The 56309-nt window shown below is 61.6% G+C and carries 52 protein-coding genes, 1 tRNA gene and 1 other RNA gene (2 of these 54 only partly in view); 29 read left to right on the forward strand and 25 right to left on the reverse strand.

Annotation, left to right across the window (positions count from 1 at the left end):
- From BO74_RS04270 to BO74_RS04280, 3 genes are all read left to right on the forward strand, one after another.
- Positions 1–28, forward strand: partial view of an Ldh family oxidoreductase gene (locus tag BO74_RS04270; protein WP_496440288.1) — the final stretch only. The gene continues 1052 nt to the left of window position 1, outside the view; only the last 28 of its 1080 coding nucleotides appear in the window; the start codon falls outside the window, past its left edge; the stop codon is at positions 26–28.
- A gap of 66 nt (positions 29–94) precedes the next feature.
- A complete protein-coding gene (gene tyrS / locus BO74_RS04275; protein WP_496440289.1) occupies positions 95–1369 on the forward strand; it encodes a tyrosine--tRNA ligase in 1275 nt (424 codons plus the stop codon).
- 237 nt (positions 1370–1606) lie between these two features.
- Positions 1607–2785, forward strand: coding sequence for an acetylornithine transaminase (locus tag BO74_RS04280; protein WP_496440290.1), 1179 nt, complete (start codon positions 1607–1609; stop codon positions 2783–2785).
- Here the strand turns inward: BO74_RS04280 and BO74_RS04285 are convergent.
- The 5 genes from BO74_RS04285 to BO74_RS04305 are packed head-to-tail and all read right to left on the reverse strand — an operon-like array spanning position 2782 to position 10365.
- Entirely contained in the window at positions 2782–3396 is a 615-nt protein-coding gene (locus tag BO74_RS04285) for a LysE family translocator (RefSeq protein ID WP_496440291.1), read from the reverse strand. The two genes, BO74_RS04280 and BO74_RS04285, sit on opposite strands and share 4 nt — an antisense overlap.
- Positions 3393–4163 carry an SDR family NAD(P)-dependent oxidoreductase gene (locus BO74_RS04290; protein ID WP_496440292.1) on the reverse strand — a complete coding sequence of 257 codons (771 nt, stop codon included), beginning with the start codon at positions 4161–4163 and terminating at the stop codon, positions 3393–3395. The genes BO74_RS04285 and BO74_RS04290 overlap by 4 nt, the downstream gene beginning before the upstream one ends.
- A gap of 51 nt (positions 4164–4214) precedes the next feature.
- A complete protein-coding gene (locus BO74_RS04295) occupies positions 4215–5147 on the reverse strand; it encodes a response regulator (RefSeq protein ID WP_496440293.1) in 933 nt (310 codons plus the stop codon).
- On the reverse strand, positions 5137–8514 hold the full coding sequence (locus tag BO74_RS04300) for a hybrid sensor histidine kinase/response regulator (RefSeq protein ID WP_496440295.1): 3378 nt from the start codon (positions 8512–8514) through the stop codon (positions 5137–5139). The genes BO74_RS04295 and BO74_RS04300 overlap by 11 nt, the downstream gene beginning before the upstream one ends.
- Before the next feature lie 3 nt (positions 8515–8517).
- The gene (locus BO74_RS04305) at positions 8518–10365 is read right to left on the reverse strand and encodes an ABCB family ABC transporter ATP-binding protein/permease (protein ID WP_496440297.1); all 1848 of its coding nucleotides are present in this window, start codon (positions 10363–10365) and stop codon (positions 8518–8520) included.
- 156 nt (positions 10366–10521) lie between these two features.
- Here BO74_RS04305 and BO74_RS04310 point away from each other — a divergent pair, with 156 nt between their 5' ends.
- Positions 10522–11130, forward strand: coding sequence for a DUF2802 domain-containing protein (locus tag BO74_RS04310; protein ID WP_496440298.1), 609 nt, complete (start codon positions 10522–10524; stop codon positions 11128–11130).
- Positions 11131–11156: 26 nt separating this feature from the next.
- The gene (locus BO74_RS04315) at positions 11157–11924 is read left to right on the forward strand and encodes an SPOR domain-containing protein (protein ID WP_496440299.1); all 768 of its coding nucleotides are present in this window, start codon (positions 11157–11159) and stop codon (positions 11922–11924) included.
- On the opposite strand, the gene BO74_RS04320 is transcribed toward BO74_RS04315, so the two are convergent.
- The gene (locus BO74_RS04320) at positions 11925–12278 is read right to left on the reverse strand and encodes a tetratricopeptide repeat protein (protein ID WP_496440300.1); all 354 of its coding nucleotides are present in this window, start codon (positions 12276–12278) and stop codon (positions 11925–11927) included.
- 53 nt (positions 12279–12331) lie between these two features.
- Here BO74_RS04320 and BO74_RS04325 point away from each other — a divergent pair, with 53 nt between their 5' ends.
- The 5 genes from BO74_RS04325 to ubiA all read left to right on the forward strand — a co-directional run bounded on the left by BO74_RS04325 (position 12332) and on the right by ubiA (position 18756).
- Positions 12332–12742: a Rid family detoxifying hydrolase gene (locus BO74_RS04325; RefSeq protein WP_496440302.1), complete on the forward strand. Its 411-nt coding sequence runs from the start codon at positions 12332–12334 to the stop codon at positions 12740–12742.
- Positions 12726–14783 carry an ATP-dependent DNA helicase RecG gene (recG, locus tag BO74_RS04330; RefSeq protein ID WP_496440304.1) on the forward strand — a complete coding sequence of 686 codons (2058 nt, stop codon included), beginning with the start codon at positions 12726–12728 and terminating at the stop codon, positions 14781–14783. The genes BO74_RS04325 and recG overlap by 17 nt, the downstream gene beginning before the upstream one ends.
- Positions 14780–16654 (forward strand): MFS transporter, encoded by a 1875-nt coding sequence (locus BO74_RS04335; protein WP_496440305.1) that lies wholly within the window; start codon positions 14780–14782, stop codon positions 16652–16654. Before recG ends, BO74_RS04335 begins: the two co-directional genes overlap by 4 nt.
- A gap of 298 nt (positions 16655–16952) precedes the next feature.
- Positions 16953–17702, forward strand: coding sequence for a hypothetical protein (locus BO74_RS04340; protein ID WP_496440306.1), 750 nt, complete (start codon positions 16953–16955; stop codon positions 17700–17702).
- Between the two features lie 172 nt (positions 17703–17874).
- A complete protein-coding gene (ubiA, locus tag BO74_RS04345) occupies positions 17875–18756 on the forward strand; it encodes a 4-hydroxybenzoate octaprenyltransferase (RefSeq protein ID WP_496440307.1) in 882 nt (293 codons plus the stop codon).
- A 71-nt stretch (positions 18757–18827) separates the two neighbouring features.
- Here the strand turns inward: ubiA and BO74_RS04350 are convergent, their stop codons facing one another.
- Positions 18828–19322, reverse strand: a complete 495-nt coding sequence (locus BO74_RS04350; protein ID WP_496440309.1) for a Dps family protein — start codon at positions 19320–19322, stop codon at positions 18828–18830.
- Between the two features lie 207 nt (positions 19323–19529).
- Here BO74_RS04350 and ubiD point away from each other — a divergent pair, with 207 nt between their 5' ends.
- Both ubiD and BO74_RS04360 read left to right on the forward strand, forming a co-directional pair.
- Positions 19530–20993: a 4-hydroxy-3-polyprenylbenzoate decarboxylase gene (gene ubiD, locus BO74_RS04355; RefSeq protein WP_496440311.1), complete on the forward strand. Its 1464-nt coding sequence runs from the start codon at positions 19530–19532 to the stop codon at positions 20991–20993.
- 79 nt (positions 20994–21072) lie between these two features.
- On the forward strand, positions 21073–25140 hold the full coding sequence (locus tag BO74_RS04360) for a bifunctional diguanylate cyclase/phosphodiesterase (RefSeq protein WP_496440313.1): 4068 nt from the start codon (positions 21073–21075) through the stop codon (positions 25138–25140).
- Between the two features lie 4 nt (positions 25141–25144).
- On the opposite strand, the gene BO74_RS04365 is transcribed toward BO74_RS04360, so the two are convergent.
- Genes BO74_RS04365 through BO74_RS04375 form a run of 3 tightly spaced genes read right to left on the reverse strand, consistent with a single transcriptional unit; the run spans position 25145 to position 27746 of the window.
- On the reverse strand, positions 25145–26032 hold the full coding sequence (locus BO74_RS04365) for a DMT family transporter (protein WP_496440315.1): 888 nt from the start codon (positions 26030–26032) through the stop codon (positions 25145–25147).
- Entirely contained in the window at positions 26029–27417 is a 1389-nt protein-coding gene (gene dacB / locus BO74_RS04370) for a D-alanyl-D-alanine carboxypeptidase/D-alanyl-D-alanine endopeptidase (RefSeq protein WP_496440318.1), read from the reverse strand. Before dacB ends, BO74_RS04365 begins: the two co-directional genes overlap by 4 nt.
- Positions 27418–27470: 53 nt before the next feature.
- Complete coding sequence (locus tag BO74_RS04375; RefSeq protein ID WP_496440321.1) at positions 27471–27746, reverse strand: hypothetical protein; 276 nt, start codon at positions 27744–27746, stop codon at positions 27471–27473.
- 112 nt (positions 27747–27858) lie between these two features.
- Here BO74_RS04375 and BO74_RS04380 point away from each other — a divergent pair, with 112 nt between their 5' ends.
- The 3 genes from BO74_RS04380 to BO74_RS04390 are packed head-to-tail and all read left to right on the forward strand — an operon-like array spanning position 27859 to position 29948.
- On the forward strand, positions 27859–28194 hold the full coding sequence (locus tag BO74_RS04380) for a DUF134 domain-containing protein (protein ID WP_496440323.1): 336 nt from the start codon (positions 27859–27861) through the stop codon (positions 28192–28194).
- A 42-nt stretch (positions 28195–28236) separates the two neighbouring features.
- Positions 28237–29124, forward strand: a complete 888-nt coding sequence (locus BO74_RS04385; protein ID WP_496440324.1) for a NifB/NifX family molybdenum-iron cluster-binding protein — start codon at positions 28237–28239, stop codon at positions 29122–29124.
- Positions 29125–29171: 47 nt separating this feature from the next.
- Positions 29172–29948 carry an SDR family NAD(P)-dependent oxidoreductase gene (locus BO74_RS04390; RefSeq protein ID WP_496440325.1) on the forward strand — a complete coding sequence of 259 codons (777 nt, stop codon included), beginning with the start codon at positions 29172–29174 and terminating at the stop codon, positions 29946–29948.
- 20 nt (positions 29949–29968) lie between these two features.
- Here the strand turns inward: BO74_RS04390 and ssrA are convergent.
- Positions 29969–30307: a transfer-messenger RNA gene (gene ssrA, locus BO74_RS04395) on the reverse strand.
- Between the two features lie 163 nt (positions 30308–30470).
- Between ssrA and groES the strand changes: the two genes are divergently transcribed.
- From groES to BO74_RS04410, 3 genes are all read left to right on the forward strand, one after another.
- Positions 30471–30761: a co-chaperone GroES gene (gene groES, locus BO74_RS04400; protein WP_496440327.1), complete on the forward strand. Its 291-nt coding sequence runs from the start codon at positions 30471–30473 to the stop codon at positions 30759–30761.
- Between the two features lie 63 nt (positions 30762–30824).
- Entirely contained in the window at positions 30825–32477 is a 1653-nt protein-coding gene (gene groL, locus BO74_RS04405; protein ID WP_496440328.1) for a chaperonin GroEL, read from the forward strand.
- Between the two features lie 136 nt (positions 32478–32613).
- Positions 32614–32689 (forward strand) — tRNA-Phe (locus tag BO74_RS04410).
- Positions 32690–33094: 405 nt separating this feature from the next.
- On the opposite strand, the gene BO74_RS04415 is transcribed toward BO74_RS04410, so the two are convergent.
- On the reverse strand, positions 33095–33343 hold the full coding sequence (locus tag BO74_RS04415) for a helix-turn-helix domain-containing protein (protein WP_496440330.1): 249 nt from the start codon (positions 33341–33343) through the stop codon (positions 33095–33097).
- A gap of 138 nt (positions 33344–33481) precedes the next feature.
- On the opposite strand from BO74_RS04415, the gene BO74_RS04420 reads away from it, so the two are divergent.
- Positions 33482–33904: a hypothetical protein gene (locus BO74_RS04420; protein WP_496440331.1), complete on the forward strand. Its 423-nt coding sequence runs from the start codon at positions 33482–33484 to the stop codon at positions 33902–33904.
- Between the two features lie 3 nt (positions 33905–33907).
- Here the strand turns inward: BO74_RS04420 and BO74_RS04425 are convergent, their stop codons facing one another.
- The 4 genes from BO74_RS04425 to BO74_RS04440 form a co-directional block, all read right to left on the reverse strand.
- Positions 33908–34396, reverse strand: a complete 489-nt coding sequence (locus BO74_RS04425) for a hypothetical protein (protein ID WP_496440332.1) — start codon at positions 34394–34396, stop codon at positions 33908–33910.
- A 15-nt stretch (positions 34397–34411) separates the two neighbouring features.
- Complete coding sequence (locus tag BO74_RS04430; protein ID WP_496440333.1) at positions 34412–35179, reverse strand: hypothetical protein; 768 nt, start codon at positions 35177–35179, stop codon at positions 34412–34414.
- Positions 35180–35256: 77 nt separating this feature from the next.
- A complete protein-coding gene (locus tag BO74_RS04435; RefSeq protein ID WP_496440334.1) occupies positions 35257–35808 on the reverse strand; it encodes a hypothetical protein in 552 nt (183 codons plus the stop codon).
- A gap of 27 nt (positions 35809–35835) precedes the next feature.
- Positions 35836–36258 carry a hypothetical protein gene (locus BO74_RS04440; RefSeq protein WP_496440335.1) on the reverse strand — a complete coding sequence of 141 codons (423 nt, stop codon included), beginning with the start codon at positions 36256–36258 and terminating at the stop codon, positions 35836–35838.
- Between the two features lie 231 nt (positions 36259–36489).
- On the opposite strand from BO74_RS04440, the gene BO74_RS04445 reads away from it, so the two are divergent.
- The gene (locus BO74_RS04445; RefSeq protein WP_496440336.1) at positions 36490–36963 is read left to right on the forward strand and encodes a hypothetical protein; all 474 of its coding nucleotides are present in this window, start codon (positions 36490–36492) and stop codon (positions 36961–36963) included.
- Positions 36964–37181: 218 nt separating this feature from the next.
- Here BO74_RS04445 and BO74_RS04450 read toward each other — a convergent pair whose 3' ends face one another.
- The 4 genes from BO74_RS04450 to BO74_RS04465 all read right to left on the reverse strand — a co-directional run bounded on the left by BO74_RS04450 (position 37182) and on the right by BO74_RS04465 (position 41041).
- Entirely contained in the window at positions 37182–37379 is a 198-nt protein-coding gene (locus BO74_RS04450) for a hypothetical protein (RefSeq protein ID WP_496440338.1), read from the reverse strand.
- A gap of 304 nt (positions 37380–37683) precedes the next feature.
- Positions 37684–39219 carry a YfjI family protein gene (locus BO74_RS04455; RefSeq protein ID WP_496440340.1) on the reverse strand — a complete coding sequence of 512 codons (1536 nt, stop codon included), beginning with the start codon at positions 39217–39219 and terminating at the stop codon, positions 37684–37686.
- 1 nt (position 39220) lies between these two features.
- A complete protein-coding gene (locus BO74_RS04460; protein ID WP_496440341.1) occupies positions 39221–39445 on the reverse strand; it encodes a helix-turn-helix transcriptional regulator in 225 nt (74 codons plus the stop codon).
- Positions 39446–39679: 234 nt separating this feature from the next.
- Positions 39680–41041, reverse strand: a complete 1362-nt coding sequence (locus tag BO74_RS04465; RefSeq protein WP_496440342.1) for a tyrosine-type recombinase/integrase — start codon at positions 41039–41041, stop codon at positions 39680–39682.
- 297 nt (positions 41042–41338) lie between these two features.
- On the opposite strand from BO74_RS04465, the gene BO74_RS04470 reads away from it, so the two are divergent.
- Positions 41339–41812, forward strand: a complete 474-nt coding sequence (locus tag BO74_RS04470; RefSeq protein WP_496440343.1) for a tellurite resistance TerB family protein — start codon at positions 41339–41341, stop codon at positions 41810–41812.
- A 489-nt stretch (positions 41813–42301) separates the two neighbouring features.
- Here the strand turns inward: BO74_RS04470 and BO74_RS04475 are convergent, their stop codons facing one another.
- Complete coding sequence (locus BO74_RS04475) at positions 42302–42430, reverse strand: hypothetical protein (protein ID WP_496440344.1); 129 nt, start codon at positions 42428–42430, stop codon at positions 42302–42304.
- Positions 42431–43539: 1109 nt separating this feature from the next.
- Complete coding sequence (locus BO74_RS04480; protein ID WP_496440345.1) at positions 43540–44196, reverse strand: prepilin-type N-terminal cleavage/methylation domain-containing protein; 657 nt, start codon at positions 44194–44196, stop codon at positions 43540–43542.
- 179 nt (positions 44197–44375) lie between these two features.
- Here BO74_RS04480 and BO74_RS04485 point away from each other — a divergent pair, with 179 nt between their 5' ends.
- The gene (locus tag BO74_RS04485; protein ID WP_496440347.1) at positions 44376–46130 is read left to right on the forward strand and encodes an ATP-binding protein; all 1755 of its coding nucleotides are present in this window, start codon (positions 44376–44378) and stop codon (positions 46128–46130) included.
- A gap of 59 nt (positions 46131–46189) precedes the next feature.
- Here the strand turns inward: BO74_RS04485 and BO74_RS04490 are convergent, their stop codons facing one another.
- Positions 46190–48025, reverse strand: coding sequence for a phosphoenolpyruvate carboxykinase (GTP) (locus tag BO74_RS04490; RefSeq protein ID WP_496440348.1), 1836 nt, complete (start codon positions 48023–48025; stop codon positions 46190–46192).
- A 402-nt stretch (positions 48026–48427) separates the two neighbouring features.
- On the opposite strand from BO74_RS04490, the gene pbpG reads away from it, so the two are divergent.
- Complete coding sequence (gene pbpG / locus BO74_RS04495) at positions 48428–49465, forward strand: D-alanyl-D-alanine endopeptidase (RefSeq protein WP_496440350.1); 1038 nt, start codon at positions 48428–48430, stop codon at positions 49463–49465.
- Between the two features lie 31 nt (positions 49466–49496).
- Here the strand turns inward: pbpG and BO74_RS04500 are convergent, their stop codons facing one another.
- Positions 49497–50231: an IclR family transcriptional regulator gene (locus tag BO74_RS04500; RefSeq protein WP_496440403.1), complete on the reverse strand. Its 735-nt coding sequence runs from the start codon at positions 50229–50231 to the stop codon at positions 49497–49499.
- Between the two features lie 205 nt (positions 50232–50436).
- Between BO74_RS04500 and BO74_RS04505 the strand changes: the two genes are divergently transcribed.
- Positions 50437–51060, forward strand: coding sequence for an aldehyde dehydrogenase family protein (locus tag BO74_RS04505; RefSeq protein ID WP_496440351.1), 624 nt, complete (start codon positions 50437–50439; stop codon positions 51058–51060).
- A 3-nt stretch (positions 51061–51063) separates the two neighbouring features.
- On the opposite strand, the gene BO74_RS04510 is transcribed toward BO74_RS04505, so the two are convergent.
- On the reverse strand, positions 51064–51975 hold the full coding sequence (locus BO74_RS04510) for a LysR family transcriptional regulator (RefSeq protein WP_496440353.1): 912 nt from the start codon (positions 51973–51975) through the stop codon (positions 51064–51066).
- A 143-nt stretch (positions 51976–52118) separates the two neighbouring features.
- On the opposite strand from BO74_RS04510, the gene BO74_RS04515 reads away from it, so the two are divergent.
- From BO74_RS04515 to BO74_RS04535, 5 genes are all read left to right on the forward strand, one after another.
- Positions 52119–52937 (forward strand): putative hydro-lyase, encoded by an 819-nt coding sequence (locus BO74_RS04515; RefSeq protein WP_496440356.1) that lies wholly within the window; start codon positions 52119–52121, stop codon positions 52935–52937.
- 194 nt (positions 52938–53131) lie between these two features.
- Complete coding sequence (locus BO74_RS04520; RefSeq protein ID WP_496440358.1) at positions 53132–54178, forward strand: TRAP transporter substrate-binding protein; 1047 nt, start codon at positions 53132–53134, stop codon at positions 54176–54178.
- 70 nt (positions 54179–54248) lie between these two features.
- On the forward strand, positions 54249–54869 hold the full coding sequence (locus tag BO74_RS04525) for a TRAP transporter small permease subunit (RefSeq protein WP_496440360.1): 621 nt from the start codon (positions 54249–54251) through the stop codon (positions 54867–54869).
- Positions 54866–56149, forward strand: a complete 1284-nt coding sequence (locus tag BO74_RS04530) for a TRAP transporter large permease (protein ID WP_496440361.1) — start codon at positions 54866–54868, stop codon at positions 56147–56149. The genes BO74_RS04525 and BO74_RS04530 overlap by 4 nt, the downstream gene beginning before the upstream one ends.
- Before the next feature lie 30 nt (positions 56150–56179).
- Positions 56180–56309, forward strand: the 5' portion of a protein-coding gene (locus tag BO74_RS04535) for a DUF2848 domain-containing protein (protein WP_496440362.1). It continues 560 nt past the right edge of the window; 130 of the gene's 690 nt are visible here — the first part of the coding sequence; the start codon lies at positions 56180–56182; its stop codon lies off the right edge, out of view.

Genomic DNA, 56309 nt, shown 5'->3' on the forward strand with positions numbered 1-56309 from the left:
GCCGGAGGCGCTGCGGGCCGCGTGCTAAAATCGCGCGCTTTATCGAACAGCAAACGGCAAGGGATTTGCCGCCCCAAGTGTGGAGATTTTCTCGATGTACCAGTCCGCCCTGCTCCAGGATTTGCAAGCCCGTGGCCTGATCGCCCAGATCACCGATGCCGCCGCGCTCGATGAACTGCTGGCCAGGGAGTCGGTGACGCTGTATTGCGGCTTCGACCCGACCGCCGACAGTCTGCATCTCGGGCATCTGGTGCCGGTACTGCTCCTTCGGCGCTTCCAGCAGGCCGGGCACAAGCCGATCGCGCTGGTCGGCGGGGCGACCGGGATGATCGGCGATCCGAGCTTCAAGGCGACGGAACGGAAACTGAACACGCCGGACGTCATCGCCGGCTGGGTCGGGAAAATCCGCGGTCAGGTCGAACCCTTCCTCGCCTTCGACGGCGACAACGCCGCGGTCATGGCCAACAACTACGACTGGTTCGGCTCGATGAACTGCCTGGAGTTCATGCGCGATATCGGCAAGCACTTCTCGGTCAACGCGATGATCAAGAAGGAATCGGTGCAGCAGCGCCTGCAGCGTGAAGACCAGGGGATCTCCTACACCGAATTCTCCTACAGCCTGCTGCAAGGCTACGACTTCGCCGAACTCAACCGCCGCCACGGCTGCATCCTGCAGATCGGCGGCTCCGACCAGTGGGGCAACATCGTCGCCGGGACGGACCTGACGCGTCGCCTCAACCAGAAACACGCCTTCGGCCTGACCCTGCCGCTGGTCACCAAGGCCGACGGCACCAAGTTCGGCAAGACCGAGTCGGGCGCCATCTGGCTCGACGCGAAGAAGACCTCGCCGTACGCCTTCTACCAGTTCTGGCTGAATACCGCCGACGCCGACGTCTACAAGTTCCTGCGCTACTTCACCTTCCTGACAGTCGCCGAACTCGACGCGATCGAGGCGGCCGACAAGGCCAGCGGCCAGAAGCCCGAGGCGCAGCGCATCCTCGCCGAACAGGCCACCGAACTGGTGCATGGCAAGGCCGCGCTGGAAGCCGCGCAGCGCATCAGCCACAGCCTGTTCTCCGGCAACCTGGAAACGCTGACCGAATCCGACTTCGAGCAACTGGCGCAGGACGGCGTGCCCGGCGTGGCGCTGGAAAAATCGACTGCCGGCCTGATCGACGTGCTGGTTGCCGCCGGCCTCGCAAAGTCGAAGAGCGAAGCGCGCGGTTTCCTGCAGAGCGGCAGCGTGGCGGTCAACGGACAGAAGGTCGACGCGCTCGATTACCAGATTGTGGACGCCGAGCGCCGTTTCGGGCGTTTCACTCTGTTGCGGCGCGGGAAGAAAAACTACGCGATGGTCCGCTGGTCCTGAGTCAATCTGTGTTGACTCGTTTGCCTTCGACCAGGATCATCTGCCCATGAACCGCGCTTCCTTCGCTTCCCGACGCCTGCTGGCCGCTCGACGCCGCAGCGGTGCGTCGTGGCACGTCCGGAGGAAGATGTCATAGCGTCAGGCTGACTTTTCAGCATTCCTTTCCCGAACAGGCCACGGCTTACCACGTGGCCTTTTTTGTTTCCGTCCGTCGTCAATCAATCCAAGGAGAAAAATGTGAACACCTTTGCCCCGAACCCGGTCATCGGCAGCCTGATGCCCATCGTCCAACGCCCGGATGTCGTCTTCGAGCGTGGCGAGGGCGCCTATCTGTTCGACAGCGACGGGCGACGCTACCTGGACTGGGTGCAGGGCTGGGCAGTGAACTGCCTTGGGCATGCGCCAAAAGTCGTGGCCGAAGCGCTGGCGCGGCAGGCTGCGACGCTGATCAACCCGAGTCCGGCCTTCTACAACCGTCCGGCGATGGCGCTGGCCGCGCTCTTGACCACGCGCAGTTGTTTCGACCACGTCTTCTTCGCCAGTTCCGGAGCGGAAGCCAACGAAGGCGCGATCAAGCTGGCGCGCAAGTGGGGGCAACTGCACAAGGGCGGCGCGTACGAGATCGTCACCTTCGCCAACAGTTTTCACGGCCGTACGCTGGCCACGATGTCCGCCAGCGGCAAGGCCGGCTGGGATACGCTGTTCGCGCCGCAGGTGCCGGGGTTCCCGAAAGCTGTTCTGAACGACCTCGAATCGGTCGAGCGGCTGATCGGGGCACAGACGGTCGCGGTGATGCTCGAACCGGTGCAGGGCGAGGCCGGGGTGATTCCCGCCTCGCCGGAGTTCATGCGCGGCCTGCGCGCGTTGTGCGACCGGGAAAACCTGCTGCTTATCGCCGACGAGGTGCAAACCGGCTGTGGCCGCACCGGTACGCTGTTCGCCTACGAGCAGTACGGTATCGAGCCGGACATCATGACCCTGGGCAAGGGCATCGGCGGTGGCGTGCCGCTCGCCGCGCTGCTGGCGAAGAAATCTTGTTCCTGCTTTGCGCCGGGCGACCAGGGCGGCACCTATTGCGGCAATCCGCTGGTCTGCGCGGCGGGCCTGGCCGTGCTTGAAACCCTGACCGCGGGCGGTTTCCTGTCCGGCGTGAAGGCGATCGGCCAGCAGTTCGTCGACGGGCTGCGCCGCCTGTCCGCCGAGCTTGGACTGGGTGAAGTGCGCGGGCGCGGCCTGTTGCTGGCGCTGGAGCTGGGTGACGTCCTTGCTCCGGAGGTCGTCGTCCGCGCCCGTGAGCTCGGGTTGTTGATCAACGCCCCGCGCCCGCATTGCCTGCGTTTCATGCCGGCACTGACGACGACCGGGGATGAGCTGGCGGAAGGCTTGGCGCTGCTGCGCCGGGCGATTACGTCCTAGCGGTCCGACAGTGCCAGGTTGATTCCCAGACTGGCAAAGACGGCGGCGAAGCCCTTCTGCATCCAGGCGAGCACGCGCGGCGAGCTGAGGATGGCGCGCTGCGCGGCGTGTGCGAGCAGGCCGTAGACGACGAAGACGGCCAACGTCATTCCCATGAACACCGCGCTGAGTCCCAGCATCTGCATGAGCGGAGTGCCTGCGTCGGCCGTGACGAACTGCGGCAGGTACGCCAGGAAGAAGATCGTCAGCTTGGGGTTGAGGACGTTCATCAGCACGGCGCGCAACACGATGCGCCCGGCGCTTCCGGCATCCTTCGGCCGATCGAGCGACAGGCTGCCGCGCTCGCGCCAGGTCGCCCAGGCCAGATAGAGCATGTACGCGGCACCGGCCAGCTTGAGCAGGTGGAAGGCGAGCGCGCTGACGTGCAGCAGGGCGGCGAGCCCCAGGATACTGGCGAGCAGGTGCGGCAGGATGCCCAGCGTGCAGCCGAGCGCCGCGTAGAGACTGGCGCGCCGGCCAAGGAACAGTCCGGCGGACACGGTGAACAGCACCCCGGTTCCGGGGATCAGCACGACGATCAGCGAAGTGATCAGGAATTCGGCCGTCATCATCTCGTCTGCTCCGGCGTAGCCGTATTGCGCTTGATGTTCCAGCCGGCGTAGCCCTGGCAGGTGGGGACGACTTCCAGCTGAATGACGTTTACGTGCGGCGGCAGCGTGGCGAGCCAGTAGGCCGTCTCGGCGATGTTTTCGGCCGTGAGCGCTTGGGTTCCTTCGTAGACTTTCGCCGCCGCGGCGTCGTTGCCACGGTAGCGTACGTTCGAGAACTCCGTCCCGCCGACGAGGCCCGGCGCCAGGTTGGTCGCCCGCACGCCGGTGCCGACGAGGTCGGCGCGCAGGTTGCGGGTGAACTGTTCGACGAAGGCCTTGGTCGCGCCATAGACGTTGCCGCCGGAATACGCCGTGTTGCCGGCCACCGAGCCGACGTTGATGATCAGCCCGGTGTTGCGGGCGAGCATGTCGGGCAGAATGGCGTGCGTGACGGTGACGAGGCCCTTGGCGTTGGTGTCGATCATCGTCGTCCACTCGTCGAGCGAGCATTGCTGCGCCGGTTCGGTGCCGAGGGCGAGACCGGCGTTGTTGACCAGCACGTCGATCGGCGTCCATTCGATCGGCAGCCGGGTCAGCGCCTGGGTGACCGAGGTACGGTCGGTAACGTCCATCGTTACGGGCAACAGATTGGCGCCGAGTTCCGTGTGCAGTGCTTCGAGACGGTCGGCGCGGCGGGCCGCGGCGATGACGCGGTGGCCGCCGGCGACGAACTTGCGCGCCATGGCTTCGCCAAAGCCGGAACTGGCGCCGGTGATCAGAACGTTCATGAACTTCTCCTTTTCGTGAAACGATCAGTAAAGCAGGTGCGGGTCAGCAGCTCAGACCCCGCGCATCTTGCTCATCGCCAGATTGGCGGCGGCGGTGCGGGTCTCCACGCCGAGTTTCTCAAAAACGTGTTCAAGGTGCTTGTTCACCGTGCGCGGGCTGCTGCCGAGGATGTCGCCGATGTCCTTGTTGGTCTTGCCGAGGGTGACCCAGTAGAGCACCTCGGCTTCGCGCTGCGTCAGGCGGAAGGCGGCGATCAGCGACTCGATCGCCGAAGCGTCGTTTTCCTCGCGCAGGACGACCAGCCATTCCTCGTCGCCGGTTTGGTCGTGGAACGAGGCGAGCAGGCGGCGGTTGCCGTCGGCCACCAGCAGGGCGTTGGGCTCGCGCCCGTCGTGCCGGGCGGTGATGGCCTGGGCGATCCATTCGAGCAGGCGCGGCGGGGTCTCCTTCTCGCCGCATGCGAAATAGTCGCCGAGCAGCTTGCGCGAGAGCACGGTCTGCCACACCAGCTTGCCGTCGGACGCGCGCACGGCGACGGTGGCCTGGCCGAAGGCATCCAGCGCCGTGCGCGCCTGGCGCATCTGGCGGGCGTTCTGCACGTGCGCGGCGATGCGCGCCAGCACCTCGGCGGGGCGGATCGGCTTGGTCACGTAGTCGGCGCCGCCGGCGGCGAAGGCGGCGACTACGTGCTCGGTTTCGGTCAGGCCGGTCATGAAGACGATCGGGATGTGGTGCGTGGCGAAGTCGGCCTTCAGCCGGCGGGCGACCTCGAAACCGTCCATGCCCGGCATTACCGCGTCGAGCAGGATAACGTCGGGCAGGCTTTGGCGGGCGCGCTGCAGCGCCGATTCGCCGTTGGTGGCGACGAGCACCGTGTAGCCGGCTTCGTCGAGCGCGTCGTGCAGCAGCGAAAGGTTCTCGGGGATGTCGTCGACGATCAGGACGATGTCGGAGATATCGCGTTCGGGCAGGTCAGGCGGCATCGCGGGCCTTTCTCAGGATCTCCTTCATGGCGTCGAACTGGAACTGCCGCGCCAGGTTGCGCAGGATGATAACGAACTCGCCGCTGGCCGGCGAGGTGCGCTCGATTTCGCCGAGCTTGTTGAGGATGCCGCGCACGTAGCCGAGGTCGACCAGTTCGTCGAGCGCATGGAGTTCCTCCTTGCCCGGCGGGATCACCGCGGCGGGCGTGGCCGGCGCGGGCTGTTCGGGCGGCCGGTCGGCATGCACCCAGGTCAGGTTCAGCGTGCGGCCGATCCAGTCGAGCAGTTCGTCGACGTGCAAGGGCTTGACGATGAAATCCTCGTCGGCGATGCCCACCTCATTCTCCTGTCCTTTCTCGAAGGCGTTGGCCGAGAGGATGGCGATCCGGGCGTCGGTCAGTTCCTGCTCGCGCAGTTGCCGGATCGTCTCCCAGCCGTCCATGCCGGGCATCGCCAGATCCATGAAGATCAGGTGCGGGGCGAAGCTCGGGACGAGCTGCAGGCATTCCTCGCCGCTGGCCGCCTGCTCGACCTGGAAGCCGAGCGGGTCGAGGACGCTCTGCAGCATGTCGCGGTCGTCCTTCTCGTTGTCGACGACCAGGACGCGGCGGCGGATGCCAACGTAGCCGATGCGCGCGGCGCGCGGCAGTTCGCGCTCCGCCTGTACGGCGTGCACCTGCGGCAGGAACAGGCGCATGCGGAAGGTGCTGCCCGCGCCGGGCGCGCTGGCAACCGTCATCTCGCCGCCCATCAGCGTTGTCAGCATCCGTGCGATGGTCAGCCCGACGCCGCTGCCGCTGGCCTGCGCGGTGCGCCCGCGCACGAACGGCTCGAAGATGCGCTCGCGCTCGTCCTCGGGGATGCCCGGCCCGGTGTCACGGATCTCGAAGCTGGCGACGTCGTGGCGGAACTCGACGCGGAAGGTGACGCTGCCGGAAACGGTGAACTTCACCGCGTTGCCGAGCACGTTGATCAGGATCTGGCGCAGGCGGCGCGGATCGGCGCGCACCACGGCCGGCAACTCGCCGACCGGCTCGTAATGGAAGCCGAGTCCCTTGTTGCGCGCCTGCAGTTCGAACATGCCGACGATCTGCTGCAAGAACTCGGGAAAGTCGAACGGCTTGGTTTCGAGCGTCATCTTGCCGCTCTCGATGCGCGCGATGTCCAGCGTGCCTTCGATGACCGAGAGCAGGTGGTCGCCGCTCTTGCGGATCACGCTGACGGCCTGCCGCCGGTTGGGCGGAACGGCCTCGTCGTGGTCGAGAATCTGCGCGTAGCCGAGGATGCTGTTGAGCGGCGTGCGCAGCTCGTGGCTGATCGCCGAGATGTAGCGGCTTTTCGCCAGGTTGGCCTGGTCGGCGGCGAGCTTGGCCTTCTGCAGCTGCTCGTCGGTGCGCTGGTGCGAGGCGATTTCCTGCATCAGCAGGTGTGTCTGCCGGTTCGATTCCTCCTGCGCGACCTGCCGGCTCTTGTGCGCCAGCACCATCCACCAGGCGCCGATGCCGGCAAACAGCAGCAGCGCCGAGAAGGTCTTGATGAACACCTGCTGCAACTGCGGGAGCAGCGCGGCCTGCGCCGGGGCCAGTGCCAGCACCTCGTGTGTGTACAGCAGGCCGAGCAGTCCGGCGAGCAATGGCACGATGCCGGCCATCAGCAGCAGGTAGTGCACCAGGCCGGTATCGAGGTAGGGGATCACCGACGCCGGCAGCCGGCGTTCGAGCAGGCCGCGCCACTGGCCGGCGAGGTTGGCGCCGGGCTTGCACAGGTCGTCGCAGCGCGCGTCGAGCGAGCAGCACAGCGAGCAGATCGGGCCGGAATAGGCCGGGCAATGCGCGGTATCCTCGGCCTCGTAGTCGCGTTCGCAGATGCAGCAGCGCTGCTTGCCGGCAGCGACCCGGTCCTGCCGCACCAGGTAATAGCGGCCGCCGGTCCACCAGGCGAGCAGTGGGGCCGTGACGAACGCGCAGAGCAGGGCGATGAAGCTGGCGTAGGGCTGCAGCGTGTCGCCGAGCAGGCCGGTGAACGCGGCGATCGACAGCAGCGAGGCGATGCCCATCGCGCCGACGCCGACCGGGTTGATGTCGTAGAGGTGGCTGCGCTTGAACTCGATGCCGGGCGGCGACAGGCCGAGCGGCTTGTTGATGACCAGGTCGGCGACGACCGCGGCCATCCAGGAAATGGCGATGTTCGAATACAGGCCGAGCACCTGCCCGAGCGCCTGGAAGACGTCGAGTTCCATCAGCAGCAGGGCGATCAGCGTGTTGAAGACGACCCAGACCACGCGGCCGGGGTGGCTGTGCGTCAACCGGGCGAAGAAGTTTGACCAGGCCAGCGAGCCGGCGTAGGCGTTGGTGACGTTGATCTTCAGCTGCGAGATGACGACGAAGAGGACGGTCGCGCCAATGGCCAGCGTCGAATTGGAAAATACGTGCGAGAAGCCGATCAGGTACATCTGGTTCGGGTCGACCGCCTTTTCGACCGGCACCGCGTTGCGCAGGGCGAGGTAGGCGAGCAGCGCGCCGCCGAGCATCTTGGCCACGCCGGGCAGGATCCAGCCGGGGCCGCCGAGGAGCGTCGCCAGCCACCAGCGCCGGGCGGTGGCCGGCGTGCGCTCGGGCATGAAGCGCAGGTAGTCGGCCTGCTCACCCATCTGCGTGACCAGCGCGATGCCGACCGTCAGCGCGGCGCCGAACAGCGGCATCGAGAAGCGGTCGCCGGTGCCGTCGACGCCGGCGTAGCGCATCAGACCCTGCAGCACCTGCGGTTCCTCGGCCAGCAGGAAGGCGAACGGCAGGATCAGCAAGGCCAGCCACACCGGCTGCGTCCACGCCTGCAGGCGGCTGATGACCGTGACGCCGTGGGTGACCAGCGGGATGACCGCCAGTGCGCAGATCAGGTAGCCCCAGGCCGGCGGGATGCCGAACGCCAGTTCCAGCGCGTAGGCCATGATCGCCGCTTCGAGGGCGAAGAAGATGAAGGTGAAAGATGCGTAGATCAGCGAGGTGATCGTCGAACCGATATAGCCGAAGCCGGCGCCGCGCGTCAGCAGGTCCATGTCCAGGCCGTGCCGTGCCGCCGCGTGGCTGATCGGCAGGCCGATCAGGAAGATGATCAGGCCGGTGGCGAGGATGGCCCAGAAGGCGTTGATGAAACCGCTGCTGACCAGCATCGTCGCGCCCACGGCCTCCAGCACCAGGAAGGAGGAAGCACCGAACGCCGTGTTGGCCACGCGCAGCGCCGACCACTTGCGGAAGCTGTGCGGCGTGAAGCGCAGCGCGTAGTCTTCCAGCGTCTCGTTGGCGACCCAGGTGTTGTAGTCGCGGCGGATCTTGACGACGCGTTGCAGCGGTTCGGCGGGCGTGGACATGGCTTACGTCGTCGCTTCCAGGGGAGCTTCCAGCGTGTTCTCTGCGCTCTCGTCCTCCCGCTGCTGCAGCGCCCACATCTGCGCGTAGCGGCCGTTGGCGGCGATCAGCTCGGCGTGCGTCCCGCGCTCGACGATCCGGCCGGCGTCCATGACCAGGATGCCGTCGGCGTTCATCACCGTCGACAGCCGGTGGGCGATCACCAGCGTCGTCCGCCCGCGCGAGGCGCTCTCAATGCTGGCCTGGATGGCCTGCTCGGTCTTCGAGTCGAGCGAGGAGGTGGCTTCGTCGAAGACGAGCAGTGGCGGGTTCTTGAGCAGGGCGCGGGCGATGGCGACACGTTGCTTCTCGCCGCCGGAGAGCTTGAGCCCGCGTTCGCCGACGCGGGTGTCGAACCCCTGCGGCAACAGCCTGATGAAGCCGGTGAGCCGGGCGGCCTCGGCGGCGGCGATGACTTCCTCGCGGGAGGCGTCGGGTCGCCCGTACTGGATGTTGTAGAAAATGGTGTCGTTGAACAGGATCGTGTCCTGCGGCACGATGGCGATTGCCGCGCGCAGGCTGGATTGAGTAAGTTTGCGCAGGTCGTGGCCGTTGACCCGGATCGCGCCGCGATCGACGTCGTAGAAGCGGTAGAGCAGACGGGCCAGCGTCGACTTGCCCGAGCCGGATTCGCCGACCACGGCCACCGTTGCCCCCGCCGGGACGGAAAAGCTCACGCCGCTGAGGATCGGCCGCTTGCGGTCGTAGGCGAAATCGACCTCGTCGAACTCCACGTTGATCGTCGCCGCGCTCAGGGGAACCGCATCGGGTGCGTCGGCGATCTCGCGGTGTACGTTGAGCAGGCCGAACATCCGCTCGATGTCGGCCAGCGCTTGACGAATCTCGCGATAGACCACGCCGAGGAAATTCAGCGGCATGTACAGCTGCACGAGCAGTGCGTTGACCAGCACCAGGTCGCCGAGGGTCATCGTGCCCTGGTTCACGCCGGCGGTCGCGCGCCACATCATCGCCGTGACGGCGGCGGCAATGATGATCTGCTGCCCCATGTTGAGCCAGGACAGCGACACCTGGCTCTGCGTCGCCGCGTCTTCCCATTCGCACAGATGCGCGTCGTAGCGCCGTGCCTCATGCTCCTCGTTGTTGAAGTACTTGACCGTTTCGTAGTTGAGCAGGCTGTCGATGGCGTCGGTGTTCGCGGCCGAGTCGGCCTGGTTGGCGCGTCGGCGGATGCCGATCCGCCAGTTGCTGATAAGAACCGTGAAAACGACGTACGCCGAAAGCGACAACACGGTGATCAGGACGAAGCCACTGTCGTACTTGGTTGCCAGGATGCCGATCACCAGGCCGATCTCCACCAGCGTGGGCAGGATCGAATAGAGCGTGTAGGTGATCAGGCTGGAAATCGAACGATTTCCCCGCTCCATGTCGCGCGAGATGCCCCCGGTCTGCCGTTCGAGGTGGAATCGCAGCGAGAGCGCATGCAGGTGCCGGAAGACTTCCAGCGACACGCGCCGCACCGCTTCCTGGGTCACCCGGGCGAAAAGGATCTCGCGCAGTTCGGTGAACATCGAGTTGGCGAATTTCAGGATGCCGTAGAGCACCAGCAGAAGGATCGGCAAGCCGATGGCGCGCTGCGGTTCCGAGAGATCGTCGATCATCGACTTGAAGACCATCGGGACGGACACGTTGGCCAGCTTGGCGGCGACGAGGCAGGCGAAGGAAAACAGCACGCGCCACTTGTGTTGCCAGAGATAGGGCGCGAGACGTCCGACGGTCTTCCACGGATGCGGGGATGACGTCTCGGTCGGCGGATCGAGGTGGTAGGTAGACGAATGGCGATTCGAGCGGCGCATGGCGGATTGCGGGAAATGCGTGGAGTGCCGGAAGAACAGGCAACGGGAAGAGAGCGGGCATTGTATCCCCGGGGGCGGTCCTGGCGCCGGAAAGCGCGGCGCTTCCAAGGCCTGCTCTGGCATAATAGCGCGCAAAATTGCACTCGCAGGTATTCAATGGACCCCGACTTTCTGGCGTATCTGGGCTGGCGCGAAGCGTTGATCGCCGTCGTGGCGCTGTTGGTGGTCTATATCCTGATTTCCTTCCTGCGCATCGGTCGTCTGAAAAACCGCGCGATACAGGCGCAAAACCCGGCACCGCACGTTGCGCCGGCGGCCGTTGCGGCTTATACCGCCGTGCAGGAAGTGGCTAACCCGCTGCCCAAGCCGGTCGATGAGGCGCCGGTCGCGCCGGCGTTGCCGGAGGAGAAGCGGGAACGCGAGCGTTCCTTCGCCTGGAACGAACCGCCGGAGGTTTCCGTGGATGCCCGCCGGATCGAGGTGCTCGAACAGGAAGTCGCGCAACTGCGTCGGGAGATCGGCAGCTTGCTCGCCGAGGTACAGACCCTGCGCGACGAGCAGCGGCGCGAATTGTCGAAGGTGCAGGTGGCTCAGAACGCCTCCCCGTACTATAGCGACGCGATGCAGCTGGCGTTGCAGGGGCAGGACGCCGCCGGAATCTCGCAGTTCTGCGGGATTTCGCGCGCCGAAGCCGATCTGGTCGTCGCCCTGGCGCGTAACCAGGGACAGGGCCGGGCGCACGATCAAGACGGGCCTCTCGACTGAATTGCCTTGCCCGTCAGGGAGAAAAAATGACCAACAACCAGACGATCGATCAACCGAACTCACCATCGGAGAACAGCAAACCGGGCGAGCTTTCCGAGGTGCGGCGCAAGCTGGCCTGGCGCATCGGGATCGCCGGGGTCATGGTCGTCGGCCTGCTCGGCGGGCTGGCCCTCTTTGACTACCTGGCCGCGCCGGGCGAAGCGCCGGAGGTCGAATATACGCAGTTCACCGAGCCGGTTCCGGTGGCGAAGAAGAACGTGACGCAACCGGTCGTTCCGGTCGAGCCGGCAACGCCGGCGCCGGAGGACGAAACGAGAGTCAGCGAGCCGGAGTCGACCGGCGCACCGGTGGACGAGTCCGGGCGTTCGGCCGCACTGCCGCCGGCGCCGGAGGTTGACGCTGTCCCGACAGCGACGAAGGCCAAACCGGCGCGGTCTGGCGCGGCTGTCGAGGGCTTGCGGGCGGCCGCTCAACCACGCGGCGCCGAGAAGGTGCCGCCGCGCGTGGCCGAGGCGTCGCCGGTCGCGGCGGATAAACCGGCAACGCCGGCACAGTCGCCGCAACTGTTGTCCCGGCTGCTGTCCGGCTACACGCTGCAGGCCGGCGTGTTCGTTGATCCGAAGCGGGCGGAGGAGCTCCACGCCCGCCTGGTGCAGGAAGGCATCCCGGCGACGATCGAAACGCGCGTTCTGGTCGGACCGTTCAAGAACCGCAAGGAGGCTGAAGCGGCGCGGAAGAAGCTGCGGGCGCTTGGCGTTGAATCGGTGCAGCTGCCGCGCAACGGGAAAAAGTAGTCAAGCATCTTCCGCTTCGCTGTCGGCGACGCCGAGCTGCCGCGCGATGCGTCGGGCGAAGACGCCCATCTCGTTGGCCGCCTGCAGGTCTCCCTTGGCCTTGGAGACCGCGATGCCGCTGCGGTACGCCTCCAGCGCCTCGGGCAATGCATTGCTTTCGGCCAGCGCCTTGCCGAGCAGCTTCCATGCCGCCGAGTAGTTCGGATCGCGGCTGACCGCCTCGCGGAAACAGGCCGCGGCACGAGCCGGTTCGTCGGTCTTGAGCCATTCGTTGCCCAGCGAGTAACGCAGTAGCGCGCCGTCACGCGGGCCGCCGAGCAGTTTTTCCAGATTGGCGATGATCGGAGTTGTCACTTATTATTCCTTCAGGAAGTCCTTGCACACGCAGTGAAAAGGAGAAAAGCAAAATGAGCAAATCAGTCATATGCACAACGAATGCCCCCGCGGCGATCGGCACCTATTCGCAGGCAATCCGGTCGGGCTATACCGTTTATCTGGCAGGCCAGATCGGACTCGATCCGGCGACCATGCGTCTCGTTGAAGGAATCGACGCCCAGATCGACCGCGTGTTCGAGAACATGCGCGCAGTTGTCGAGGAGGCCGGCGGATCGTTCGACGAAATCGTCAAGGTCAACGTCTATCTTACCGACTTGGCGAACTTCGCCAAGGTCAATGACGCGATGGCGACACTGTTCGCCGAGCCGTATCCGGCGCGCGCCGTCGTCGGCGTTTCGGCACTGCCGCGCGGTGCGCTGGTCGAGGTCGACGCCATCATGGAATTGTCGAGTCTGAGCCTTGGGGTTGAAACCGTCGGATGACGAGATCACGGCGCCGCCGGCACTGAAGGCGCGGCTGGGCAAGCTGGGCCTGACGCGCCGGAGCGATCTGGTCCTGCATCTGCCGCTGCGTTACGAGGACGAGACGCGGATTCAGCCGGTAGCGCACGCGCCTGCCGGCTGTCCTGTGCAGGTGGAAGTCGAGGTGCTCGAGGTATCTGTCCAGTTCCGGCCACGCCGGCAACTTGTCGCGCGGGTCGCCGATGCGAGCGGCGAAGCGTCGCTGCGCTTCCTCAATTTCTACGGCAGCCAGACCAAGCAACTGGAGCGTGCGCGCGACGACCGGCGAAAGCTGCGCGTCTTCGGCGAACTCCGGCATGGCTTTCTGGGGGCCGAGATGGTTCATCCGCGCTATCGCGTGGTCGACGAAGCCACGCCATTGCCCGCGGCGCTGACGCCGATCTATCCGACGACGGCGGGTGTGTCGCAGGCTGCCCTGCGCAAGCACATCGCTATTGCCATCGACGCCGACGGGCTCGACGAACTGCTCGACGAAGCCTGGTTTCAGCGGCAGGGGCTGCCGGCCTTCGGGGAGGCCGTTCTGACCTTGCATGCGCCGCCGCCCGAGGTCCCGGAAGTCTCCTTGCAGCAACGGTCCCACCCGGCCTGGCGGCGAATCAAGTTCGACGAACTGCTCGCGCAGCAGCTTTCGTTGCGCCGTGCCTATCTCAATCGCCGCGGTAGCGGCGCACCGTGCCTCACGGCGTCGGGCCGACTGGCCGAGCGACTGCTGGCGGCGCTGCCGTTCCCGTTGACCGGCGCGCAACGCCGGGTGGTCGCGGAGATCGGCGCCGATCTGGCGCAGCCGATGCCGATGCAACGCCTGTTGCAGGGCGACGTCGGCAGCGGCAAGACCATCGTTGCGGCGCTGGCCGCCTGCCAGGCGATTGAGGCGGGCTTCCAGGCGGCATTCATGGCGCCGACCGAAATCCTGGCCGAACAGCATTACCTCAAGCTGCGCGCCTGGCTGGAACCGCTCGGTGTGACCGTCGCCTGGCTGACCGGCAGCCTGAGCAAGGCGGAGAAGCTGGCGGCGCAGCGGCGGGCGGCGGGGGAAGCGCAACTGGTCGTCGGTACGCACGCGCTGATCCAGGAGAGTGTCGATTTCGCCCGGCTGGGGCTGGCTGTCGTCGACGAGCAGCATCGCTTCGGCGTCGCGCAGCGTCTGGCCTTGCGGCGCAAGGGGGGTGAAGGCGGCGCTGTGCCGCACCAGTTGATGATGTCGGCGACGCCGATCCCGCGCACGCTGGCGATGAGCTATTACGCCGATCTCGATGTTTCGGTGCTCGACGAGCTTCCGCCCGGCCGCACGCCTGTGCGTACCCGGCTGGTTTCCGACGCTCGCCGCGATGAGGTGATTGTCCGTATCCGCGACGCCGCGGCCGCCGGCCGGCAGGTGTATTGGGTCTGCCCGCTGATCGAGGAATCGGAGAAACTGCAGTTGCAGACGGCGATCGACACGCACGCTGTGCTCTCGCAGGAACTCGACGGCCTGCGCGTCGGGCTGGTACATGGGCGCCTGAAGGCCGACGAGAAGGCCGCGACGATGGCGGCGTTCGCCGCCGGCGAGATCGATGTGCTGGTGGCAACAACGGTCATCGAAGTCGGCGTCGATGTGCCGAATGCCAGCCTGATGGTCATCGAGCATGCCGAACGCTTTGGCCTCTCGCAGCTGCATCAGCTGCGCGGGCGGGTCGGGCGCGGCAAGGACGAATCGGTCTGCGTGCTGCTCTATCAGCAGCCGCTGTCGGAAACCGCGCGGGCGCGGCTGAAGATCATTTATGAGAATATCGACGGTTTCGAGATCGCCCGCCAGGACCTGCAGTTGCGCGGCCCCGGCGAGTTCGTCGGCAGTCGTCAGTCGGGCGTGCCGTTGTTGCGTTACGCCGATCTTGAGGCCGACGCCGATCTCGTCGAACTGGCGCGGGAGATGGCCGATGAATTGCTGAGCAAGGCGCCCGAACGCGCCGACCGTCATTTGGCGCGCTGGCTCGGCAGCCGCGAGGAGTTGCTGAAAGCATGAGACAGATGCATCTGCTCGGCACGCGCCGCTTCGCCCCGTTCTTCTGGACGCAGTTTCTCGGCGCGTTCAACGACAACCTGTACAAAAACGCGCTGGTGGTCATGCTTACCTTCAACACGGCGCAGTGGACGAGCTTGACGCCGGAGTTGCTGGCCAACCTGGCGGCAGGCCTGTTCATTCTCCCCTTCTTCCTGTTCTCCGCTACGGCCGGGCAACTGGCCGACAAGTACGACAAGGCACGGCTCGCCCGCCTCGCCAAGTTGCTGGAGATCGTCGTCATGAGTCTGGGCGCGCTCGGTTTCTACCTGCACAGCCTGCCGGTGTTGCTCGTCGTTCTGTTCCTGATGGGGCTCCAGTCGGCACTGTTCGGGCCGGTCAAGTACGCGATCCTGCCGCAGCATCTGCCGGAGCAGGAGCTCGTCGGCGGAAACGCACTGGTCGAGTCGGGAACCTTCGTTTCGATTCTCGTCGGCACCCTGGCGGGCGGCTTGCTCGGCGGTTCGGGTTTGAGCACGGCGTGGATCGCCGGCGCGGCCATTCTCGTTGCTGTTGCCGGTTATGTCGCAAGCCGTGGCATCCCGGTTGCACCGCCGCCTTCGCCCGGTTTGCGAATCCATTTGAATCCGCTGACACAGACCTGGCGCAGCATGGCCTTTGCCCGCGAAAATCGTAGTGTCTTCCTGGCCATCCTCGGCATTTCCTGGTTCTGGCTCTACGGCGCGCTGCTGCTCGCCCAGTTCCCCGTTTACGCCAAGAGCGTATTGGGCGGCGACGAGATGCTGGTCACCCTGATGCTGGCCATCTTCACCGTCGGGATTGGTGCCGGGTCGCTGCTCTGCGACAAGTTTTCCGGCCGCCACGTCGAGATCGGACTGGTGCCGTTCGGCATGATCGGACTGACCTTGTTCGGCTTCGACCTTGCGCTGGCCTCACCGGTGGCTCATTCCGGCGCGGCGCAGCCGATCGGTGTCTTGTTGTCGTCCTTTTCCACCTGGCGGGTGTTGTTCGATCTGCTCGCCATCGGTGTCTTCGGCGGTTTCTACATCGTGCCGCTCTATGTGCTGATGCAGTCGCGCAGCGCGCCGGAGCATCGTGCCCGCATCATCGCCGCCAACAACATCCTCAACGCGCTGTTCATGGTCGTCGGGGCACTGGTGGCCGGCTCGCTGCTCGCCCTGGGAATGTCGATCCCGGCGCTGTTCGGGCTGGCGGCCGGGTTCAATGCGCTGGTGGCCTGGTTCGTTTGCCGGCAGGTGCCCGAGCATTTCATCCGCTTCCTGGCTTCCCTGCTGATCCACGCGGTGTACCGCCTCGACAAGTGCGGTTTCGACAATATCCCCGAGACCGGGCCGGCGGTGCTGATCTGCAACCACGTCAGCTTCATCGACCCGGTGGTAGTCATGGGCGCGGTACGGCGGCCGATCCGCTTCATCATCGACCATCGCATCTTCGCCCTGCCCGGGGCTAATTTCGTTTTCCGCAAGGTGCGAACGATCCCCATCGCGCCGGCCAAGGAGGATGCTGCCATGAAGGAATCCGCGTTCGCCGCGGCGGCGGAAGCGTTGCGCAACGGCGAACTGATCGGGCTGTTCCCCGAAGGGCAGATCACCCGTGACGGTGAGTTCACCCCGTTCCGCTACGGCGTGCAGCGCATCGTCGCCGAAACGCCGGTGCCGGTGATTCCGATGGCCTTGCGCGGCCTGTGGGGCAGTTTCTTCAGCAGGCGCTACGGGCCGGCGATGCGCGTGCCGTCCTGCATTCGCCTTTTTCGCCGGATCGCGCTGGTCGCCGGCGAGCCTGTGCCGCCGGAACAGGTCGATCCGGACGACCTGAAAGTGTGCGTGGGCAAACTGCGTGGCGGGGTTTGCTGAACCGGTGGAATGGTGCGCCATGACCCATGGTGTTGCTGTTTTTATCAATGCTCAAGAAGTGTACTGCCATAAATTAAGACAAGGGCATGTCTGATTGGCATTTATGGCAATGCGCGCCGAGTGTATGATGTGATCATTTTTTTTCGCGGCTCTCGAAAAAAGGACTATGCCAGAACTTGTCTGTAAAACATCGAATTCCTTCCCGACTTGGGGCGTGCTTGATCTATTCCGTTGTAAACTGGTTCCCGAGAGATTTGGTGGGTGAAAGGGCTCTATCCAGAGATTCAAGCATGCCTGGGTGAAACACAACAAGCATACGATCCTAAGCGCTGCCTGTACGAATCGCTTGCCAGTAGAATTGCTCGGAGGCGTTTGCTGGATCGAGGTCGGTGGTGATCCGAACTTCATCGACCGGGTCGCATTTGAAGTCCGTGCCTTTGATTGGAGTGGGCCGCCCGTTATCGACAAGTCCCTGACTGTGACGCGCATCCCGACCAGGACATCGTTCGGTTCTGTCAGTATTCAGCTTCGTACGGCCGCTCAAACGCTCGGGATGGATCCGGCGAAGATGACCAATGGTCAGCTACGCAATCTGGCCAGTTGCTTGCAGCGGGACGTGTACAACATCGATACTGCTGCACGCCATCTTTGCCAACTGGTCGATAACGACAAGTTCTCGTCACCGCTGACGATGGAGCAAGTCCGCATTGTTGGCGCTCGTTACAACCGAGGCATCGGGCTCTCGATCGAACAGACTTTGATGAACAATTGCTTACGTGCAGCTCTGCACGCAATCTACGCCTTTGGGCTGCTATTTATCGTGTCTCTCGCCGGTAGCAAGTATGACTGGATGGCAGACGTAGACCCGACGATTACCTCCGGTGCCATTGAAGATGGTTCGGGGAATCGTGTTGCCTTTCTTGGCGTGACCTTGGTAGTGGCCATTTTGGCCGAGTCTGTCGTGGCGTTGAAGGCGCGATCAGCGCTCGAAAGAGCTTCCGCTATGGTGCTGATCCTTGGTGCGATCGGTGCCGTCTTGGTGCTTTAGCTGGACGCAACCTCGAGCATCCGCCCCAAGTCCTCCGCACGTGGATGCGTCGCGCCGCGTTTCAAGGATTTTGGACTGTGGCGGATAGCCGCTCTTTCTGACTTGAGCTCGGTACTGGTAAGCTCCCCGCATTGTGATCGCGCCCACTATTCCGTGCTTCTTTGACAAAACCGTGACAAATATTCCTCTATTACGTGAAAAATTCGATAACTACGAGCGACTAATGCGCTTGGACAAGCCGATCGGCATCCTGCTGCTGCTCTGGCCGACCCTGTGGGCGCTCTGGCTATCGTCGTGGGGTACGCCGAGCTGGCTGGTGGTATGGATCTTCGTGCTCGGCACGGTACTGATGCGCTCGGCCGGTTGCGTGATCAACGACGTGGCCGACCGCAAGTTCGATCCGTACGTCGCGCGCACCAAGGATCGGCCATTGGCCACGGGTGCGGTGTCGGTCAAGGAGGCGCTGCTCCTGGCGTGTGCTTTGGCGCTCTGCGCTTTCTTCCTGATCCTGCCGTTGCGCAGCCTGTATATCATCGGCCTGTCGGTCGTGGCACTGTTCCTTGCGGCGACCTATCCCTTCACCAAGCGCTTCCTCGCCGTGCCGCAGGCGTATCTCGGCGTCGCCTTCGGCTTCGGCATTCCGATGGCCTACGCCGCCCATCTCGACATGATTCCGCTGACCGCCTGGGTGCTGCTGCTGGCCAACGTCATCTGGGCGGTCGCCTACGACACGGAGTATGCGATGGTCGACCGCGCCGACGACCTGAAGATCGGCATCAAGACCTCGGCGATCACCTTCGGGCGTTTCGACGTGGTGGCTGTGATGCTTTGTTATGCGCTGACCCTGGCGCTGATCGCCTGGGTCGGCTACCAGATGCGCGCGAGTTGGGCGTTCTACGCCGGACTGGGCGTGGCCGCAGTGCTGGCGATTTACCACTACACGCTGATCCGCGACCGCGAACCGGCGAAATGCTTCAAGGCGTTCCTGCACAACAACTGGCTCGGCGCGGCCATCTTCGCCGGCATCGTCATCGACTTTCTCGTCGTGCGCTGAAACAAGAACGCCCGCCGGGGTGGCGGGCGTCGGCCGGGGAAGCTCACCGGCGCGTTGGTTTCTTGCTCTTCTTACTCTTCCAGCAGGCTGCGCAGCATCCACGCTGTCTTTTCGTGAATGTCGAGACGCTGGGTGATCAGGTCGGTGGTCGGCTGATCGTTCGCTTCGGCGACCAGCGGCAGCAGGTCGCGCGCCGTGCGGGCGGTGGCTTCCTGCGCGGCGACGAGCAGGGCGACCATTTCCAGTGCCTTCGGCTTGCCCTTGACCGCCGGGATGGTGGTCAGCTTCTCGTACTCCTGGTAGCTGCCCGGGGCGACGACGCCGAGGGAGCGGATGCGTTCGGCGATGGTGTCCAGCGCGTTCCACTGCTCGGTGTATTGATCCATGAACATCGTGTGCAGCGTGTTGAACATCGGCCCGGTAACGTTCCAGTGGAAGTTGTGCGTCATCAGGTACAGCGTGAAGCTGTCGGCCAGGAGCTTGGACAAGCCCTTGGCGATCGCGATGCGATCCTTCTCCGAAATGCCGATGTCGATCTTGCTGATGTCGATTTTCTTGCTTTTCATTGCATGGCTCCTTATTGAAAAAGGTTCTTGATTAAGCTGATGTACCCATTTTAAGGAGTGGCGAGGAATAGTCCAATGAAAAGAGGCTATGCCGCCCATAAACCCCTTCAATCGACGAGGGCATTCCCGCTTGTGTGAACTATTGCCGCCGACATGCGGAGACCATCGCCTATAATCGCTAACTTATTGTTTTTTCCGCCGGCTTTCATGAAATACAACGACCTCCGCGACTTTATCGGCCAACTCGAACGCATCGGCGAACTGAAACGAATCCGCGTCGAAGTCGATCCCCGCTTCGAAATGACGGAGATCTGCGACCGCGTGCTGCGGGCGGGCGGTCCGGCAATTCTGTTTGAGAATCCGAAAGGGCATTCCACCCCGGTTCTGGCCAACCTGTTCGGCACGCCACGTCGGGTTGCGCTTGGCATGGGCGAGGAGTCGGTCGAGGCGTTGCGCGAGGTCGGCAAGTTGCTCGCTTTTCTCAAGGAACCCGAGCCGCCGAAGGGCCTGAAGGACGCCTGGGACAAGCTGCCGGTGTTCAAGCAGGTGCTCAACATGTCGCCGAAGGTCGTCTCGTCGGCGCCGTGCCAGGAGATCGTCTGGGAAGGCAACGATGTCGATCTGTCGCGGCTGCCGATCCAGCACTGCTGGCCGGGCGACGTGGCACCGCTGATTACCTGGGGCCTGACGGTCACGCGCGGGCCGGCCAAGGCCCGCCAGAATCTCGGCATCTACCGGCAACAGGTGATCGGCCGCAACAAGGTGATCATGCGCTGGTTGGCGCATCGCGGCGGTGCGCTCGATTTCCGCGATCACTGCCTGGCGAATCCCGGCCAGCCCTTCCCGGTCTCGGTGGTGCTCGGCTGCGACCCGGCGACGATCCTCGGCGCGGTGACGCCGGTGCCGGACAACGTCTCGGAATACCAGTTCGCCGGCCTGCTGCGCGGTGCCAAGACCGAGTTGGTGAAATGCCTGGGCAACGACCTGCAGGTGCCGGCCTCCAGCGAGATCGTCCTCGAAGGCTTCATCGATCCGACCGAAACCGCGCTCGAAGGCCCGTACGGCGACCACACCGGCTACTACAACGAGCAGTCGACCTTCCCGGTGTTCACCATCGAGCGCATCACGATGCGCAAGAACCCGATCTACCACAGCACCTACACCGGCAAGCCGCCCGACGAGCCGGCGATGCTGGCGGTGGCACTGAACGAGGTATTCGTGCCGCTGCTGCAGAAGCAGTATCCGGAAGTCGTGGACTTCTACCTTCCACCGGAAGGCTGTTCCTACCGCCTGGCGACGGTGAGCATCCGCAAGCAGTACCCGGGTCATGCCAAGCGCGTGATGTTCGGCATCTGGAGCTTCCTGCGCCAGTTCATGTACACCAAGTTCATCATCGTGGTGGACGAGGACGTGAATATCCGCGAGTGGAAGGAAGTGATCTGGGCGATGACGACGCGGGTCGATGCCGCGCGCGACACGCTGATCGCCGAGAACACGCCGATCGACTACCTCGATTTCGCCTCGCCGGTCGCCGGCCTCGGCAGCAAGATGGGCATCGACGCGACCAACAAGTGGCCGGGCGAGACGACCCGCGAGTGGGGTACGCCGATCGTGATGAACGAAGACGTAAAAAAGCGTGTCGATGCGATGTGGCAGGACCTCGGGTTGTAGTTCTTCCACTTGCGTCATTGTCATGTCGAGGGAAACGTCAGATGAGATACCCCTGCAGGCCTGACCGGGAAACCGGGCGATGAATTTGCCGCCGACCCGCGTTTCCTTGAGCCGTTTGCTCTCGCCGGGGAGTGTGGCCCTGCTTTACGCGGCGCTGGCGATGATCTGGATTCTGGCGTCCGGTTCGCTGCTGACGATGAGTGTCGACGATCCGCTGCTGCAGGGGCGGATCGAACTGATCAAGGGCCTGCTGTTCGTGGTGGTGACCAGCGCCCTCCTGTATTCGATTCTTCGTTCGTGGCAGCGGCACGATGCGCTGCCGGGCGATGTCGTGACGTCGCCCGTCGTCCGTCGTGCGGGCGTGTTTCTCATTGCGGCGATCTTGCTCGGGACGGTGCCGCTGGCCGGTGTCCTGGTGATGCGTATCCATTCCCCGCAGGTCGAGCGTGAAGCACTGTCGGATCTCGAGGCAATCGCCGATCTGAAGGTTGCCCAGATTCGCCACTGGCTCGACGAGCAGGCCGGCAGTAATGGTCGTGCCAAGGCGCCAACAGGGGAAATTCAGGAGCCTCCGGGGGGCCTGCTGGGGCCCGAGAGAGAAGCGCTGGAGAACCTGACGCGTTGGCCGACCGCCAGTGCTTCGGGCGAGGTTCTCCTGTTGCGTTACGAGGGCGACCGTGCCGTGTTCCTCAAGCCGCCACGCTTCGACGACCGCGATGCCGACGCGAGCCTGTTCGCCCGCGATTCGGCGAAGCGGAGCCCCGAAGGATGGAGCGTGCGCGGGAGCGATGCGCGGGGCGAGGTGATCCTCATGGTGTTGCGGCCGATTGCCGGGAGCGGCTGGTACCTTGCCGCGAAGATCGACCGGGGCGAGGTCGTGGCCCCGCTGCGTGACCTGGCGTCCTGGGTGGGAGTAATCACCTTCCTGGGCATTGCCGTCGTCGGCGCCGTCATGCTCGCCTTCTGGCGTCAGCATGCGCACGCTCAGCGGCTGGAACTGTTCGCGCATTCGAATCGCCTGATGCAGCAGTTCTACGACTTGCCGTTCATCGGTATTTCGATGACCTTGCCCGAGAGTAAACGCTGGATTCGCTGCAACGACCGGTTCTGCGAGATTCTCGGCTATCCGCGCGAGGAGCTGCTGGCGCTGTCATGGATGGATCTGACGCACCCCGAGGACATGGCGCTCAGCGAGATCGAGAATGAGCGCGTCCTGCGCGGCGAGTCGGACGGTTTCGCCATGGACAAGCGCTTCGTGCGCAAGGACGGCGCGGTGGTTCATACCCGCGTCGAAGTGCGTTGCGTGCGCCGGGGCGACGGCTCGCCGGATTACCTGCTGGCGATGCTGGAAGATATTACCGAGCGCAAGGTGGCCGAGAAGCGGATCGAGCGACTGACCCGGACCTATGCAGCGTTGAGCGAATGCAACCAGTCGATCGTGCGCTGCCGCGACGAGGATGAACTGCTGCCGCGGGTGTGCCGGATTGCGGTGGAACTCGGTGGGATGAAAACTGCGTGGATTGGCATGCTCGACCCCGAGTCAAGGCTGATTCGTCCGGTTGCCCGCTATGGCGAGAGTTCCGAATTGCTTGACGGGGTGCAGGTGTCTTCCGATGTGGCGAGCCTCTACGGTAGTGGCGCAACCGGCACGGCCATCCGCGAGAACCGCCCGGTCTGGATCGGCGATTTCCAGCATGATCCGATGACGGCGCCGTGGCACGACCTGGGCCGCAAGGCCGGCTGGGTGGAATCCTGCGCGTTGCCGCTCGAGCGCGAGGGCGAGGTGGTCGGCGCGTTCATGCTGTATTCCGGGGACGTCGCGGCGTTCGATGACGACCAGCGCAAGCTGCTCGTGGAAATGGCCACCGACATCGGTTTTGCGATGACCACCTTCGCCCGTGAGCGGGCGCGCCAGCGCGCGGAGGCGAGCCTCGACCGCCTGACGCACATGTACGCCGCGCTCAGCGAATGCAACCAGGCGATCGTCCGCTGCTCGAGTGAGGACGAGCTGTTTCCACAGGTCTGCCGGTTTGCCGTGCAGCACGGCGGCATGAAAATGGCTTGGGTCGGCCGCTTTGATCCACAGACGCTGTGTGTCGAACCGGTCGCCAGTTTCGGCGAAGGCACGGATTTTCTGGAGGGCTTGCGGATCTCCATGGATTTGCAGCAGAGCCCGCTGGCGCACGGTGTGACCGCTTCTGCGGTGCGGGAGCGCAAACCGTTCTGGATCCAGGATTATTCAAACGATTATCGTACGGCGCCGTGGCACGAGCATGCCGTTCGCGCAGGGTGGGGCGGCGTTGCGGCCTTGCCGCTGACGCGCGGCGACGTGGTGTACGGTGCGCTCACGCTCTATGCCGGCGATGTCGACGCGTTCGATGAAGATCTCCTCAAGCTGATGGCGGAAATGGCCCTCGACATCAGCTTCGCCCTCGATCTGTTCGCCCGCGCCGCAGAGCGGCGGTACATGGAGGAACAATTGCGGCTGAGTGCCCAGGTCTTCGAGCAGGGGGGCGAAGGCATCATGATCACCGATGCGCATGGCAAGGTGGTGCGGGTTAACCGTGCCTTTGAAGTGATTACCGGCTACCGCCAGGACGAGGTGACCGGACGGAATCCGCGTTTCCTGTCCTCCGGGCGGCACGACCGCGAGTTCTACCGGACGATGTGGAACGTCATCAACAGCGATGGCTTCTGGCAGGGGGAGGTCTGGAACCGGCGCAAGGACGGCGACATCTATCCGGAATACCTGTCGGTCAGCCGGGTCGTCGACGCCGCCGGCCAGGTGACCCATTTCATCGGCACCTTCAACGACATCTCCGAGAGCAAGGCCAGCCAGGAACACATCCAGCGGCTGGCGCACTACGATTCGCTGACCGGCTTGCCCAACCGGGCACTGCTGGCGGACCGGGTCGCATTGGCTCTGAGCGGCATGGAACGCAACGGCGAACAACTGGCGTTGATCTTCCTCGATCTCGACCGCTTCAAGAACGTCAACGATTCGCTTGGCCACCGTGTTGGCGACGAGTTGCTGATCCAGGTAGCAGGGCGCCTGAAGGACCTGCTGCGCGAGGAGGATACCGTCTCCCGGCTCGGCGGCGACGAGTTCATTCTCGTGCTCCCCGGCGCGGATGCCGACGGTGCTGCCCACGTGGCGGGCAAGGTGCTCAAGACGCTCTCGGCACCGTACCGCATCGAACAGTACGAACTGGCGATCACCCCGTCGATGGGCATCGCCATGTATCCCGCCGACGGCGTGACCTACGAGACGTTGTCGCAGTGCGCCGACACGGCGATGTATCGCGCCAAACAAAGCGGCCGCCAGACCTTCCGCTTCTTCACGCGGGAGATGCAGGAACGCTCCGATCGTCTCTTGCGGCTGGAAAACGCCTTGCGCCGTTCGCTGGAATTCGATCAGTTGCACCTCCACTTCCAGCCGCAGATTTGCCTGCTCAGCGGCCGTGTGATCGGCGTGGAAGCACTCCTGCGCTGGCGGCATCCTGAACTCGGCGATGTCGCGCCAGCCGATTTCATTCCTGTCGCCGAGGACTGCGGGATGATCCTGCCGATCGGCGAATGGGTACTGCGTTCCGCCGCCCGCCAGTTGCGCGCGTGGCTTGACCGGGGCCTGCCGCCGATGGTGATGGCGGTCAATCTCTCGGCCGTCCAGTTCCGCCAGCCCAACCTGTCGCAGATCGTCGCGCAGATCGTTGCTGAAAGCGGTTTGTCGCCCGATCTGCTCGAGCTCGAACTGACCGAAGGTGTGGCGATGGAGAACCCGCTGGAGGCGATCGCGGTCATGGGCGACCTGCACGCGCGCGGGTTGCGCATGTCGATCGACGATTTCGGGACCGGCTACTCGTCGCTGAATTACCTCAAGCGCTTCAAGGTCTACAAGCTGAAGATCGACCAGTCCTTCGTGCGCGACATTTCGCGCGACCCCGAAGACGAGGCGATCGTCGGCGCGATCATCGGCCTGGCGCGGAGTCTCGGCCTGCAGACGATTGCCGAAGGGGTGGAGACGGCCGAGCAGTCCGCCTTCCTGAAAGCCAAGGGGTGCGACGAAGCGCAAGGCTACCTGTACAGCCGGCCGATGCCGGCGGAGGCCTTCGAACGATTCGTGCGGACGACGGAAGAGGCTCGTTGAAACGCTACCGGTTTCTGTCCTGCAGGTGCTGGCGCGTGGCGATGTACAGGCCGGCGGCGATCAGGATGGCGATGCCGGTCAGCGACCAGTGGTCCGGGAAGTTGCCGAACACGAGGTAGCCGGCCAGGGTGATCCATACCAGTTGCGTGTAGCTGAACGGCGCCAGGCGCGACGCCGGTGCCAGTTCGTAGGCCCGGATCAGGATCAGGTGGCCGACCCCGCCGATCATCCCGGCGACGGCCAGCATGGCGAGGTGAGCAAGATCCTGTGGTGGCACCCAGGCCAGCGGGAGCGTGAACACCAGGGTGAGCATGCCGACGATGCCGGGATAGAAGATCAGCGCGTACGGGTTCTCGCGGCCGGCAAAATGGCGCGTCAGCACCTGGTACGAGGCGAACAGCGTGGCGGTGCCGAGCGGCAGCAGGGACGCCCAGCTGAAGACGCCACTGCCGGGGCGGATGATGATCAGCACGCCGACGAAGCCGGCGAGGATCGCCAGCCAGCGCGACAACTCCACCTTCTCCTTGAGGAACATGACGGCGAGCAGCGTGACGACCAATGGCGAGACGAACTGGATGGCCGTCGCCTCGGCCAGGGGCATGTGCTTGATCGCGGTGACGAAGAGCAGCGATGCGCCGACCAGGAGCAACCCGCGCAGAATCTGGAGCAGCGGGCGCTGCGTGCGGGCGAACGCCAGTCCGTGGCGCGGAGCCACGGCCGCCACGACCAGCAAGGTGTGAAACAGGTAGCGCGCCAGCAACACGTTGGTGACCGGATAGAAGCGGGTCAGGTATTTCGAAAGTGTGTCCATCACGGTGAACAGGATCACCGCGATCGAAATCAGCACCATCCCGCGCAGGGCGCTCGGCGAGGAAGGCGGCGTGGCGGTCATGGCTTCGGGGTGTCCTGTTCCCCGGCCAGCCATTCGAGCAGGGCGTCCATCGCCGGCTTGCCGAAGCGCGCCCGCGGGCCGTTGATCATGAAGACGACGATCCAGCGCTTGCCGGCGTTGTCCAGCACGTAGCCGGCGAGGGCGCGGACGTTGTCGAGGTAGCCGGTTTTCAGGTGCGCGCGGCCGTTCGCCGCGCCGTTGAGCAGCCGCTTCTTCAGCGTTCCATCGACGCCGGCCAGCGGCAGCGAGGCGACCAGCTCGGGCATCACCGGACTCTGCCAGGCGGCCTGCAGCAGGCGGGCGAGATTCTCCGCCGAGATGCGCTCCTTGCGCGACAGCCCCGAGCCGTTGTCGAGGACCAGTTCCGGCATCTCCAGGTCCTTCCCGCGCAGCCAGTCACGAACGCGCCGGGTGGCACCTTCCGGCGTGGCCGGCCGTGCCGGATCGAGGCTCAGGAAGACCTGGCGGGCCATCACGTTGTTGCTGTACTTGTTGATTTCGCGCACGATGTCGGCAAGCGGTGGCGATTCGTGCGTGGCCAGTCGTTGCGCGCCCGGCGGTGTCGGTCCGGCGCGTACCTGCCCGCCGAGGGTGCCGCCCATTTCGCGCCACAAGGTGCGGAAGAGGCGTTCCACCTGCAGATCGGCGGGCCACGGCGAAAGATTCAGCGCCTTCTCGCCACAGGCAGCGGCATAGTCGCCGCGCAGCACGATCGTTTCCCCGGTGATCTCGAGTTTCAACCTTTCCCGCCAGTCGCCGCAGGCGCCGGCGGCGAGTTGCAGGCGGTTGTCGAGCCGGCGTTCCGTGCCGGGTGTTTCGCTGATGACCTCCACCGCGCCGCGTTCGGCGCGTAACAGGAAGCGCAGGCTCTTGAGATTGACCAGCAAGGCATCCGGGCCGACGTTGTACGGGCGCAGCGGCTCGTTGTCGAATTCGGCCGGGTCGTGTGGCGGCAGGGCGAACGCCGTCCGGTCGAGAACCAGGTCGCCGCGGATGTCGCTGACGCCGCGGGCGCGGAGCTGGCGCAGGAACAGCCAGAATTGTTCGAGTGCGAGGCGCGGGTCGCCACTGCCGCGCAGATAGAGATTGCCGTTGATCCGGCCGTCCCGCGGTGGCGAATCGGCCAGCGCCTCGGTGGTCCAGCTATGCGCCGGGCCGAGAATCTCGAAGGCAGCGTACGTGGTGAGTAACTTCATCGCCGACGCCGGGTTCATCGGCTGGTTGCCGTTGAGGCTCAGAAGCGATTCGCTGGCGTCGACCGCGCGCACGATGATGGCGGTGTCCGCGAGTGGAATCTCGGCCGTCTTGAGCGCATGCACGACCGGGGCGGGGAGGTCGGCGGCGAGAAGGTGGGATGCCGCCAGCAGCGCGGCGAAAAACGCCATCCAGGGCGGGCTTGCCCGGCGGGAGGCGGCACTCCAGTGATTCGTCATGGCTGTCAGAACAGGCCGGAAACGACCAGTCGCGCGCGTTCCCGGAGCTTGTTCAGCCCGCGCAGTGCTTCCTGCGTGGCGCCGTGGATCTCTCCGTGTTCAAGGAAGCGGTCGAGTGTTTCCGCAAGCGGGTGCTGACTTTCGGTCCAGAGGTCGCGAAAGGCGAGTTCGGTGATGCGTTCGCAGGCGAGTTTACCGGCCCGCAGACGGACGAAGACGACCGTTTGTCCATCCCGCCGGATGACCACGGCGGTTTCGTTTTGAGCATTGTTGACGACCATGGCCGGCATCCTACCAGTTTTGTTCCGCTTCGCCGGTCTCTTTTGGGCATATGCCAGTATGTGTGGTAGTCTTGCGGTCTCGTAATCACCACTGCCTGTCAGGAGCCTTAACATGGCGAGACCGATGAAGTGCCGACGCGTCGAATGTGACGTGCCCGTACGCTATTTCAAGCCGCAGGGCGTACCGATGTGTGCGCTCGAGGAAGTCGAACTGGCCATCGACGAAGTCGAGGCGATGCGCCTGACCGACATCGAGGATCTGTATCAGGCCGATGCCGCCGAACGCATGGGCGTGTCGCGCCAGACGCTGGGCAACATCATCGCCCGCGCGCACAAGAAGGTCGCGATGGCGCTCCTGCAGGGCAAGGCGTTGCGCATCTGCGGTGAGGTTCCCGCGGAAAGAATGGTGACAGCCGATACGCGCGAGGCGCTGACGGCGGCCGAGTAATCACTGAAGTTGAATAGCTGGAAATAGACAGAAGGACGAATCATGAAAATCTGCGTACCCGTCAGGGTTCCCAACGGTCTCGAATCGTGCATCGAGCCCCATTTGCCGAACGCCGAACATCTTCTCTTCTTCGATACGGAAACACGCGCGATCGAACATCTCGCTTTGCGCGAGTATCAGGCGGCTGGCGAAGAACCGCCGCGCTTCGATGCAGTCCTGTGCGGCAGTGTCGATGCTGCGACGAAAGAGGCGCTGGTCGAAAAGGGCATTCTGGCCTTCGGCACCGAGGCGCTGACCGCCGGCGAGGCGATCGCCGAGTTCGAGGAAGCCAATCCTGTCGGTCAGCAAGGCGGCTGCGGTGGAGGTGGCTGCTGCGGTGGCCACGGTCATGACGAAGAGCAAGCCCACGCCCATGAAGGCGGCGGCTGTTGCGGCGGTGGTGAGAAGAAGGAAGGCGGCTGTGGCGGCGGCGGTGGTTGCGGCGGCCACGGTCATGGTCATGACCATGAACACGCTAATGGTGAGGGCGGACATGGCGGCGGTTGTGGCTGCGGCGGCCAGGATCGCCACCAGGACGCGATTGCCAAAAAGATGAAGGCCGACGCGCTGCGCATTGCCGTCAGCAGCCAGAATCGCCGGACGGTGACCGACCATGCCGGTCGCTGCCGCAAGTTCTGGGTCTACGAGATTCGCCAGAACAAGGTCGATAACAAAACGCTGCGCGAATTGTCAATGGAGCAAACCCTGCACTCGGCGCAACTGGGCGACGAGCATCCGCTCGACGACGTACATGTGCTGATCACCGCCGGGATGAGTCCGTATCTCTTCCAGCGTCTCCAGCGTGGCGGCATCAAGCCCTTCGTGACCGATGAGGCCGATCCCGACAAGGCGGTGCAGATGTTGCTCGACAAGGTCGCCGCCGTCAGCTGATCGCGTTCATTCGGGTGTAAGATTTTTCCCTTTGCGGAGGGAAAAGCATGTTCGATGATCTGAAAGGCAAGCGGGTCCTCGTGACCGGGGCTTCGCAGGGCATCGGCCTGGCGGCGGCGCTGGCGTTTGCCCGCCAGGGCGCACGGGTGGGAATCACCTCGCGTTCGCTCGACGACAACGCGTTGCGCGCCATCTCGCATCTCAATGCCATCGGCGCCGACGTCGAGCACTTTCCCGGCGATCTGAGCCAGACGCAGGCGTGCGAGGATCTCGTCGACCGTTTCGTCGCCCGTTTCGGCGGCATCGACGTCCTCGTCAATAACGCCGGAGGGCTCGTCGGCCGCAAGCCGTTGCCCGAAATCGACGACGAGTTCTTCTCCCACGTCATCGACCTGAACGGCCGCTCGGCGCTGATGGTCACCAAGTACGCGTTGCCGTACCTGATTGCCTCGGCCAAGGGGAGCGGTGCCACAACCTCGGTCGTCCTCGTCGGCTCGATTGCCGGCTACACCGGCGGCGGCCCCGGCGCCTCGCTGTATGCGGCGTCGAAAGCCTGGCTGCATGCCGTGCAGAAGAACTGGGTCAGCGCCCACACGCGGGACGGTGTGCGCTTCAACGTGGTGGCGCCGGGAACCGTCGATACCGCGTTCCACGCCGACAAGAACGAAGCGGCCCGCGCCGGCATCAACGCGACCATTCCGATGGGGCGTTTCGCCACCTCGGAAGAAATGGCGCCGACCTTCCTGTTCCTCGCCTCGCACGCGTGCAGCGGCTACATCACCGGTCAGGTCATTAACGTCAATGGTGGGCAGTACATGCCCTGAACTTCAACGAGGGCTGGAAATGACGACGGGGACCGAAGTCCCCGCCGGCTTTTCTTTGGTGACAAGGCTCAAGCAGCCTCGGCATTGGCCTTAAGCGGCCATTGCGAAACGCTCATCGTTGGCGTTTATGGATTTGCGCGGATTACGTCCGTCGCCTCTCGGGTTGCCTGCTCACCTTCGTCCGCCCTGTCGAAACCAATACACCCCCACCCAAACCTACTCAAAATCACCGGCTGAATACGCTTGGGTGGAGGTGGCGGGAGTCGAACCCGCGTCCAGAACGCCTCCAGATTGCCGGAATTACAACCATGGGCCAAGTATGAGGGCAGAGGGTGGTTTTTTCAAGGCCGTGCGAGCGATAAAAAAATGCCTTCCCGGCTCTTGAAAAACGCCAGGGCCGTCCCTATTATTGGCACTCGTCTCATATGAGTGCTAATAATTCGACGCATCGGCGCTGCCGGTTGGCGAAAAAATTATTGGTGGGTTGTTAAAAAACTTGTGCTTTAACCAAGGAGAAAATGCATGAAAATCCGTCCTTTGCATGATCGCGTGATCGTCAAGCGCCTCGAAGAGGAACGCAAGACCGCTTCCGGCATCGTCATCCCCGACGCCGCCGCCGAGAAACCCGATCAGGGCCAGATCCTCGCTGTCGGCCCCGGCAAGCGCGACGAGAATGGCAAGCACGTGGCTCTGGACGTCAAGGTCGGCGACCGCATCCTGTTCGGCAAGTACGCCGGCCAGTCCGTCAAGGTGGACGGCGAGGAACTGCTGGTCATGCGCGAAGAAGACATCATGGGTGTTGTCGAGGCCTGAGCCTCCAGCGCTGGCAAGTCGTAACACGCTTCAATCCACAACAGAATTCTCAGGAGTAATTCAATGGCAGCTAAAGACGTTAAGTTTGGCGATTCCGCACGTACCCGCATGGTTGAAGGCGTCAACATCCTCGCCGACGCCGTCAAGGTCACCCTCGGCCCGAAAGGTCGCAATGTCGTTCTCGAGCGCTCCTTCGGCGCCCCGACAGTGACCAAGGACGGTGTTTCCGTCGCCAAGGAAATCGAACTCAAGGACAAGTTCGCCAACATGGGCGCGCAGATGGTCAAGGAAGTCGCTTCCAAGACCTCTGATATCGCCGGTGACGGTACCACCACCGCAACCGTTCTGGCCCAGTCCATCGTCCGCGAAGGCATGAAGTTCGTCGCCGCCGGCATGAACCCGATGGATCTCAAGCGCGGCATCGACAAGGCCGTCGCCGCCACCGTCGAAGCGCTGAAGGCCCTCTCCAAGCCCTGCTCGACCAACAAGGAAATCGCCCAGGTCGGCTCGATCTCTGCCAACTCCGACTCCTCGATCGGCGACATCATCGCCCAGGCTATGGAAAAGGTCGGCAAGGAAGGCGTCATCACGGTTGAAGACGGCAAGTCGCTGAACAACGAACTCGAAGTCGTCGAAGGCATGCAGTTCGACCGCGGCTACCTGTCGCCCTACTTCATCAACAACCCGGACAAGCAGATCGCCATCCTGGAAAACCCGTATGTCCTGCTCTTCGACAAGAAGATCTCGAACATCCGTGACCTGCTGCCGGTGCTCGAGCAAGTCGCCAAGGCTGGCCGTCCGCTGTTGATCATCGCTGAAGACGTCGAAGGCGAAGCGCTGGCGACCCTGGTGGTCAACAACATCCGCGGCATCCTCAAGACCTGCGCCGTCAAGGCCCCGGGCTTCGGCGATCGCCGCAAGGCCATGCTCGAAGACATCGCCATCCTGACCGGTGGCCAGGTCATCGCCGAAGAAGTTGGCCTGACCCTCGAAAAAGCCACGCTGGAAGAACTCGGCCAGGCCAAGCGCATCGAAATCGGCAAGGAAAACACCACGATCATCGACGGCGCCGGTGTTGCCACCAACATCGAAGCGCGCGTCAAGCAGATCCGCGCCCAGATCGAAGAGTCGACCTCCGACTACGACAAGGAAAAGCTGCAAGAGCGCGTCGCCAAACTGGCCGGCGGTGTTGCGCTGATCAAGGTTGGTGCTGCGACCGAAGTTGAAATGAAAGAGAAGAAGGCCCGTGTCGAAGACGCGCTGCACGCCACCCGTGCCGCTGTTGAGGAAGGGATTGTTCCTGGCGGTGGTGTCGCGCTGCTGCGTGCTCGCGCTCAGCTTGGCTCCCTCAAGGGCGACAACCACGACCAGGATGCCGGCGTCAAGATCGTCCTGCGCGCCATGGAGCAGCCGCTGCGTGAAATCGTCGCCAATGCTGGTGATGAGCCTTCCGTCGTCGTCAATGCCGTGGTTAATGGCAAGGGCAACTACGGCTTCAACGCCGCTTCGGGTGAATACGGTGACATGGTCGAAATGGGCGTTCTCGACCCGACCAAGGTGACCCGCACCGCGCTGCAGAACGCTGCATCGATCGCCAGCCTGATGCTGACCACCGACTGCATGGTCGCCGAACTCGCCGAAGACAAGCCGGCGGCCGGTGGTATGCCGGGCGGCATGGGCGGTATGGGCGGTATGGGCGGTATGGACATGATGTAATTCCTGCCGGACCATTTCGTTCCGACAACCCCGCGAGGAAGTCCCTTCGCGGGGTTTTTTGCATCTGTAGCAGCGAAAAAATACCGTTCAAAATTTTGACGAATTGGAAACGTCTCGCTATAATGCGCAGCTCTTCGGCCAGTTAGCTCAGTTGGTAGAGCAGCGGATTGAAAATCCGCGTGTCCGTGGTTCGATTCCGCGACTGGCCACCATAAGATTCAAGCACTTAGCCTCGGATACCCTCCGGGGCTTTTTGCTTTCTAGGGTTCGTGTCAGCACATACTCAGCAGCGAGGGTGACTGCTGGCACTGGTTCTGCCGAGAGGCATCGGTGAAAACTGGTGCTGATTTGCCGTTTGCGCCTCCGAAAGCATAACCACACAACGCCCGCGCAGGCCGCGCAGTACCCGCGCCAATACCAGTGCGGCACCCTTACCCCGATCAGCGCCTACGCCGCCCATAGTGCCGCCCCATTCGCCAAGACTGCATAGGCGACGTTCGATTAGTCCTCAATACACTTGCCTTGATGATGTTCAACGCGGCACACGCGACGATTTAGCAGTGTTGCTGTTCCCGCTGCGGTCAGTTGCGTGCTGTGACTTCCTGCCGTGACGAGCTTTATCTCGTCTTTCGGAAGTATTCCTTCTCTGTCTCCCGGACCAAATCCGCAGCCGGCACGCCAAGTGCTTGACCTATGCCAATCACGGTTGTGATGGTGGGCTGTCTGATGCCTCGCTCAAGTCGGGACACAAAGGTTCTGTCAACGCCTGACAAAAAGGCAAGCTCCTCTTGGGAGATGTTCTTTTCCGACCGATGGCGTCTCAGAACCTCCCCGAAGATCAACCCTATGTTCGCCGCCTTTTCCATGGGTTGATGTTGTTTTCAATGTGGCCTATAGTCCACGGCCTATAGGCACGTCTGATAATTGGAGCGTTGGAGGAATTAGCCGACTGCATCCGTGAATCAGCCGGTTTGGAACGACCAGCGAGGCAAGAACTGCAAACAATGGGTGGCGACAAAGGAAACTCTTACCGCAACTCAATGACCGGCAACGCCGGTTTGAACTACGCTGCGTGGCAACTATCGAGGCGGGGCTGGCACGTTATGCCGACGATCCGCAACGCTCGGGGATCGGATTTAATCGTTACCGATGCCGATGAGTCCCTTTTTTTCGGCGTTCAATCAAAGGCGCTAACCAAGCGCAGTGCTGTTCCGCTGGGCAAATCCATTGACACGCTGCGTTCGGAATGGTGGGTCATTACCGTGTACGCAAATTCTGACAGTCCGGTCTGTTTCATCCTGCGCCTACAAGAGGTGCAGCAACTTGCCTCGCAGGATGCGAACGGAGGTGCCTACTGGCTGAACCCTCCCGCATACGACCGAGACGAATTTCGAGACGCATGGCACCGAATGGACGCAGTGCCATAGCCATCACTGCCCCTTGCGTCTTGCTAGTTCAGCCTCCACCAACTCAAGCAAGTTGGGCGGCGGCGTGACATAAACAGGCTGTGGCTTCGGTGCGACGGTCAGCCCGTGCAACTCGCTCAACGCGATAAGCGCCTGCACCCGCGCCTTGTCGTCTTTATTGTGGGCGGGGTCGGACAGTTGATGCAGACAGAAGCTAATCCAGTTCTTCATGTGTTCCTGCTTCTGCTGCTCGGTCGGCTGGATGCATGCCCAGACGGTGGCGAAGTAGTGTTCGCGTCCGCGCCATGCTCCGCGCCGAATGACTGCTCGCATGTCAGCAACGGTATCAAGTACGCGCTGCCACACGTCAGCAGGCGATTCAAATGGCTGACCGACGACCACAGTATCCCGGCCTTCAAAGAAGATCGCGTATCGCTCGGCGGGTGTGGTGCGCTCGTTGTCGAATACGACGCGCAGGCGGTTGTCTCGGTCGGTGTGGGTAATGATGCTCATGTGTTTGCTCTCCTTTTATGGCGTGGGCAGTGCGGGCGGGACATACCAACCATCCACAGTGTCAATTACGAGGTACTTCACGCCCAGCTTGCGGAACACATCTTTCACGGTACGCATCTCGTCCGGGGTCGGTTCTTCCGGGCACTCGCTGCGCTCGCCCCATTTCGCGTAGAGGTTCCTTCTCGCGGCTGGTGTTACGCTCGGGTCTTCCGCTTTACGCATCAGATAGTCCAGAAGCTGCATCTCGCTCATGTCCAGCCTGCCTAAGTCGTAGGGCTTCTTCTCGTCGGTAGTAAGGGTCACGTCCTGCTGGAAGCGGCTTGGCGCATCTAGGCCGGTGAGCTTGGCGCGTCGTTCCATGACACGCACTGCCGCAGCTATTGAGGCGAGGCGAGCCACTTTGTCCTCTGCAATGCAGGTGCGGGGCAGTCCGGTGTCAGGGTCTTTAACAATCTCGCCGTCACGGTCGATAACGGGAATCTGAATGATCTTGCCGTTGTGCAGCAGCGGGGTGAAGCTGCGGAGTACGTTCATCGCCTCCGCGTACAGCGAATCGAGGCGGGCTAGTTCCAGATCAAGGAGCTGCTCCGCTGGTTCCTTTGTCATGTCGCGCAGGGCGCGGGTAATGATGTCATGCACGCTGTCAGCGCGGATACCGAGGCGGTCGCCAATCGCTTGAAGGGTGTGGCCGTCGAGTCTCAACCTCAAAACTTCGGCGCGTCGTTCGGCCTGCTTAATGCTGGTGGATGAGGTGATGGCCTTCGGGCCGCGTCCTGTTTTCATGCTGTCCTCTCGGTGTTGAATGAGAGGCACTGAATGCGGTCATTGACCACATTGGTTACGCCTGATGATGATGCGAATTACATAAACACGCTGATTCGGGAGAACTCGCGGGACAGGCCAGCGATACGCGCTTTGGAGTTGCCCAGCGACTCAATGACGCGATGCACCTGATCGGTGTTGTCCAGCGTCGAGAAGCTTTCCGGGCTTGTGCCTGCTTGTTTTGCTAGATATTGCGCTTCACGCCACTTATCAAAATCAGCGGTCAGTGCATCAACGGCGGCAGACAGAGCGGCAGCAAAGGGTTCTAGCCCGCCGAACTTCTCCACAGACTGAGCTAGCAGTGCGTCAGCGTTCTTTTTCAAGCGGGCGGCATGGGTAGCACGCTGCACCTCAGCGGCGTCGTTTATCTGGCTGATAAGTGCGTCGCGCTGCACTTCCAGCCGCTGGAGGACTCGCGTTGCTTTTTCCATCTCCGTTTCCAGCTTGTCGGCGGTCTTGTCGTCGCCCTTGGTTGCGGCGGTAGTCCAGTCGGCATTCCGCAGGATTTGGGCAGTGGTTGCTTCGTCGAGTTGCAGGATGACAGCTTGCAGGGCGTCGTTCAGTTTCGCGGTATCAGGAGGGGTGCTCATTTGGATGGTTCCTTTGTGGTTGGTGATTTACTTGCGATGCTGGTTGCTGGCGTTCAACTGCGCCTCGAATGCAGCTTTGCGTCGAGCGCCGTCATTACCGCCATTGAAGGCGTGCGCCTTCTGGTCAAGCTCTGCGCCGACAATCGCGTTGGGCAGGGATTCTTTGAATTTCTCAAGGTCAGCGGCTTCACCCGCTGTCATCTGAGAGGGGCGGGACGGTTGCCCGCTGGTCTGGTCTTCACGATACTGATTGGACTTCACTGTTGATGCTCCTTGGTTGAGAAGGTGAGTTAATGCGTCTTGGCGGGTGTATCCCGCCCCAAGACTCTGTCTGACCTGCTCCACCGCTTGGAGAAGGTCTTTGTTTAGGGTGAATTCGACGCGAGCGCCGCCGTCCTGTTTCAGTCGGTCGCGGAATGCTTGCTGATTCCTGGCGTTGTCGGTTGGCAAAACGGGCCTCTTCTCGGCTGGTGTGTTGTAGTGAATGCAGCTTATGGCAAATTACCGGTAATAGCTTGACGGAAACCACTACATCTAGTAGCAATAGATCATCAAGCTACTAGCGGTAGTGGTCTGCGGCCTGCGAGCCATGCCCAATCGACGCACCTTGCATCAGTGCTTTTCGTTTGGGCATCTATGATGTATGGTATGAGTCTCAACCATACATACCATGCACGACCTATGACGACCACACCAAGACCCAGACCCGGCTCGCTCCCGCTTCCGAAGTACGACACGCCACCCGCTGCGCCCGAACAACCTGCGCCCATCCCGCCTTGGTATGGAGGTGACCGTGATGCGTTCGACGCGGATTTGAAGCGGCGCGAGAAGAATGAAACATTTTCGGCTTTGCAGAAGGCACGAGCGAAGGCCGAAGAACTGACGGGTGCCGTTCGTGACGCGGCTTTTGACCATTGGGTAAATCGCTGCGTGTTCAATTCGGAAACCCCTGACGAATGGACGCAGGCAAGCACGCTATATGAGAACTACATCTCCCATGCTCGGCGCTTTGGCGAGAATCGCGCCCAGCGGTCGCAGTCGGTGCTGGCGCTGGCGACTCAGACACAATGGGGACGGATGATGGCGACGCTGTACCCCAAGACGCGCCGGAGTGCCGGATGGTTTTATCCGCTCAAACTCAAGCGTGGCGCGTAGCTGGCACAAGTGAGCCGATTTGAGCGATAGGCTGACACATGGCTGACTAAATTGAGTCGCGGATGTGTTGGCTGAATAAATCCAATCGCTTACAGGTCGGGATGGCGGGATATGTAATACGCGGTTCGGTGGTTTGCGGACAACGCGCTGTAGGCGATCAAAGCGCGGTGCCGGTGCTTGGGTATTGGCAACACCGGCGCCGCTGCCTGTGCCGCCAGCTACAGCCGCCCCATGCCCGACGCTGCCCCGGCGCGTTTCAGTTTCTTCTGCAAGCTCCAGACGGCTTCCCGAATGTCGGGCTTGTCAGTATCGACAATCTCGACCGATGGAAAGCTCGCCTCCAGCAAGTCCAGCAGTTCGCGCAGTTGGTTCGCTTCGTCCTTGTCGAGTGTCAGGGTTTCGCTGGTCTTAGTCATTTCGCTTTCTCCTGTTGATTACCACATTGGCAGGCCGCTGGCGCTGCCGGTTTGCTGTGTGTTGCATCCCTATGGTTTGCATGGCGTTGGCTCCCTATGTGTTGGCATGGCTGAACGCTGCCGCATGGAAAGAAGTTAAGTAAGTTAAGGGTTAAGCGCCGCCCCCCCTTCCGTACAAAGCCATGAATAAGGGGGTATTACTTAACTCCCTTAACTACTTAACTTTTACCTTTGCTGCTAATGTTTTCAAGGGGGTTGAGGCTCCGAAAGTTAAGGGTCACCCCTTAAAAGTTAAGCGCCGCTTCTACGTCGGCAGGTGCGCGATGTAATAGCACTTCCCTTGCGCTCCCCATTCCAAGTCCATCTTGTCCTTCGCCACTTCCACCAGATACCCGTTGTCGATCATGCTGCGGATAGTGAGGTCTAGCGCGGCAGCGGTGCCCAGCTTGTGGTTACAGAAGGCGCTGACTTTGGATATGTTCATCTGGAAGTACCTTCTTGGAATCACTCCTTTTTCACGCATCGCAGACGGAATTTTGTAGCTCAGCCCGGGTTGAGACTTGACGTATTTCTGCATGAGCGAAAGCAACTTGGTTTCCCGGCTGTGATCGTCGCTGCCAATGTCGCCGCTATTCAGTTTTGCGCTGAATGCTTCAATATCATTGCGAACGACCGTGATTGCCCATGTTGCATGCCCAAGGTCGATTTTGGGGAATACATCGTTGTCCGCGACGGCCAGCAGCGCGGCGACTTGCAGTGCCTTGATATGCGCTCGGTTCCACATTTGGCGGCGTGATTCATCGTCACCGGAGGCATTTACCGACGCGCTGCATTTCAGTTCAAAATCTTTCAGCTTGTCGTATGCGTCAGCGTTGGCAAACTGCACCTCAATGGGCGGGGGCATATTGATGGTCTGCTGATAAGGAATTGCCCGAGCCACGATTGCCCGCCACTGTGCCAACTCTTGCGGCTCAAGTTCTAGGCTACGTGCTTCGTTCGGTAATGGCCGCGCACCTTCATGGGCAATAACAAGGAAGCGCGACATAAATCCGTCAGCAAGCATGTCGTGGCTCAACGCTTCATAAAAGGTGCCCGGGGTGGTCTCGCCCAGAAACGACAGTGCGGGCCATTCAACGCCGGGCATGGTCTTCTCGCCGTCGCTGTAAGACTTTCCTTCAAGCCTTGTTTTTGCGAATGCGTCAGTCATCGTCCGTCGCAAGTCCTGCATTGGGGCATCACGCAGATTTGCCATGCGCTTGAGGGTGTGCCCGAATTCACCTTGCAGGTTCAGGAACCCCGGTTGTTTCAGAATGGCTTTGTGCAGCGCGGGGCCGCTGGCGAAATTGGAAGCGTTGATAAACCGTTCCGCCATCGGCACCTGCGCCATATTTATCAGCTTGGGAATTGCATCGTGCATCGCGTCTTTGCCAATCGCACTCTTGGCGACCAGAATGATGTAGAGCGATGTGCTTTTGCCTGAGATGGTGAATGCGCGACCGCAAACTCCAGCCAGCAAGCCAAGGGTGGCAGCAATGGACACCTCGCGGACGGGCAGATAGCTGGTGTGGTAAATGAAAGTCGCCAACTGTCCCGCGAATCCCGGAGGCCAAGGGTATTTTTCTTCGGCTGCTGGCTCCACAGCGTCGGCAGGGGCGACGATCGGCACTGCGCCGCCAGTAGGGTATTGACCACATGCAAGGCCATCGCCTGCGCCGCGCAAATTGTCAGAGCCTGTGCCGATGGTGGCTGGTAAGCTGTTGGCAAGCTCATTCAGGGGGCTGGTTTCTTCCTTAACCGGCAAGGGTCGCCATACCCTTCCGGTTTTTTCTTGATCGGTCATTTCACGCCTCCGCTCTTTGGGCTAGCTGGACGGAGGACGGAACGCGGCGCTTACTTTCGATCCAAGAATTTACTTCGCTGAGTTTGTAGAGGATGCGCCGACCGACCGGATAGCATGGGGGCAGGTTTTCCCCTCTGCTTCGCTTTCCTTCGATGGTGCTTTTTGCCCAGCCGGTGAGGGCGGCAAAGTCGTCAGTATCAATCCAGACAGTTTCTTCCTGTGACATGGTGCAAGTCCTTGAACTCACCTTGTCTGCTGTCCGATTGCGTGGTGTCAGCGACAAGGCGATTGCTTGCCGTCTGAGCCATCAACTTGCCCAAGGAAGACGGTAAAACGGGCGTGTCAGTAAGCCTGACAAGAGGCGTGCTACATGCCTCTGAGTTGTGTTGAGTGTGACTATAATTTACTCGTAATAGTTCGCGCAAGTTTGCCCTAACTATTTCATCAGATTCCAGTGTCATCAAGCTCGCAGCGGCAGCACATTCTTTCCTTCCTCTACCGCTTTGGCGATAGCCGCCTGTTCGAGTACCCATTGCCCGATAGATTCCACGGCGGGCAACAGAGCGGCGGGGTCGGGATTGTTCGAGTAATGCTTTCCATGTACATCTGATGCCATGTGGTTAAGCAATTGGCGGCTCTCGTTCTCGCCCACCTTGCAGCGTTGCGCCATATCATCAAAAGTCCTGCGAAGGTCGTGGATGCTGACATGGACACCCGCCGCCACAATGACCGCCTCCATAGTCGCCTGCGCTGCTGTGATATATCCGGTTTTGCCCCACGACGGGAAGGTGTAGGCGCTGTGCTCGCGGTCGGCATTCCGCCTGCGACGCTGGGCGACCTTCTCGCTGACAGGGGGTAGGGCTTTTCGTGCCTTCAATATGTCGCGCAGAGGTGAGCACAAGGGGAGTGTGACGCCGTTGTGATTCTTCACTACCTCAGGCGGCAGATAATACGTGCTGACTTCCAGATCAACGTTTGACCACAACAATGATCCGCTCTCTGTGCGCCTCGTGCCTGTCAGCAGCATGAAACAAACCCAATCGGCAGCGGTACGGTCTTCAACCAGCCGCGCCTCAGCCCTTCGTTTCTGTAGCACGTTCCAAACCGCGCCAATTCGGTCAAGGGGGATGCGACCGTCTTTAGGCGTTTCTTTGTTGAGACCGTTCCGAAGCTTAATCATGCGCTGGACTGGATTGACCGCCAGAATGCGATAACTGCCGTCCTCGTTTGCGTACAGTTCGGCGGCGTAATTGCATAACGCTCTCAGATTGACCATGCACTGATTCGCCTGCCCCGGTGCCCGTTCCGAAAGCTCAGCAAAGCGCGACAAGCACATATCGCGGGTGATGTTGGCGATAGGCTGGTCAGCCCATTCCGCTAGATTGACCGTTACATGACGGCGAATGTCGCGTTGGCTTGCCTCGCGTAACGGGGTGCCGTGGCTGGTCTGTTTGTGTGTCAGGTAGTGATTCATGATCTCGCGCAAAGTGACGGTCTGCGCCTTGTCCTGTGCCGTCCGTTTTGTCTGCTCCTCTTTGACACGTTGGGCTTCAAGTACGGGGTCGGTGCCCTCGACCATCTGCTTCTTAATGTCGCCAGCTTTTTTGCGGGCATCATCTACTCGCCAAGGGTCATTGTGACGCCCGATGGTGACCTGTCGTTCTTGCTTGCTGCCCTTTACGCGGAACTGAAGAATGTAGGTTCTCGTTCCTGATGGCGTCACCCTCACGCCAAAGCCCTTGGTTTCGCTATCCCATTTCACAGCTTGCTTCTTGCCCTCGGGGCATACGAATTTCTCTACAGCACTGTTTGTCAGTTTCATGTCCTCGCTCCTTAACTCAGCAAATACTCAGCAAAAATTATAAGGCTTCTGCTATCTGTTGCATACGAGCGCAAGGATGAAAGTAGTGTATCTGTATGATTTGAAGTGTATTTAGCTGGCTTGTGCGAGCTTATGCAAGCTAGCCAAAACTCAGTTTTACAGGATTGAAAATCCGCGTGTCCGTGGTTCGATTCCGCGACTGGCCACCAAGATACAAGCACAGAGCCCATTCTTCGGAGTGGGCTTTTTGCTATCTGGCGTTTGAGTTCGAAGTGTAATGTACGCAGAGAGGACGCGATGATTGCCGGCATTAAGGACTTCTTCAATCAGTTCATCGAGACCGGCGTCCGACAGTCCGAGGCTGGCTACGCCAAAGCGTTGCAGATTGCAACCGCCGCCTTGCTGTTCGAAATGATGCGTATGGACGACAAAATCACTGCTGCAGAGCGCGACTCTGTGACCACGACATTGTTTCGGATGTTCGACCTGAATGCCGGGCAGTTAAAAATCCTGATGGACTTGGCCGAGCAGGAGGCTAGGCAAGCCAGTGGCTACTATCAGTTTACTTCCCTGATCAACAAGAGTTTTGACGCCCCGCAGAAGACTCAGCTCCTCGAAAATCTGTGGTGCGTGGCGATGTCTGATGGTCATCTCGGTGCACACGAAACGCATCTGATGCGCAAGATCGCCAGCTTGCTCTATGTGGGGCACGCCGACTATGTCGCTGCCAAACAGAGGGCTCGTCAAAGAGCCAACCTGCCGGTAGTTTAGGGGCGCGCTATGTGGCTATCGCTGTATTCCGTCACCAGGTTCTGAGAAAAGCGTTCGGTTGGCGTGGGGTCCTCCAAATACTCAATGCTGATGCTGCTTGCGATAGCCTTCGTTGCTTTCCTTTGGCGATTTGGCAGAGCGGCTTTCGCGGGCGTTACCAAGTGGTTGCTGTGGTCGTTGGCTGCCCTTTGCACCTGCGCAGGGTTGATCACTCTGTTGTCTTCGGAAGGCAAGCCACTACCCGTCGTTGGCGGGTTCATCCTGTGGGCGTTTGCGGCCTATACGATCAAGGTCGCCGGGGCGCCGCGCAGGAGAGGGTAGGAGGAGGGGGGGGCTTTCTGTGAGGACTGCTGATTATTTGATCAGCCCTTTTGACCTCAAAACAGAATACGCCCCTGTTCGTGCTTACTGCAAAACTGTGCCCTCATGACCAGCGGCTCTTGTGATACATGACCACTGAATCGCGACCTTCTGACCGGCTCACTTCTCTCACTGGTGTCCAATAAGAGGTACGTTTCCTGCTCCGTGCTTTTTGGCGCGTTTTGCCGCTCTTTTCTCTTTAGTGTTCTTCAAGGCGTGTTTCTTGGCCTCTTTACTAGACTCATGTGCTTTTCCCATGATGTCCTCCCGATTGTTACCGGAACGTACCGAGTGATTTCAATATAGCCCTATTTTTTTAAATGGGGGATAGCGTTCCTTGGCGATACGGCAGGGCAGCCTTTGCGGGCGTTACCAAGTCGAATCTTTGGGCGTTGGCGGAACTGTGTGCCTGCTCGGGATTGATCGCTCTGTTGTCTTCCGAGGGGAAGCCGCTGCCCATTCTCGGCGCAGTCATCCTGTGGGTGTTCGCGGCCTATACGATCAAGGTTGCTGGGGCGTTACGCACGAGCTTGGGGGGGTACCCCCGGAATCGCCAAGGCGTCGTGTGGCAAGCGTGAATTGAGGTCTTCCGACGGCGTGTCTACACTGAGAACGAAGGCGCGATAGTCGTTGAGCGCCTCCCCCGCTTTTCTCCTTCTTGTTGGTTGAGAATACGGCTCGAATGCCATGACTCCACGGTCTAAAGTTTTCTCACTCGTACTGGTTTTTGCCTCCGTGGGGTTGTATGGCTGTATCTACCTGCCCATGACGACGTCAGAATATGACCCTGCCTGTGGCGTTATCAAGCGACACATGTCACTCCAGGTGAACCAGGTGGGGGCTTTTGTGGGATGTCACAATGAAGGGTGCGTGGAACTGCTGGTGCTGGCGGGCGTGGTTTCCGCAACGACATTTGTGGTGTCGGGGAGCATCGCTGTTGTAGGGGATGTCGTCTATTGGCTTGAGGCCAAAAGCCAATGCCTCCAAAAGTAAAGCACAACGAGGCATCCGTAGCGTGAGTAACTTAACGAATGTAGATGGGGTCGGGGTGGCGCTTATGATGCGCGGACTGCCGCGACAGGGGGGGCAACGGAGCGGCGGACGGACTGGCCTTCGTTGCGCGCGTCTTCTATTCCTCAGCCTGGCAATCCAACGCATTGCGGCGTCACGTACATGCATTGGATCCGTGGAAAATCATCGGCAGGCGCCCTTGTCCGCCGCTGCTTGGATAAAACGGCGCTGCCATCTGTTCCTGTTCCGGAAAGCTCGCCTGTCGACTCATCGATTGCTCTCAGCGTCGAAACAGCAGGGTTTTCTGATTCCGGCCTTACGCTCTGCCAGTCAATCCGGAATGAATCAGTGACTCCTTAGAAGGCCATGCAAACGGTGAACTGGGTCGCATCGTCATCGGGTTTTACTTCCGTCGCATCTGCTTGAGAGGAGACGCCATTCGCCAAGGCGCGGACAGAGCCTGTTTTTGTGTTGCCATCATCAATGGTCGTGTCGATCTGGCGAGCATACCGGCCTTGAATGCCCTGCGAGCATACGTAGAATGTTCCTGGGTAAGGAACTGCGGGGGCGGTTAAAACGGCCTCTCCGGTGATTCCAATGCTCCCTCCTTCTGCGTTGCGAGGGATGTAATCGGCGGAAGTGGTTGTGGGTGTGCCAGTTGCCAAGCCGGCCAGTCGAACGTGTTGCCAGAACAGGAAACTCTCGTCTGTCGTCGTTGTTGAGTTCCATTTTCCGTCGATTCTGGCGTTTCCTTGACTGCTAGCCGGGGTTGTAGCCTTTGTGCCGCCACTAACATGTGACGTTACGCTCTGGTCTTCTCCTGGCATCGCCCTGAAACGGTCTTGATAGGCATATACAAAAGAAGAAATCGCGCGAAAATCGTTGGCCAGATTCTTCACCTTCGCGCTATTGACCAACTCCTGTCCCTTCAAAACGCCCCCAAGAAGCAGGCCGATGATGACGAGTACAATCGCAATCTCCACGAGCGTGAAACCGGATTGGATTCTTTTCATGGTGTTCTCCGCGAAATGATGTTGATTCCAGTAGTGCATAAGCATATCGCGTACCATGCTTGCGCGCATGTTTTTTTCGCTCAGCGCCGGAAAAGTGGCGGTGTTTCAACGGGTGTGTCAAAAATTCGACGGCAGGTGTGGTGCGGCGTCAGTATGTCGTCAGTCTGGAGCGGGGGGGAGTGAGCCAGGTGCGTGCGTTGAGGCGCCTGGGGCGCTATTTGCGCGCTCGGCAGCCGTGGATGCTTGTCGCGTTACTAATGATCCTGCATTTGACGTTGCTGGCCGGGGCCGATTCTCCAGCGGGCTTGATGTTCTGGCTGGTGGATGTCGGGGTGTTCATCCTTTGGCAGCCGTTTGTGCAGACCGAGCGCCGATTGAATGTCGGCAACCTGTTACTGGTCGCTGCCGGCCTGATCCTTGGTGGCTGGCTGTTCAGTTGGTGGCTGCTGATCGTCTGGGCGACGATTCTTGCCTCGCTTCTGGGCGGGCGGGTCATGTTGGTGGAGCATCGACCGACGCGCGTATTCTATCTGTTGGCGTTCGCGTATCTTGTCGGCGTGGTATTGATCTGGCTGGTGCCGAAGGTGGTTCCAACTCCGAACGTGATCGGCCCGTCTCTCGGGACGGAGTTTTCCTGGCTGGCGCCGGGTTTCTTCCTGCTGATGTGGCTGTTGCCACGACCGCAGGCAAGCGGTTGGTTGAGGCATGGCGCGTTCGACCTGTTTTATGGCGTGTTCGTATTCCTGTTGATCGCCGTGGTGGTTTTAGGGACGCTGGCGTTCATGTTGCTCGAACGAACGGAGTATTTCGATGCGCTGCTTCGCACGGTGCTCAGTGTGGCGCTACTGTTGTTGCTGGTGGCGTGGGCCTGGAATCCCAGGCCGGGATTCAGCGGCGTTGGCATGTTGTTTTCCCGGCACCTGTTGACGGTCGGAGGCCCGTTCAGTGTCTGGTTGCGCCGAATGATGGCCTGTGCCGAGGGCGAAGACGATCCCGATCGCTTTTTCAGTCAGGTTTGTGAGCAACTTCTGCTCGACTTGCCGTGGGTTGTCGGCGGAGAGTGGCGTCCATCTTCTGGCTTGGAGAGAGATCTTCGTCGTTTCGGAGGCTCATCGCCCTATCCAAACGAGTTTTCCGACCGATCGCTGTCGCTGACGATTTTTTCGCGCCATTCTTTGAGCCCGGTTCTTGTCTGGCATTTGCGCCTGCTGACCAAGCTTGCGAGCGAATACTATCTTGCCAAGTGGCGGGCGCGGGAGTTGCAAAGGGTCAGTTATCTGCAGGCGATCCACGAGACCGGGGCGCGCCTGACGCATGATGTCAAGAATCTCCTTCAGTCGCTGGACAACCTCTGCTACCTAGTGCAGTCAGAGTCTCGATCTGACTTCGCGCGTATCGGGCCGCTGGTGGAGCGTCAGTTGCCGCAAATTGCACAGCGCCTGCGAAGCACGCTGATGAAGCTCGAACTGCCGGCCGACGCCCAGAGGCGGGCAGATCAAAGCGCGGAAGAAATGGAGGGGGCCGCAATCTGGTGGGAGTCTCTGCAGCAGCGTTATGCGGGCCAGGCGATTCATTTCGATACTTTGCCGTTGTCAGTCGCTGGCGCAATACCGCGCGCGTTGTATGACGCTGTGGCGGAGAACCTGCTGCACAATGCGCTGGCAAAACGCCAGCGTGAAGCAGGGCTCGAGATATCGATATCGCTTTCCCAGGAGTCGGCGGTTTTGCGCGTCTGCGACAACGGTAGTCCGGTGCGGCAGGAGATCCTTGACGTATTGTTTCAGCAGCCAGTGGCGTCCGAAAATGGTTTCGGGATCGGCCTGTTCAATACGGCCAGGCTGGCAGCAACCTTCGGGTATCAAATTCGGCTGGCAATCAACCAGCCCGGGCGGATCTGCTTCGAGATGTCGAAGCGCCGAGAGGAATGGCTTTGATCGGTTAACAAAAAAGGCCGCCCGAAAGGGGGCGGCCTTGCGCGATGCCTATCTGAAAATTAGGCCTTGAACTTGCCTTCGAGTTCGTCGCGGATAGCAGCCAGTTTGGCCGGCAGCTTGGCGCCCATCTTGGCGAACCATTCCTTGACGCCTTCGAGTTCGCTCAGCCAGGCTTGCTTGTCGAGGCTGGTGACGCCTTCGAACTGCTCCTTGGAGTAGTCCAGACCGTTCCAGTCGATTTCCTCGTACTTCGGCATGATGCCGAGCGCCGACTCGGTACCCGAGACGCGGCCTTCGCAGCGGTCGATGATCCACTTGAGCACGCGGGCGTTGTCACCGAAGCCAGGCCAGGCGAACTTGCCTTGCTCGTTGGTGCGGAACCAGTTGACCATGAAGATCGGCACTTGCTTGTCGGCAACCGACCCCATCTTCAGCCAGTGGCTGTAGTAGTCGGCCATGTGGTAGCCGCAGAACGGCAGCATGGCGAACGGGTCGCGGCGGACGACGCCCTGGGCGCCGAAGGCGGCAGCGGTCGTTTCCGAACCGAGTGTCGCGGCAGTGTAAACGCCGTGTTCCCAGTCGGTGGTCTGGCAGACCAGCGGCACGGTCGAAGCGCGGCGGCCGCCGAACAGGAAGGCCGAGATCGGTACGCCGTCAGCGTTCGCCCAGTCCTTGTCAATGCACGGGCACTGGTAGGCCGGGGCGGTGAAGCGGGAGTTCGGATGAGCGGCCTTGGTGCCTTTTTCCTTGGCGATTTCCGGCGTCCAGTCGTTGCCTTGCCAGTCGATGGCGTGAGCCGGGGCCGGGCCCATGCCTTCCCACCACACGTCGCCGTCGTCGGTCAGCGCGACGTTGGTGAAGATGGTGTTCTCGGCCAGCGAGGCCATCGCGTTGAAGTTGGTCTGCTCGTTGGTGCCCGGGGCGACGCCGAAGAAGCCGGCTTCCGGGTTGATCGCGTACAGGCGGGTGACGCCGTCCTTGTCCTTGCGCGGCTTGATCCAGGCGATGTCGTCGCCGATACAGGTGATCTTCCAGCCGCCCAGTTCCTTCGGCGGAACCAGCATGGCGAAGTTGGTCTTGCCGCAGGCCGACGGGAAGGCGGCAGCGACGTAGTGCTTTTCACCGGCAGGCGATTCGACGCCGAGGATCAGCATGTGCTCGGCCATCCAGCCGCCGTCACGGGCCATGTTGGAGGCGATACGCAGGGCCAGGCACTTCTTGCCGAGCAGCGCGTTGCCGCCGTAGCCCGAGCCGTACGACCAGATTTCGCGGGTTTCCGGATAGTGCACGATGTACTTGGTGGTCGGGTTGCACGGCCACTTCGGATCCTTCTGGCCCGGTTCCTTCGGGGCGCCGATCGAGTGCACGCACGGGACATAGACGCCGTCGGTACCGAGCACCGGGAAGACGTCCTTGCCCATGCGGGTCATGATGCGCATGTTGGTCACGACGTACGCGCTGTCAGTGATCTCGATGCCGATCTGGGCGATCGGGGAGCCGAGCGGGCCCATCGAGAACGGGATGACGTACATGGTGCGCCCCTTCATGCAGCCACTGAACAGCGGCTTGAGGGTTTCGCGCATCTTGGCCGGGGCTTCCCAGTTGTTGGTCGGGCCGGCGTCTTCCTGTTTTTCGGAGCAGATGTAGGTGCGGTCTTCGACACGCGCCACATCGGACGGGTCGGAGAAGGCGAGGAAGGAATTCTTGCGCGCCTTCAGCTTGATGTAGGTGCCGGCGTCGACGAGCTCCTGGCACAGGCGGTCGTATTCCTCCTGGGAGCCATCGCACCAGACGACTTTCTCAGGCGTCGTCAGCGCAGCGATCTCGGCGACCCATTTCTTCAGGCCTTCGTGCTTCACATAGTCGGGGGCGTTGATTGATACGGTTTGTGTCATGGCAATACACTCACATAGTGGGACGGTTAAAAAATCTGGTTCGTCTCGCGACGGGATGAAACTGGAACTGCCCGGGGGGTTCGCCTGAAACAACGAAAATGGGCTTTCAGGAATGCGCCGGTCGTTACAGGCTGGCGGTCAGTTTTGGACTCTTGCTGCATGGAAACTGGCTAGATCTCATTACCACACTAAAGCGTCGGCCAGTCTACCATAATTCGCGATTGCGATGACCTTGCGAACTATTTTTGTCTTGATTTGTCGTGAGCTGCCGCGCAGACGCTGGCGGCAGTCGCGCGGAGCTGCAATGACTTTTAACTATTTGTCGTATCTCGTTATTTTTGCTTGATTTTTCATTCTCGGCTGATAGACTTTGAGGCAATTTTGCATGGGGAGGTCGTGGGAATGCGCTTCGGTCTAAGGTTGGCAATGGTGCTCGCCGTCGCGTTCGGTGTCGGCATCATGCCGTCGGTCGCTGCGCAGCCTGCGGAAAAGGGCAAGATCACGTCGTCGCCGGTTCGCAAGGCGAAGCCGGTGAGTCAGAAAGCGAAAAAGGCTGCGCCGGGCAAAAACCGACAAAAAGCCGCTGCGGTACGCAAGAAGTCCGTTTCACAAGCGTCGTCGAAAAATGCAGTGGCGTTGGGTGAAACGCAGCACTTGGCGGTGCGCTCGGGGTCTGCGCTTGTCGTTGAACAGGGCGGCCGCGCGTTGTATCAGAAGAATGCCGACAGTGTTGTCCCGATAGCCTCGATCACCAAGCTGATGACGGCGATGGTCGTGCTTGACAGCGTGCCTGATCTGAATGGGGCTGTCGTGATTTCCGATGAGGACGTCGATTATCTCCGTGGAAGCCGATCGCGGTTGCATGTGGGGGTGACGATACCGAGGGAAACCGCCTTGCTGCTCGCCCTGATGTCTTCAGAGAATCGGGCGGCTCATGCCTTGGCTCGGCATTATCCGGGGGGGCTGTCGGCGTTCGTCGCCGCGATGAACGCCAAGGCGCGGTCGCTTGGGATGCTGAGTACTCGCTTTGAGGATCCCACCGGGTTGACCAGTAACAATGTATCGACGGCGAATGATCTGGCCAAGATGGTTGCTGCCGCGCATCGCTATCCGCTTATTCGCGAGTTGTCGACGACGCCGGAGGCGACGGTCGAGATCGCCGGGCGGCAAATGGCATTCAGGAATACCAACCCGCTGGTCAAGAATGCGGCATGGGACGTTGGTGTTTCAAAGACCGGCTACATTCACGAGGCCGGGAAGTGTTTGGTCATGCAGGCCCGTGTTGCCGACAAGCCGGTGGTCATTGTTCTGCTCGACTCGGCCGGCAAGCTGACGCGTGTGGGCGATGCCAACCGTATCAAGCGCTGGATGGAAAGCGCGCACGCGGCGCGTCAATTGCCGACGCATGTCGCCGCCCAGGTGGCGGGCGGTCAAGGTTGAAAGCGGCTTGGCGAGTGTTGCGTCTGGTGGGTTACCCGTATCGGGCCTGTTGGCGATAGCCCAGAGCGTACGAGATCGATTCGGTGGCTTTCCTGAGCTGCTCCGGCCAGTCGGAATGATGCCGGTCGGTCGGGGCTGAAATCGACAAGCCGGCCACGACCAGTCCTTCGTCGTTGCGGATCGGCGTGGCGACGCAGCGCAAGCCGATCTCGGCTTCTTCGTTGTCGTACGCGAGATCCGTCCGGCGGATTGTTTCGAGTTCCTTCTCCAGTTGTTCGAAGCCGGTCAGGGAGAACGGGGTTTTCCCCGGCAGACCGGTGCGTTCGGCGTAGGCGCGGACGTTGGCCGTCGTATCGGCAGCCAGGAACAGCTTGCCAAGCGAGGTAAGGTGCAGCGGGGCACGGGCGCCGACGAGATACACCACCCTGACCAGCGAGCGACCACTCGAGGTCCGTTCGAGGTAGACGATTTCATCGCCGTCACGGATGCCCAGGTTGATGGCCTCGCCGATCGACTCATGCAGGTTCTGCATGAACGGCAACGCGATTTCGCGGATATTGAAACGCGACTTGACGACGTTGCCCAATTCGAGGAAGCGGATGCCCAAGGCGTAGGTGCCGGCCTCGTATCGCTCGACGAGGCGGGAATGGGTCATTGCCGCGAGAATCCGGTGCGCCGTTGAGGGATGGAGTCCCGTCGCCTTGGACAGGGACTTGAGTGACGCCGGTTCCGGCGCATCCGCCAATGCGTCGATCAACGACATCATCCTTTCGATGACCTGAATCGACCCCTTTGCTTCTGGTTGTTCCACCGTTACATTCCTGTAAGATTTCTTCTTTTGTTGGCTGGCAAGTCGTGCATATCCGTGCATTTTCGTTGTGCTTGCCAGGCTGTCAGCACTGTGCGCAGGCCAAAAAACGGGGTTCATCTTACCATCATGATCATCCTGAAGCAGATTCTCTGGCGATTCGATGCATTTTAGCGAGGATACCCGCGCGATTCCCCTCTGGATCAACGGGCGTGCCTGCCTGCGGTTGACACCCGCGTTCGTTGACGTTCGCGCCCCCGTCTCCGGAGCCGTTCTGAGGAGAGTTCCTGTATGCGGAACCGGCGATGTCGAGGAGGCCATCCTTTCGGCGCAAGCCGCTTTGCCCGCGTGGGACGGGCTGGACAAATCCTGGCGGCGCCAATTGCTGTCGAGCCTGGGAGACGCGCTGGAGGCACTGGCTGACCATTTCATGTGGCTGTTTTCTGAAGAGGCCGGTGTGTCCGTCGAGCAGGCTGGCACGGTTGTCGCGGAAATCGTCATGCGCCTGCGCACTCCCGATCCACTATCCGTGGCGGGCGTGGTCGTCGTTACCAGTGAATCCGCGAGTGACGTGGCGAAGCTTGTCGGGCTCGCGGCTGCCGCGCTGGCTGCGGGGGGCAGTGTCATCGTCTGCCCGCCGTTGCTGGCGCCGTCGGCGCTGCTGGCACTGGCGGAACTGTCCGGGCGCTGCGGTTTTCCCGCGGGGGTGGTGAGTGTCGTCTATCCGGACAGTCGTGTACTGGCAGAACTGCACGGCCGGCCCGGCCTGACGATTCTTTCCCGCTAGTTCTCATTCTTGCGCGGGATCGGTGCGTTTCGCCCCCGCGGCTTCGCGAACGAAAACCAGCGCCTCGGAGATGCTCTCTTCGAGTTCCGGCGTGGCGGGCGGATTCAGGTAGCTGGCGAACAGCGGCAGCGGGACGAGTTGCAGCGCCGTCCGGATCGGGACGATGCCGTGGTGAAGTTTGAGTTCATCGACGGCGACGCGGGGCAGCGTGGCGAGGCCAAAACCGCTCTCCGCCAGTTTGACCAGCGCGGAGATCGAGGTCACGGTATGCACCCGCTTGTTGGTGATCCCGGCCTTGCCGAGGCTGTCGACGAGCGCCATGTGCGGCTGCGAGTCGCGCTGGAAAGTGAGCAACTCCCAGGACATCAGTTCGTCGATATCCAGACGGGTGTCCTCCCTGAGCGAAGCAGGTCCGACGAAAACCATTTCCAGCGACGGGAAGCGTTCGCTGACGATGCCCTTGCCGAACGGCTGGTCGGCCGAGAAGATCAGGTCGAGGCCGCCGCGGCGGATCTGCTGGTGCAGTACCGGCGTGGTTTCGACGTTGAGCTCGAATTCGATATGCGGCTTGGTGCGTTTCAGCCGCTCCATCGTCGGGATCAGCCAGGCGTGGAGAATCGTTTCGATCGCGCCAAGGCGCAGCGAGAAGCGGGCGATGCCGTTGCCGCACAGTTCGTATTTGAGGTCGTGCTGCAGGGCCAGCAGGCGTTCCGCGTAGGTCAGGAAACGCTCGCCGGCGCTGGTAAGCCGGAACAGCCGGTCGCGGCGGTCGAGCAGCGGCGCGCCGATTTCCTGTTCGAGCACGGCGATGCGGCTGGAGACCGCGGACTGGGTGAGGAACAGTTTGTCCGCCGTGCGACTGATGCTCTGCAGGCGGGCAACCCAGACGAAGGTTTCGACGAAGCGTAGATTCACGGTAGATGCATTAAAGCGATTTTTTTGGATTCGGCGGATTGTAGCTCCAAAAAAATCGATGGACCGGTCGCGAAAAAATAAGTTTGTTTTGATAGCGGTTCGCATCGCATACTTTCCCCGTCAGTTTGTTGAAGGACTTCAGCATGACGATTTGCACTACCGCGGCCGGGGTGGGTTGTCTCCAGGCCAGCACGGGCGTCGAGGCCCGTCACATGATTCGCTCCGGGAACTGGTCGGGGCATACCAGCGGCACCGCGCCGAACTTCGTGCAGGGTAATCTGGCGATTCTGCCGGCCGATCTGGCCAACGATTTTCTGCGTTTCTGCCAGCGTAATCCGAAGCCATGTCCGCTGCTTGGCGTTTCAGAGCCCGGCGATCCGCGCTTGCCATCGTTGGGAGCGGATCTGGACATCCGTACCGACGTGCCGGCGTATCGCGTCTGGCGTCACGGCGAACTCGTCGAGGAGGTGACGGACATTCGTGCTCTCTGGCGCGACGATCTGGTGTCCTTCGTCATCGGCTGCTCGTTCTCCTTCGAGCAGGGATTGATCGACGCCGGCATTCCGTTGCGCCACGTCGCAGAAGGGCGCAACGTGGCGATGTACCGGACCAATATGCCGACCGTGCCGGCTGGGGTGTTTCACGGGCCGATGGTCATGTCGATGCGGCCGATGACCGCGGCCAATGCGATTCGTGCGGTGCAGGTGACTGCGCGCACACCGGCGGTGCACGGCGCGCCGGTGCATCTGGGCGACCCGTCGCTGATCGGTATCGCCGACCTGCAGAAACCGGATTTCGGCGATGCGGTGGCGGTGATGCCGGACGAATTGCCGGTGTTCTGGGCCTGCGGTGTGACGCCGCAATCCGTGATCATGGAGGCGAAGCCGGAGTTCTGCATCACGCATTCGCCGGGCAAGATGCTGGTGACCGATCTGCTCGATCGGGACTTTGCTTTTTCCTGAACAGGAGGTTGTTCGACCAACGATGTAGCCAAACCGGGTTTCGTGAGTTGCCGGATCCGTGTTTTTCCAATGTGAATTCGAGCGTATAAACCCTCTCCGGGTCACGCGCATTTCGCAGCACTGGTTTTCGATTCACGGAACGGAGGTGGTTCCGTGCTTCGCTTCTTTCCACCCGCATGAAAGGAACCATCGCCATGAAAAAACACTTGCTTGCAACCGCCGCGCTGGCCGCTGTTCTTGCTTCCTCCGTCTCGGCTCAGACCTTGCCGAAGACGCATCTGAAGGTCGTCGGCGGCCTGAGCAACCTGACGGCGTACAACGATTACGAAAAGCCGTTCTGGACCAACGTCGTGCCGAACCTGTCGAACGGGCAGGTGACCGCCGAGATCAAGGGGTTCAACGAGATGGGCCTGAAGGGGCCGGAAATCCTGCGCCTGATGTCGCAGGGGGTGATCGAGTTCGGCACCGCTACCCTGTCCTATTTCGCCAGCGACAATCCGATCAACGAGGCGATCGATCTGGCCGGCCTGACTGCCGATGCCAAGAGCGCGCGCGCCGTCGTCGACGCGTTCGAGCCGGTCTATGGCAAGTTCTACGGCCCGGGGAGCGGCATCAAGGTGCTCGGCATTTCGCCCTATCCGGCGCAGGTGCTGTTCTGCAATGCGGAGATCAAGGGGCTGACCGACATCAAGGGCAAGAAGGTGCGCACCAGCAGCCGCACCCAGGCCGAGTTCATCGAGGCGCTGGGCGGGTCGAGCGTGACGATGGCCTTTGGCGAGGTGGTGCCGGCGATGCAGAACAAGGTCGTCGATTGTGCCATTACCGGGTCACTGTCCGGCTATTCGGCCAAGTGGTACGAAGTGGCGACGCACCTTTACGCGCTGCCGATCAACTGGAACTCGCAGATCCACGGGGTTAACCAGAAGGCCTGGAACAAGATCGATCCGAAGGTGCAGGATTTTCTGCTGACCAACATCAAGGCCATGGTCGGCAACATGTGGGACGCCGCGGCGGTGCAGACTCAGCAAGGGTATGACTGCAATACCGGCGCTGTCGCCTGCACCCTCCCGGTCAAGGGCAAGATGGTCCTCGTGACGCCGAGCGACGCTGACCGTGCACTGTTGAAGAAGATCATGCAGGAGCAGGTCCTGCCCAAGTGGGCGGCCCGCTGTTCGGCAGCTTGCGTCAAGGACTTCAACGCGACCATCGCCAAGGTCGTCGGGATGACCGCCAAGAAGTAGTCCAGTCTTGCGCCGCCGGCGTTCCGCCGGCGGCGGCAGTTCCCAGAACAAATTTATTCAGAGGCCCGCTATGACCTCCCTTGAATCGCCCAACTTTTTCGCGCGATTGCTTCATTACGCCAACCGCCTGTCGCTCGCCGCCGTATTGTTTGGCGGCACGATCACCTTGGCCAGCGTGCTGCTTATCTGCTTCGACGTGATCGTTCGCAAGTTCTTCGGCTTCACCACCGGCGGCGCGGACGAATTGTCCGGATATGCCTTTGCCATCAGCACTTCGTGGTCGCTGGCCTTCGTCGTGCTGCACCGCGGCAACGTCCGGGTAGATGCCCTCTACCAGCATTTGCCTGTTCGGCTGTCGGCCATTCTCGACTGGTTGTCGCTGGTTGCGCTGGGGGTGTTCATGGCGTTCCTTACCTACTACGCCTCGTTTGTCGTCGATATGTCGTGGGCCCAGAACTCCGCCGCCAATACGCCCCTGGCGACACCCTTGTGGATTCCGCAGGGGTTGTGGTTTCTCGGTTTTGCCTGGATGTGCCTGGTCCTGGGCCTGATGCTGGTGCGCGCATCCGTGGCTCTGGTGACCGGCGACATCACCACGGTCAAGGATCTGTGCGGAGTGCGTTCCGCTGAAGAGGAGGCGCAGGAGGAGGCCGAGATGGGTGAGCGTTTGGTCAAGGGAGAAATAGCATGATCGCAACGACGCTGATTCTTCTCCTCGTGCTGATCGGTATCAGCATCCCCGTCGGCGCAGCGCTTGGTGTGCTTGGCCTGTTGCTCGACCCGTTGTTTTCGATGCTGCCACTGTCGCGTGCGCTCGGCGAACTTTCGTGGAGTACGAGCAATGAATTTCTCCTGGTGGCGATTCCGCTGTTCGTCATGCTTGGCGAGATCCTGCTGCGCGCCGGTTTTGCCGAGCGCATGTACGCGTCGATGAGCCAGTGGCTGTCCTGGCTGCCCGGCGGATTGATGCACGCCAACATCGGCGCGTCAACGTTGTTTGCCGCGACGTCGGGGTCCAGTGTGGCCACCGCGGCGACCGTCGGTACCGTGGCAATTCCCCAGATCAAGCGTTACGGCTACAACGAGCCGTTGTTTCTCGGCAGCATCGCGGCTGGCGGGACGTTGGGAATCCTCATCCCTCCGTCAATCAACCTGGTGATCTACGGGGTGCTGACCAATTCGTCGGTGCCGCAGTTGTATCTGGCCGGCTTCATCCCGGGTTTCGCTCTGGCCGTATTGTTCATGGCAATCGTTGTTGTCGCCTGCCTGGTCAAACCGGAATGGGGCGGTCAGCGCATCACGGCCACCTGGGGAGAGCGGATCTCCGGGTTAAAACACTTGTTGCCCCCCTTGGGTATTTTTGTGATGGTCGTGGGCTCGATTTACGCCGGACTGGCAACGCCGACCGAAGCGGCAGCACTCGGGGTGTTCGGCGCCTTGATCCTCGCCGCCGTTTTCAAACGCCTGAGCCTGACGATGTTGCGCGAAGTGATGGAAGGAACGATGCGTTCGACGGCGATGATCATGCTGATCGTCGTGGCGGCGAGTTTCCTCAATTTCGTGATGTCGGCCACCGGGGTTACGACGGCGCTGACCGAGTCGATCAGCGGACTGGGCCTTTCGCCCGGCTGGATGCTGCTGGTCGTGGTGATCTTCTACGTCGTGCTCGGCTGCTTCATGGAAACGTTGTCGATGATGATCGTGACGATCCCGATCGTTGCGCCAATCATGGTCGGGCTCGGCTATGACCCGATCTGGCTGGGCATCGTCATCGTCGTGCTGGTGGAGACGGCGTTGATCACCCCGCCAGTCGGAATGAACCTGTTCGTGGTGCAGAGCCTGCGCAAGAGCGGTTCGATGAACGCGGTGATCCTCGGCTCGCTGCCGTTTGTTGTCGCCTTGTTCGCCATGGTTGCGTTGCTGGCGTTCTTCCCGGGTCTGGCGATGTGGCTGCCCGGTGTCGTCGGTTAGAGATTCTTTTTAGTTGAGACGAGAAAAAACATGAGACTGGATTTTGATGTCGAAAGTGTGGATGGCGACAAGCGGATCACCGTCGAGATCGATACGCTGGTCGTCGCCGGCTGGGCCGGCCGCGATCTGGCGGCGATCGAGCACCACATCGAGGAACTGG

The organism is Propionivibrio pelophilus DSM 12018, from assembly GCF_059569095.1.

What these genes read in the sequence shown, in the direction of transcription:
- BO74_RS04445 (WP_496440336.1), top strand. Translation starts at nt 36,490, where the DNA reads ATGACGACCACACCAAGACCCAGACCCGGCTCGCTCCCGCTTCCGAAG.
- BO74_RS04305 (WP_496440297.1), bottom strand. Translation starts at nt 10,365, where the DNA reads ATGCGCCGCTCGAATCGCCATTCGTCTACCTACCACCTCGATCCGCCG.
- BO74_RS04315 (WP_496440299.1), top strand. Translation starts at nt 11,157, where the DNA reads ATGACCAACAACCAGACGATCGATCAACCGAACTCACCATCGGAGAAC.
- BO74_RS04380 (WP_496440323.1), top strand. Translation starts at nt 27,859, where the DNA reads ATGGCGAGACCGATGAAGTGCCGACGCGTCGAATGTGACGTGCCCGTA.
- BO74_RS04515 (WP_496440356.1), top strand. Translation starts at nt 52,119, where the DNA reads ATGACGATTTGCACTACCGCGGCCGGGGTGGGTTGTCTCCAGGCCAGC.
- BO74_RS04520 (WP_496440358.1), top strand. Translation starts at nt 53,132, where the DNA reads ATGAAAAAACACTTGCTTGCAACCGCCGCGCTGGCCGCTGTTCTTGCT.
- groL (WP_496440328.1), top strand. Translation starts at nt 30,825, where the DNA reads ATGGCAGCTAAAGACGTTAAGTTTGGCGATTCCGCACGTACCCGCATG.
- BO74_RS04490 (WP_496440348.1), bottom strand. Translation starts at nt 48,025, where the DNA reads ATGACACAAACCGTATCAATCAACGCCCCCGACTATGTGAAGCACGAA.
- BO74_RS04335 (WP_496440305.1), top strand. Translation starts at nt 14,780, where the DNA reads ATGAGACAGATGCATCTGCTCGGCACGCGCCGCTTCGCCCCGTTCTTC.
- BO74_RS04360 (WP_496440313.1), top strand. Translation starts at nt 21,073, where the DNA reads ATGAATTTGCCGCCGACCCGCGTTTCCTTGAGCCGTTTGCTCTCGCCG.
- BO74_RS04310 (WP_496440298.1), top strand. Translation starts at nt 10,522, where the DNA reads ATGGACCCCGACTTTCTGGCGTATCTGGGCTGGCGCGAAGCGTTGATC.
- BO74_RS04435 (WP_496440334.1), bottom strand. Translation starts at nt 35,808, where the DNA reads ATGAGCACCCCTCCTGATACCGCGAAACTGAACGACGCCCTGCAAGCT.
- dacB (WP_496440318.1), bottom strand. Translation starts at nt 27,417, where the DNA reads ATGGCGTTTTTCGCCGCGCTGCTGGCGGCATCCCACCTTCTCGCCGCC.
- BO74_RS04290 (WP_496440292.1), bottom strand. Translation starts at nt 4,163, where the DNA reads ATGAACGTTCTGATCACCGGCGCCAGTTCCGGCTTTGGCGAAGCCATG.
- BO74_RS04450 (WP_496440338.1), bottom strand. Translation starts at nt 37,379, where the DNA reads ATGACTAAGACCAGCGAAACCCTGACACTCGACAAGGACGAAGCGAAC.
- pbpG (WP_496440350.1), top strand. Translation starts at nt 48,428, where the DNA reads ATGCGCTTCGGTCTAAGGTTGGCAATGGTGCTCGCCGTCGCGTTCGGT.
- BO74_RS04325 (WP_496440302.1), top strand. Translation starts at nt 12,332, where the DNA reads ATGAGCAAATCAGTCATATGCACAACGAATGCCCCCGCGGCGATCGGC.
- BO74_RS04470 (WP_496440343.1), top strand. Translation starts at nt 41,339, where the DNA reads ATGATTGCCGGCATTAAGGACTTCTTCAATCAGTTCATCGAGACCGGC.
- BO74_RS04425 (WP_496440332.1), bottom strand. Translation starts at nt 34,396, where the DNA reads ATGAGCATCATTACCCACACCGACCGAGACAACCGCCTGCGCGTCGTA.
- BO74_RS04475 (WP_496440344.1), bottom strand. Translation starts at nt 42,430, where the DNA reads ATGGGAAAAGCACATGAGTCTAGTAAAGAGGCCAAGAAACACGCCTTG.
- BO74_RS04465 (WP_496440342.1), bottom strand. Translation starts at nt 41,041, where the DNA reads ATGAAACTGACAAACAGTGCTGTAGAGAAATTCGTATGCCCCGAGGGC.
- BO74_RS04390 (WP_496440325.1), top strand. Translation starts at nt 29,172, where the DNA reads ATGTTCGATGATCTGAAAGGCAAGCGGGTCCTCGTGACCGGGGCTTCG.
- BO74_RS04455 (WP_496440340.1), bottom strand. Translation starts at nt 39,219, where the DNA reads ATGACCGATCAAGAAAAAACCGGAAGGGTATGGCGACCCTTGCCGGTT.
- BO74_RS04300 (WP_496440295.1), bottom strand. Translation starts at nt 8,514, where the DNA reads ATGTCCACGCCCGCCGAACCGCTGCAACGCGTCGTCAAGATCCGCCGC.
- BO74_RS04375 (WP_496440321.1), bottom strand. Translation starts at nt 27,746, where the DNA reads ATGGTCGTCAACAATGCTCAAAACGAAACCGCCGTGGTCATCCGGCGG.
- BO74_RS04460 (WP_496440341.1), bottom strand. Translation starts at nt 39,445, where the DNA reads ATGTCACAGGAAGAAACTGTCTGGATTGATACTGACGACTTTGCCGCC.
- BO74_RS04500 (WP_496440403.1), bottom strand. Translation starts at nt 50,231, where the DNA reads ATGATGTCGTTGATCGACGCATTGGCGGATGCGCCGGAACCGGCGTCA.
- ubiD (WP_496440311.1), top strand. Translation starts at nt 19,530, where the DNA reads ATGAAATACAACGACCTCCGCGACTTTATCGGCCAACTCGAACGCATC.
- BO74_RS04285 (WP_496440291.1), bottom strand. Translation starts at nt 3,396, where the DNA reads ATGATGACGGCCGAATTCCTGATCACTTCGCTGATCGTCGTGCTGATC.
- BO74_RS04350 (WP_496440309.1), bottom strand. Translation starts at nt 19,322, where the DNA reads ATGAAAAGCAAGAAAATCGACATCAGCAAGATCGACATCGGCATTTCG.
- BO74_RS04365 (WP_496440315.1), bottom strand. Translation starts at nt 26,032, where the DNA reads ATGACCGCCACGCCGCCTTCCTCGCCGAGCGCCCTGCGCGGGATGGTG.
- BO74_RS04530 (WP_496440361.1), top strand. Translation starts at nt 54,866, where the DNA reads ATGATCGCAACGACGCTGATTCTTCTCCTCGTGCTGATCGGTATCAGC.
- BO74_RS04295 (WP_496440293.1), bottom strand. Translation starts at nt 5,147, where the DNA reads ATGCCGCCTGACCTGCCCGAACGCGATATCTCCGACATCGTCCTGATC.
- BO74_RS04525 (WP_496440360.1), top strand. Translation starts at nt 54,249, where the DNA reads ATGACCTCCCTTGAATCGCCCAACTTTTTCGCGCGATTGCTTCATTAC.
- BO74_RS04430 (WP_496440333.1), bottom strand. Translation starts at nt 35,179, where the DNA reads ATGAAAACAGGACGCGGCCCGAAGGCCATCACCTCATCCACCAGCATT.
- tyrS (WP_496440289.1), top strand. Translation starts at nt 95, where the DNA reads ATGTACCAGTCCGCCCTGCTCCAGGATTTGCAAGCCCGTGGCCTGATC.
- BO74_RS04385 (WP_496440324.1), top strand. Translation starts at nt 28,237, where the DNA reads ATGAAAATCTGCGTACCCGTCAGGGTTCCCAACGGTCTCGAATCGTGC.
- BO74_RS04480 (WP_496440345.1), bottom strand. Translation starts at nt 44,196, where the DNA reads ATGAAAAGAATCCAATCCGGTTTCACGCTCGTGGAGATTGCGATTGTA.
- BO74_RS04505 (WP_496440351.1), top strand. Translation starts at nt 50,437, where the DNA reads ATGCATTTTAGCGAGGATACCCGCGCGATTCCCCTCTGGATCAACGGG.
- BO74_RS04415 (WP_496440330.1), bottom strand. Translation starts at nt 33,343, where the DNA reads ATGGAAAAGGCGGCGAACATAGGGTTGATCTTCGGGGAGGTTCTGAGA.
- groES (WP_496440327.1), top strand. Translation starts at nt 30,471, where the DNA reads ATGAAAATCCGTCCTTTGCATGATCGCGTGATCGTCAAGCGCCTCGAA.
- BO74_RS04420 (WP_496440331.1), top strand. Translation starts at nt 33,482, where the DNA reads ATGGGTGGCGACAAAGGAAACTCTTACCGCAACTCAATGACCGGCAAC.